The organism is Leucobacter sp. UT-8R-CII-1-4, from assembly GCF_030010235.1.
Classification (GTDB): Bacteria; Actinomycetota; Actinomycetes; order Actinomycetales; family Microbacteriaceae; genus Leucobacter.
In genome coordinates this window covers 690,305-747,975 of sequence record NZ_JASCRS010000001.1, presented here as the reverse complement: position 1 = coordinate 747,975, position 57,671 = coordinate 690,305, and the positions used below count along the sequence as shown (strand labels likewise).

The following is a 57,671-nucleotide window of genomic DNA, read 5'->3' as shown; positions in this document are numbered from 1 at the left end:
CACCTTGGCGGTGGTGCGCGCAGCGTTGAGACGCCCATCGAAGGTTTGCTGCAAGACCACTGCGCAGCCGTGCACCCGATGGCGCCGGGTTCGGCGTATCTGCAGAGTCTTGACCTTGGGGCGATGGGTATCGAGTGGGGGTATGCGCCCTACGATGCGGCGCACCCGCTTGATGACGGTGACGTAGCCTTGCTCTCAACTTCGGTAACTGAAACTGCAGAGAGTCTCGGGCCTGACGGACGGCGCTGGGCAGCTATGTTTGGCTCGCCCTCGAAGAACTTCGACAAGCTCGCGCCGGGCATTATGGCGCCGATGCTCAGAGTCCCGAAGCATCCGTTGCTGCTCGCGCGATTTGGCATGGTGGCAGGCCCACCACCCGCCCTGGTCGCAAAGATGTTTCGAGATGAGCGTGCGCGTGCGCTCTTTATGGGCGTTGCGGCTCACGCGATGCAGCCGCTCACCCTGCCTCTGGTGACCGGTATTGGCGCAGGTATTATCGCGGCCGGTCACTCGGTTGGCTGGCCGGTGGTGAAAGGCGGCACCGGAAAATTCACTGAGGCGGTGATTGCTCTGCTGCGCGATCTGGGGGTGCGATTTGAGACGGGTCACCGGGTGAGCCGGCTACATGAGCTGCCTCGGCACGACCTGTTGATCCTCGACGTGCACCCACATGCTGCCGCGAGCATTCTTGCAGGGCACCAGCCGAGTAGAGCGCGCAGGGCCTATCAAAAGTTCAAGCCGGGGCCAGCAGCCTTCAAGGTTGATCTTGCGATTGAGGGCGGTATTCCGTGGCGCAACCCTGAAACTGCGCTGGCAGGCACCGTGCATCTTGGTGGCAGCGCCGCCGAGATCATCGCCGCAGAGCGTGAGGTTTCTGCGGGTCGTATGCCGCAGCGCCCCTTTGTGTTGGTTGGGCAGCAGTATGTTGCTGATCCAGCGCGCGCACTCGGAAGTATTGTGCCGGTGTACGCCTATGCGCATGTGCCGAACGGTTTTGCCGGTGACGCGAGCGAGCAGGTTATCGCGCAGATAGAGCGTTTTGCGCCGGGGGTGCGAGAACGCATTGTTGCTACGAGTTCTCGCAGCGTCGCGCAGGCAGAGGCCGAGAATGCCAACTTTGTGGGCGGCGATATTTTGACCGGCGCGAAATCTCCGCTGCAATTTTTATTGGGGCCGAGGATCACGGCGCAGCCGTACGATACCGGCGTGCCAGGGGTGTACCTCTGTTCGGCCGCTACGCCACCGGGCCCGGGGATTCACGGTATGGGTGGCTACAACGCGGCGCACCGGGCGCTGCGTTTGGTATAGAACTCACAAACCTTGTGCAGTATGCACAAGATGGCTCCGCAAATCTGACAGTCTGCACGAAGTTTCTGTTCACAGAACCGCGGTACGCTGGCGAAACTCACGTGTCAAAGAAGACAACGCGAAAGGTACAAACATGCTGCTCAGCTATCTCCCCTGGGAATCTCCCGCCGCCGGAAGCGAGCGCCCGTGCATGGGCGACACAAATCGAACCTTCACTTATCGCGAGGTAGAAGAGCGGGCTGCGGCGTTTGCCGAGCAACTCACCGAACGCGGCATCGGTGCAAACGATGTGCTCGCGGTAATGCTGCCGAACAGCCTTGAACTGTTGATCGCGCTTCTGGGCGCGTGGCGAATTGGGGCGGCAGCCACACCAATCAATCCAACCTTTACCGCGCGAGAGCTCGACTACCAGCTCTCTGACTCGGGCGCGAAGCTCTTGCTCGCATCGCCGGGCACAGTGTCAGGAATCGACTTGATCACTCCCGAGCAGATGCGCGAACGACCGCTCGGTGAAATCGTGAACCCCGTGATCGCCCCGGATCAGCTGGCACTACTGGTGTACACAAGCGGTTCAACCGGGCAGCCGAAGGGTGTCATGCTCGACCACGCTAACGCTCAGGCGATGACCAGCCAGATGGCCGCGGTGTGCTCTTTCACCGACCAGGATCACGCGCTCCTCGTACTGCCGCTGTTCCACGTGAACTCGATCATGGTGAGCTTTCTGACGCCCATGTCGGTTGGCGGGCAGATCACGGTCTTGGACCGATTTGCGCCAGATACCTTCTTTGCCGCGATTGAGCGTTTTCAGCCCAGTTACTTCTCCGCGGTTCCCGCGATCTATGCGCGTCTGGCCGAACTGCCAGACAGTGCGACGGTGAACACCAGCTCGCTGCGTTTCGCAATTTGTGGCGCCGCACCTGTTTCGAAAGAGCTGCTTGACCGGGTTGAGCAGCGCTTCGGAATTTCACTCGCAGAGGGGTATGGTCTCACTGAGACCACTTGTGCGAGCGCCTGCAATCCCATCAACGGTGTGCGTAAAGCGGGCACGGTCGGGCCCGCTCTCGACGGGCAGCAGATTGCGATTGTTGACCCCGAGGGTAACCGGGTAGCACCTGGCGAGCGAGGTGAGGTCATTGTTTCGGGACCAACTGTGATGCGTGGTTACCTCGGCAGACCAGAGGCCACCGCTGAGACGATTCGTGATGGTTGGCTGCATACTGGCGACGTTGGTGTGCTTGATGAAGACGGGTACCTTTCGATCGTTGACCGTATCAAAGACATGATTATTCGGGGCGGTGAGAACATTTACCCGAAGGAAATCGAAGAGGTGCTGGGCACGCACCCGGACGTACTTGAGGCCGCCGTGATTGGGGCGCCCCACGCTCGACTCGGTGAGGTGCCCGTGGCCGACGTGGTGCTGATGCCGAATGCCGTCGCGAGCGCTGAAGAACTCGTTGAACACTGCCGGGGTCTGCTCACAAAAATCAAGGTGCCGGTACGCATGAATATCGTGACCGAACTGCCGCGCAACCCGGTTGGCAAAGTCGACAAACCGAAGATGCGGCGCGAGGTGCTGCCAGTGCCAGAGCACGAAACCAGCGGTGTGCGCGGAGCATAATGTTGGCCACCATCGAAGAACACGAGGCGCTTCGGCAGGTTGTGATCCAGGTTGAACGTGATCACCCTGACATTGCGCTGCAGATGCGAGACCTTCTCGCGAACAATATCGACACTCTGCATGGCGATCAGCAATTGCTTGAGCTTTTGCATGCGAGTATCGAAAGTAACCTTTCGACCATCTTTCACATGCTGGTGAACAACATCGACTTGCAATCGTTGAAACCGCCAACGGCCGCAGTTGAATATGCGATTCGGCTTGCCCAGCGAGACATTCCGCTTTCTTCACTGACCCGTGCCTATTACCTCGCGCAAAGCATGTTTTTGCGAATTGTGCTCGAAGAGGTCGAGAGTCTTGAACTGCCAGATGGCAAACGAATTGAGCTAGTACGGGGACTAGCAAACACGGTGCACAGTTACATCGACTGGATGCTGCAGCGGATCACCGAAGAGTACGGCACCGAACATCGTCGATGGTGGTCTGCTCGGGCAACAACGAATACGGCGGTTATTCTGAAGGTTTTGCGCGGCGAGACTGTTTCGCCGCAGAGCTTCACTGCAGAAACCCACTACGACCTTGATCAGCGCCACCTCGCAATGGTCGCTTGGTTTGAGGATCCATCGGGTGGTGTGGAGGCGCAGCAGCGACTTGATCGATTGGTGCGCCAAGTTGCTGCCTTACTCGGCTCGCCACGGGCACCACTGATTAGTGCGGTGGATCGGACAACTGCGTGGTCGTGGGCGTCGATGCCCGTAACCTCCGTGTCGGCGAAAACCCGCGCCAGCCTTGACCAGATCATTGCGAGAGCGCCGGGGGTGCGTCTGTCGCTCGGGGGTATCGAAGCGGGTATCGAGGGCTTCCGATATTCGCATCAGCAGGCCGTTGGCGCCTGGCATGTTGCCCAGTCTTCGAACCGGTATCGGCGCTCGCCTGTGGTGGCCGACTCCGACCCGAATGTTGCGCTCACCTCCATCTTGCTGAAAGACAAAGCAGAGTCAGTGCGCTGGATGCATCGGGTGCTCGGCAAGTATGCGGGTGCCGGCGATACCAACAGTGCGGTGCGTGAGACTTTGCGTGTGTTTTTCGCGTCAGGTCAGAACTATTCGCGAACTGCGGAGCTCACCGGTGTGCACCGTAATACTGTGCGGCACCGGGTTGCTCGCTTCGAAGAGGCACAGCGCGACGCGCAACACTTTGACCCGCTTGAGGTGGCGCTGGCACTTCGCATTCACGACGTATTCGGAGCTTAGTCGCCCAGACCTGCACCTGGCGTACAGTTTTCGCGCTTAGAGTGAGAGTGAGGCGTGAAAACTGCCTGGGAAGGGATGGCGAGTGAAGACCATCAGCTACAACCTCCGCAAGAATCGTGCGCTCGGGGAACTCGGCGGGCTTGCCGAACGGCACGAAATTGACATTCTTTGTTTGCAGGAGGCGGACTCGGTCGCGCTGCCCGCAGAACTTGGGCACATGCGTCTTGTGCATGCAACCGAAAAGAACCGACTCGGTCTCGCCATGTACGTGCGCGAGGATCGGTTTCACGTTCGTTCGACGCGAACCTTCCAACTGAAAAAGTCACTGCATGATCGGGTGTTGCAGCCCGCGCACGAGCGGCTGCTTGGCGCCCGCTTGCACGACCGCGAAACCGGGCGCGATCTGGTGGCTGCCTCTTTTCACGCTGCGCCACTGACGGCGTTGAATTCTTTGCGCCGACACCAGATCAGCGCCGCGCTTTCGGAGCTGCGCGCGCTTGGGCCGGGTCTTCCTGCACTGATGGTTGGCGACTTCAACTATCCAGTTTTTCAGTCACGTCTCGATCGTCATGTGAGCGGTGAGGGTTACGAGCTTTCGCTCAGCGACAAGCGCACCTACACCCGCTACAAAATGTTCCGGGGACACTACGATTTCGCGACTTCGTCTGGGTTTCAGATCGATTCGGTTCGCACGCTGGATCGCGGTACGAGCGACCACTTGCCGATTTTGGTGCAGGCAGCCTTTGAGGAGCACGCCGCGCTTTCGCGCTAGCGCTGCTCTTGCGTCAACGTGCGCTCGCCCTTCCTGATTCTCGTCGTTATGCACGGACGCAGGGCGACGGTAGTGTGCACAATCACAGGGTGATGGACGGAGGGGCATGTGCAGGCTGACATGGATTGCTCCGCGAAAGCTACGTCTCTGGTGGTGGATCTGCGAGGCAGAATCCGTTTACGCCGAGGTACCAGGTACTAGTTTTGGTGACGGTCGTGTATTTGCCGGTTTGGTCCAGGTAGGTCGCTTCGACTGCTTGTGACAGGGTGCCTGCGATTGGGATCCCGGTGAGGGAGACACTCGCGGTGCCGTCGCCGTTGTCAACGAGTGGGAGCGGGTCGCCCAGCTTTTGGTTGTTCAGACTGAACTGCACGAGTCCTTGTGGGGTGGCGCCGGTGCCGCGTGCATTCACGGTCATCGTGGCATCAACTGGGGTGGTGACGGTGTCGCCTCCGGTGCGGGTGAGGGTCGCTGCCGGGGTGGCTGCTAGCACGGTGATGGTCGGGGTGGTTACTGTTGCTTCGGCATAGGTGGCGTCTCCTGCTCTGGTGCCGGTGAGAGTGAAGGTGCCTGCCTGGTTAATCGTGAGGGTGCTGGCCCCGTTAGTGATCGTGCCCAACGATGCGAGGGTCGGGTTTGACGAGGTCAGTTCGTACGCGCCGGTGCCTGAACCGCCGGTCACGGTGACGGGTATGGGGGCATCGCCGTAGGTGTAGCCGGTGGTGTTGATCCCGTTTATCGCGAGCGGGTTTTGTGGGGCACCCAACACTTCGAACCCGGTGAGTGGCGCCGATTCGGATGTTGCGAGGAACGGGGAATCGGTCACTCCTAAGTATTTGATCTGGTAGCTGTAGGTGCCGGGGAGCGGGGAGGTGTGGGTGAAGGTCACTTCGCCTGAGGTGACGTTCTGGGTCTGCGCGAGCACGCCGTTGATCCAGAGTTGTGCTTGCCCGTTGCTGCCGATGAGAGCGTCGGTGAGGTCGTGCGTGATGGAGCCGTTGATGGTGACGTTGCCAGGGTGGGTTTGTGTGTTTGTCGGCGTGGTCGTGACTGTTGAAGTGGTGGGGTACCAGAAATATGCGGTCTTCGGGGTAGCTGTATTAATCGAGTTGACAAGTAGGCGGTAGGTTGATGAGAGGCCATCGGTTGAGACAAAGTTGAGCCCGGCATCTACGGTGCGGAGTTTCGCGTCGGTAGTCGGGGTTGCAACGAATGTCACATTGCTGCCAGCCGCGACGTTCAGGAACGGCGTGCTCGTAGTGAGCAAATCAGTCCATGTTCGCATGTTCATGGTGCCGGGCCCGGAAGCATTTTTGGCGACGGTATATGTGGGGATTGTTGTGCTGCCGGTGCCGCCAGCCCAGGGGCCCTTACCGATACCGGGAGGTTGGCTGAAATAGCCGAGTGCGCCTGGAACTGCTTGTACTATTCCTGTGGTGTCGATCGCAATTGAGCCAGCAAGTACGGTGGACTGGTTGTTATCGCTGGTGCCTGTGCCGATGCCAGGGGCACCAGCGATGTTGGCGTTGCCGTCTGAGCCCTGCGCATACACGCTCGCGTTCCATAAGATGGCGATTGGGTTCGGAGCGCCTATCCCGGTCATACTGCTGGTGCCGATGCCGGGGTATGCGTGGCTTCCTTCGGACGCGAACGAGACAACTGTCGAGCTACCACCATTAAAAATAATCACGCCGTTTAGGGCGTTAACGTTTCCGATGCCGACACCCATATAGCCAAAGGCGTTTAACCTACCGGTGTTGTTTACCTGCCCGTAAAACCTGAGCACGCTGTTCGCCGGTACTAAGATTCCAGTGCCACCGCTTGCGGCTACTCCGTTGATTGTGAGGTTGCAGCTATCGCCCAAGATGATTTGGACGGCGGAAGCGCCGTTTATCGTGACTTGAGAACTGATCGTCATTGTTGAATTACAGACATACCAGTCAGCAGAAAGAAACGTGGAACTCGGGGTGAGCACTGTCGCATTCACTTGCGAGGTGCCCCCGTTCGCGTCTGACACGTAGGTGGTGAGTTCGGTTGCGGCGTGTGCTGCGGCGGTTTGGGCAACGACACCCGCGATGGTGAGGCCGAGGGCAACAAGGGCTGCGATCCAGCGTTGCTGTCGTTTTTGTGAAGCGGTCGTTTGAGTTGATGAGTGAGACACGGTTCCTCCAATGAAACAGTTCAAACTCGCCGGTGCTTTGATCACAGTCGCCGGTGCTGTGATCACAGCATGTTTCGTGGTCCCCCTAAATCCGGGTGCGGGGAGGATTTAGATGGTTGCAATGTGAGAAACAGGTACGCCTGGTTAGGTGCTCAGACGGGCTCTGCGTTATTCTGAGCGAACGAATTGAGTGGCAGGAACTCGTTCGCACCTACCCGCCGGTGAGATCCTGCGATCCGCTGCGCGAACGCAGGATAATGGGGCGTCTAAAGCGGGAAGGACGTTAGCGCACCAGTCGAGCGATCGCAGCGGAGGCTTCTTGCAGCTTCTCAACCGACACTTTGCCGCCCTCTGACGCTGCCTCGGCAACACAGTGGCTGAGGTGATCATCGAGCAGTGCGAGCGCTACTCGCTCAAGTGCTTTGGTCGCTGCCGAAACCTGAGTAATGACGTCGATGCAGTATTGGTCTTCTTCGATCATTCGGTGAATACCGCGCACCTGGCCCTCAGCGCGGCGAAGGCGCTTGAGAAGGTCGTCCTTGTGCTCGCTGTAACCGTGTCCGTGTGCTTCTTCCTGCATGGCGACACTCTACCCGCTACCGCTGACTTCTGATATTCCGACAGTGCAGAGTTCGCTATCGGCGGCGAGACTGCACTATTTCGGTGATGCCACCCACGGTCAAAATCAGGACCGCGCCCCAGATCGCGCCGTATGAGAACCACTCGCCGCTCGCGATCCGCTCGCCGATGAGCAATGAGGCGACCACCAGTAGCGCCGGTTCTGCGTAACTGAGCAAGCCAAAGAGGCTCATCGACAACAATCGTGACGCGGCAAGATAGAACGAAAGTGCTGCCGCTGCGATCAGGCTGACACCGGGGGCAGACCACCAGAGCGAGGGATTCGCTTCGATCATTGACCCATCCCAGAAGGTCAGCACTGTAACGATGCCGGCGAAGACTGTGACGAGCGCAAGGTCCCACCACATGCCACCAAGGTGACCGGTTCCCATTGCGCGACGAAGCACAAAGTAGACGGGGTAGCCGAGGGCCACGAGCAGGGTCTCCCAGCCAATACCGCCCACCCGAATGACCTCGTAGATCACGCCGATCAGAGCCGTGCCCGCGGCGGCCCACTGCCACCAGGTCATGCGATCCTTGTAGAGAAATCTGCCGATGACCACGAGTACAAGGGGGAGCAGGAAATAGCCGAGAGCTACTTGCATGCCGCGCCCGTTTAGCGGTGCCCACGCAAACAGCCACAGCTGAGCGCTCAAGATTGCTGCCGTGACCAGCAACCCGAGCACTATTACTGGCTTACGGCGAATCTTGCGCGCGATATCGGTGACCAGCTGCCAATCGCGTGATGCGAGCAAGATCACTGTCACAAAGGGCAGCGAGATGAGAACTCTCACCGCCCACACGCCGAGCCCCGGTAGCGGGTGCAGCATCGGGGTTAGGAAATAGATCACCCCAAATGAGATCGACGAAGCGAGCGAGACCGCAACGCCTCGCGAAGTAGTCGAAGAGCCGGGACCCTTCGGCCCCAACTCTGCCAAGACTTAGAGGTCGATCGCGCCGATAACTTCACCGTACGGCGTCTCGCCGATCGGGGTGAAGCCAACGTGCAAGAAGAACTCTTCGGGGCCCTCTTCGCCGCGCTCCCAGAGCACCGTAAGGCGGTTGACTCCGCGACGGCGGGCTTCTTCGATCAGCGCTTGCACCGCGATGGTGCCGACACCCTTGCCCTGAGCCTCAGCATCAACGTTGATACGCCAGAGTGCGGCCCGGAACTCCTCCTGCTGCGCCTCGGGATCAAAGTTGCCGTGAATGAACCCGACCACACGATCTTCATCGAGTACAACTCGCTGCCAAGCCGAGTGCGCTGGGGTAACTGCAGCAGCTGCAGCGTACGAAACCGGGCTGACGAACTGCTCCTGTCCCGGCTTCAAGCCAAGCTTGTTCACCGCGACAATAGTTGTTGCCGAAAGTTCTTCGAGTCGGATGCCGTTCATAGCTTAAGGCTAGCGGCTCGCCCCAAGATCGCAAGTGTTGTGGTGCTCTCCGACAAATACTTTGGTACCGAGTTGAGGGTGTTGCGGTTTAAAACAACGCTGGATCCACAGTGCTCAAAACAGCTTCTCCTGCTACTCAAATCTTCACGGTTATCTTTCTGTCGCCTTGAATTTGCGTCAGGCTTGCGAGAAATGCGTGTGGCCGCGTGTGCGATCGGCTCAGGCGCCACGAACCTCCAATGGCTTGGCCAGTGCGGCGGAAAATTCACTTCCCGTTTATCTGCTTGAGAGCTTTGGGTCGCACTTAAATGCTGCATGAACCACGAAGAATGTTTGAAAAGGAACCGCTCAAGATGAAGTTGTCTTCGCGAAAGAAATTGACGGTACTTTCCGTGGTCGGTCTGGCCGCTCTGCTCGGGATCGCCCCGGCGACCGCCCAGGCCTCTCCAATCACCGGGGCAAACACGGGGAGCGTGATCGGTGGCACCACAGTGACGCTGTCGCCGCCACGACTGGAGTTCACCGACATTGCTCCTGGCTGGTTGCACGTGCTTGCAAAAGACAGTGAAGGCGACATTTGGTCGTGGGGTGCGAACTGGACTGGTCAATTGGGCAACATCGGCACTTCGGCAACGGTGCAATCTAGCCCAGCGCCGGTCGATCTTTCGGACCTGCCCACAAGCGCACTGCCAATCGGCGATATGGCAGCGAGCGCAGGCAACTCATACGTGGTTGGCGCGAACGGCCGGGTCTACGCCTGGGGCGACAACTTCTTTGGCAGTATTGGTGACGGCACCACGGGCACCCCAGTGGTGATACCCACCCAGGTTGATCTTCCCAACAGCGCTATCCCAGTCATGCAGATTGCCGCGAACCAGAGCAGTGCGTTTGCCGTTGGAGCAGACGGTGAACTGTATGGCTGGGGAAGTAACCAAGGCGGGTTCTTGGGGGACAACTCCACTACGGATAGTCCAACTCCGGTGCGGGTAGATCTCCCACTGGCCGCGATACCAGTTGAATTTGTTCACGCGGGGGCTAAAAACAGTGGCTATGCGATCGGTGCCGATGGAGTGCTCTACAGCTGGGGCACGAACTTTCAATGGCAACTGGGCGACGGCACAAACGTCAGCCGTTCCTACCCGGCGCCGGTAGACGTCTCAGGGCTACCGCCGACAGCCCTACCCTTCACTCGGGTCGGTACTGCAGTTGCGCTCACTGTTGCGCAGGGCAGTGACGGTCAGCTCTACAGCTGGGGCACCGGGTATCTCGGCGACGGTACGCCCTACGACAACCGCGGCGTTCCTGGGCTTGTCCCCTTGCCTGGCGCGGCGATACCGGCGACATTGATGCCCGTCTTGGGTGGAACAGCGTTTGTGCTCGGTGCGGATCAAGAGATTTACACCTGGGGACTGAACGAAGCTGGTGAGGTCGGCGATGGCACAAGAAACCCACAACCAAGCCCAACTCAGTTCAACTCCGCCTCCTTCAGCGCAGAAGCGCTGCCGATCAGACAGATTATTGCCGGTGTACAGAACAGCTATTTCCTCGGCCGCGATGGCACCGTTCAATCAATCGGCGGAAACGCCAACGGCACCATCGGTAACGGCACCACCGCAGAAAGCTTGGTGCCGACAGCCGCTATTCAGAATGGCGTAGTGTCTGGAGTAACTTTCGGCGGCGTTGCTGGCACAAACATCTTGGCGAAGCCGGACGGCACATTTACGGCGGTGAGCCCCGCGTTTGCAACGGCTGGCCCGGTCGATGTGGTCATTCAGTGGACCTTGGGCGGCGTCGCGCAGACCCCAATCACCGTGGCGAACGGATTTACCTATCTAGCTCAACAGGGACCGAGCCTTACCGGCGCTACCACAGCGGTGATCACCGTCGGCCAGCAGACCCACGTATTCAACACGGTACTCTCACCTGGCGATGCGCCGGTCGAAGCTGCGCCCATTGTGACGACTACCGATGGGATCGAAGCTCGGGTGACGGCCGAGGCGAACGGCCGTGTGACATTCGCTGCAGCCGGTCTTGCCGTGGGGAGCTACACCTTCACCGTGACCTGGACTGATGAAGCAGCGAAAAGTATCTCAGCCAACTACTCCGTGACCGTGCAGGAAAACAGCGGTCAGGACTCAAACAACACAACTGAAGCGAACCGCAACGACGCGCTCGTGAGTACCGGCGGGGTCGAGCCCTATCTGGCCGCAGCGCTTGCGGCAGTCGCGCTCGCCGCAGGAGCTCTCGCCTTGCTCGCTTCACAAACCCGTCGCCGCAACGATCGCTAGCGAGTGGGTGTCACCGTTAGGTGCGGGGCGAAAGCGCCGCACCTACGGTGGCGACCGGCATGCCCTCCGGCACCACTCGGATGCGCTGCGAGAGCATGAAGCTTTGCAAGAACGGTGACTTGCGCTCGCCTGCCTCAAGGTTGGCGCGAATGCCATCGATCAACGGTGCACCAATCTTGCGTAAGCCACCGCCTATCACGATGGTGTCTGGCGAGACGGTTACGCCGATTGTGCGCACCGTTGCGGCCGCCCCCTCAACCAATAGTTCAAAGGCTAACTTCGCTTCGGTATCACCAGCTGCGATCGCATCGGCCAATACCCAGCCGGGATGCTCGCCTCCCGCCGGCCAATATGTTTTCAAAGCCGAGCCGCTCGCTACAGTTTCTAGGCACCCGCGTTGCCCGCAAGGGCACTGCCTGCCACGCGGATCGACAGCGAGGTGGCCAACCTCGCCAGCGAGCCCATTTGCGCCGCGCACAGGGTGGCCATCAAGCACAATGCCGGCAGACAGGCCGGTGCCGAGGTTAATGTAGGCAACTGAACCGTGGCCGAGTTGCATCAGGTGTGCTGCGCCAACGGCAGCAGCGGTGACGTCGTTTTCGACCGCGACATCAAGCCCTGTTCTCGCGTGCAACTCGTTCGCAAGTGAGAGCGATTCCACCCGCAGATTATAGGCGTAGCGCACCTCGCCGAGTTCTGAGTTCACTTGGCCAGGCACGCCAATACCTACTGAGGTGAAATCATTACGCGAGCAGCCAGTTTGCTCGGCGAGGGCAGCGATTGCGGCTTCTGCGCTCTGCAGCACCCCTTCGTTGCCGAGCGCGGTGGGCAGGAGCGTTGACGCGCCAAGATTACCGTCGGCATCAATTACGACGGCAGCGGTTTTCGTGCCGCCAATATCCATGCCGACGTAGAGCTCGGTCATTCAGACTCTCCTTCAATGAGTCGCAAGAGCGCGGCGCCAACAAGACGTGACGAACCGTAGCAGCTGAGATCTGCATAACCATTGTGTTCGGTTACGTCCGGCCAACCCATTTCGATACTTAGCGTTGGCACGCCCGCTGAGCGCAGCGATTCAATAGCCGCGCGACCGTGAGGCAAACGATGCAGGTCGCGGCCGATCACAATCACACCGTCGCTGCGACGTGCCTCATGGGGTAGCCCGCCGACGTCTAGCCGCTCACGTTTCGCGAAGGCGCTGGCCTGCCAGCGGGTGCCTGTGATCGGCGTTGCCTCAGCGGCGAATGGCCCCCACGGGGCTTCGCCCACCGCCATATTGGCCTCGGAATCAACCCGCAGCACAAGCGCCGCCGGATGCTCCCGCAGCCATGCAGTACTTTGTTCCACACCGGCAAAGCTCTTGCTGATGCGATCGAGCTCACTTAGCGTTGGATCGCCCGCAGCGTTCGCAGCGCTCTCGCGGGAGGGCAACGGCTGCGCTGTCACCGCCCGCACTCGTTCGGCCGCCTCGCTGAGGCGATCCAGCGTTAAACGGCCATGCTCAACAGCAGCAACGACGGCCTCTTCGATGGCTCGCAGTTGTGCCGGGTCTGAGCCGGTGCCCAGGCAAAGCAGATCGCAGCCTGCGATCAGTGCGCGCACTGCAGCTTCTGGAATTCCAGTCTCGCCACTTGCGCCAGCCATATCGAGGGCATCGGAAATGATGATGCCCTCGAATTCGAGCTCGTCGCGCAGCAGGCCCTGCAACACTTTGCGACTGAACGTGGCAGGCACCGAGTCGATCTGCGGCAGCAGAATGTGTGAGGTCATGACAGCGCTCACCTCGGCGAGCACTGCGCTTCGGAAAGGCGGCAGTTCACGCTGTTCAAGCACCTCGATTGGTGCGTCAACACTGGGTAGTGCGAGATGTGAATCCTGCGCGGTATCGCCGTGGCCGGGAAAGTGTTTTGCGCAGGCGATAGCGCCCGTGCGTTGCAGACCGCGCACCCAAGCCGCGACATGGCGGCCAGCAAGCTCAGGTTCGGCAGCAAAACTGCGCGTTCCGATCACCGGGTTCTTCGGATTGCTGTTGACATCGGCGATGGGGCCGAGCGCCAGATTAAATCCAGCGCCAAGAATGTCATGGCCAACCCGCTCACCGATGAGTTCGGTGTAGTCGGTGTCGTCGATTCGGCCGAGCACGGCTGCGCCCGGGTAGGGCGAACCCTCTAAGTAGTGCAGACGAGTGACCTCGCCGCCCTCTTCGTCGATGGCAATAAGGGCCTGCGGGTAGACGGCTCGCAATTGTGCACCGAGAGCATGCAGTTGCTCGGCGTCGCGCACATTTTCGCCATAGATGCAGACCGACCGCATGCCGTTTGTGAAAGCTTCGGGCACCCAATCCGGCATGCCGTAGCCCGCAAAGCCTGGCATGAGCGTCGCGAGAAGATCGCGCCGAAGCGCTATGCGATCCAGCGTCATTAGCCCTTCACCGCCCCGCTCACCATGCCACTGGTCATGCGGCCCTGCACAAACATAAAGAAGATGATCACCGGAATCGCAACGAGTGTCGAGGCGGCCATAACTTCGCCCCAGTTAATTGCGCGGTTTGCTGACTCCTGAATGAAGCCACGCAACCACAGCGGTAGCGTGCGGTGGCTGGTGTCGAGCAGCACAAGTGCGACGGTGAACTCGTTCCAGGCTTGCAAGAATGCGTAGACTCCGCTGGCCACAAGACCGGGCGCGAGCAGGGGGAATGTGATTCGCAAAAACGCTTGAGTGCGGCTGAGGCCATCCACCATCGCGGCCTCTTCGAGGTCTGCGGGGATACCAGCGACAAAACCGCGCAGCATCCAAATAGTGAAGGGCACGACGGCAGCGATGTAGACGATACTGACGCCGATAACCGAATTGAGTAGGCCGATCGACCCCATTAGCTTGTACTGCGCGATGAACATTCCCTCGGCGGGCAGCATTTGAATGAAGAGCACCGCGAGCACAAAGCTCTTGCGGCCCTTGAATCGAAAACGGCTGATGGCCAGTGCAGCGAGGAAAGCGAAGATGAGGCAGCAAGTGACCGTAATCAAGGCGATCGCAAGGCTGAGGCCAAGCGAATTCAGAAAGGTTCCGCTTGAGAGAACTGAGGTGAAGTTCTTAAAAGAACCCCCAAAGGGCAACAGCGTTGGGGTTTTGCGCTCGAGTACCGTGCTTGGCAAGAGCGATGAGTTCACCATCCAATAGACAGGGAAAGCCCAAAGCATTGCGAGCAGCACACCGAGCAGATTCAGCAGAATCTTGGTGAAGCGGCGCGGGGTTGCCTTACCTCGCTCGGCAATGACAGACAGAGGTGCGGTCATCATGCTGCCTCATCCTCCTTCAGCAGATTTCTGACGTACGGCCAGCTCAGCAGCACGGTAAGAATAAGGACAAAGATCGACATTGCGCTCGCCATTGCGAAATCGCTTGAGCCGATCCCTAGCTGGTAAATATAGGTGCCAAGCACATCGGTTTGACTGGCAACGGAGCCGCGATCCTGAAGCAACTTGATCTGGGTGAATACTCGCAGATCCCAGATGATCTGCAGCAGCATCACAATGCCAAGAATTGGCTTGATGATGGGAAGAATGATCAGGCGCAGCCGCTCGCTCGATGACGCACCATCCATTTGTGCAGCCTCAAGCACTTCGCTTGAGACTTGGGTGAGCCCGGCGTAGATCGAGAAGGCCACGAACGGCACGCTCATCCAGACAACGATGATGAGTGCGACAAAAAAGAATGAGAGCGGGTTCTGCAGCCAGTTGTGGCCGCTGAAGGGCAATCCGAATGCGCTGAGCAGCCAGTTCACGAGACCGCGGTTCCAGTCGAACATCCAGTTCCAGATTGTCATTGCGGCAACAACCGGGGTGGCCCAAGCGAGAAGCAGCGCGATCTGCAGGGTGATTCGAACTGCCTTGCTTGTGCTGCGCATCAACAGTGCAAGACCGACACCAACTGCCATGGTGACGCTCGCGGTGACCAGGCAGAACAGGATGGAGCGGCCAACTACAACCCAGGTGGTTGGGTTGGTGAAAAGCGCGATGTAGTTGTCGAACCACACCCATTCGGGTGGTTGACCGAATTGTTGGGCGAGTCCGAACTGCTGCATCGAGGTGACGAACTGCCAAATGATTGGGTAACCGAGGGCCAGCAGCACAATCGCGATTGCGGGAAGCAAAAGCAGATAGGGCGCGAGTGCCCGACGGCCGCGTATCCGTGCTGCTCGTGCCATGTGTTTGCCTCTCGGTTTGTTGGGTGTGGGTGAAGTGCGCTCGGCCCCGGTCTCGACAGCGTCGAGTGGGGCCGAGCGGCTGGTGTTACTTCTGGTTGAGCAGAGCGTCGAGCTTGGCGTTGGTGTCCTTCGCCAGGGCGCTCAGGTCCTTCGAGTCGCGAATCTGCGAGAAGAACTCTTCCATGATGTTCTTCGCCTCGATTGCTGCCCAGCCTGGAGCGGCAGGGGTGAGCTTCGAGTTTGAAGCGGACTCGATCAGCGCGGTAGCGAACTGGTCGTCACCAAGCGAAGAAACGTACTTCTGGTTGCCTGGGCCAAGACCGTTCTCGCCGAGCATGGTCTGGTACTCCTCAGAGAAGATGATCCGCATGAGCTCTTTGGCGAGCTCTGGGTTCTGCGACTTTGCTGAGATGCCGATGTTCGATCCGCCAGCGAAGACAGGCGCTGGCTTGCCGTCGTTGCCTGGCAGTGGGTAGGCGGCGAACTTGTCGTCGTTCCAGACACGGGTTTCGCCGTCGAGGTCGCCGATCGACCAGTGCGCCCAGCCCGGTGCGAGAATGCTTGCAGCTTCAATGCTGGTTGCTTCTTCTGCGCCCTCTTCGCCACGCTTATCGGCGTCATTGATGTAGGTCCAGATCGACTCATCCTTGGCATCGCTCGGTGCCTTCGAAGCTACCTGGTAGATCTTCTGCAGCTGCTCTAGACCCTTGAGCGATTCTGGTGAGTCGAGTGTTGCCACCCATTTGCCGTCTTTGAACTCGGCGATGTTGCCGCCGTTTGCAAAGATCCAAGAGATGCCGTTGCGCCAGTCCTGGCCGCCGAGCCAGAAGCCCGAGAAGTTCTCGACACCGAGTGGGTTCACCTCGGCGATCTTTTCAACCGACGAGTTGAATTCGTCGAGAGTTTTTGGCTGCTCAAGGCCGGCTGCTGCGAACACGTCTTTACGAGCGAACACGTAGCGTGAACCGAAGTAGTACGGCACTGTGTAGTTCGCACCGTCAACTTCGCCGACCTCTACGAACGACTGCAGCAGGTCATCGCCACCGAGTTCGTCGTACAGATCGCTGATGTCGAGGAACGCGCCGGCGTTGGTGAAGGTTGGTGACTGAGTGTTACCAATCTCGGTGACGTCGGGGGTGTTCTTCGCGTCGGGGAGCTTGGTGGTGAGGTTCGTGATGATGTCACCCCAGGTTTGCTCTTCGATCTTGAGAGTGGCGCCAGTCTTCTCGTTGAAGGTGGTCTTGAGATAGTCGCGCAGGGTGTCGGGGGTGTCGCCGCCGATAACCCACATGGTGATCTCGTCGCCCTTGCCGCCGGCATCGGTGCCGCCAGCGCTGCAACCTGCGAGCAGCAGAGCTGAGGTTACAGCCGCTGCGGTGAGGCCTGCAAACTTTCTCTTCATTGTGTTTCCTTTCGGTGTGCAGACGGGTGGTGCGCCCGTTTGCGGTGGAGGTCTAGTCAATGCCTGGCTGGCATCGGCCGGGTGATGCTAGTGGTTCATGAGATGCCGAGCCTTTGCTTCAGCACCGTGGCAAGCGCGCCGCGGAGCACCAGTTGATCGCCCTGTGCGCTCGTGTGCAGGGCAAGTTCTGTGTGTGAGTCGGGCATGGTGCGTCGGCTCAGCATGTCGAGAGTTGCGTCGGCGAGTGTGCCTTCGACCAGTTCGGCCGGGCCTGCGAGCACCACATCGGCGAGGTTCAACACGCCAACTACGGGCGCGAGTGCGATGCCGAGGCGTCGGCCGGCTTCGCGCAGCGCTGTTTCGCGGGCCTCGGTGCTTTCGCCGGCCGCTTCAAGCGCGAGTTGCAGGGCTGGCACTGAGAGCCAGTGCTCAAGTACCTGTTCGCGGGCGTAGGGGGTGTCGAGGCCGAGGTCTGTGCCGACCATGACCTGGCCAATCTCGCCAGAGGCGAAGTTGCTGCCGGTGACGGTTTGGCCACCGAGGATAAGGCCCGATCCAACGCCCTGTCCAATGGTGATCAGAATGAAGTCTTCGCTTGTCTCGCCGAAGCTGTATTCGGCGAGAGCGGCAACGTTGGCATCGTTTTCGACGATGGTTGGCACACCGGTTCGGTCTTGCAGGAGCTGTTGCAGGGGCACTGAGCTCCATTCGAGGTTTGGAGCTGTTCGTACAACGCCCTGGTCGTCGACGACGCCGGGGGTGCCCACGCCGATGCCGAGTAGGGGCACGGTGGCCATTGGTTGCAGATCGAGGGCGAGCTCGATGGCTAGGGCGACAGCTGCGTCACCGGTTGCTCCGGCACGTTTGGCATCTTTTCGGGCGAGTACATTGCCGTCGAGGTCGAGCAGTGCGCCGCGAAAACGCTGATGGTCACTGAGGTCGAGGCAGAGCACTGCGTGTGCGTCGCGTGCGAGGTCAACCAGAATCGCTGGTTTGCCTGGGCGCTGTAGTTCTTGTTGGCCCAGCTCATGCAGCAGATTCTGGCCGATCAGTTCGGCGACTAGCCCCGAGACGGTGACCTTGGTCAGCCCGGTGGCGCGTGCCAGGTCTGCGCGGCTGGCCGGTCCGATTGCGTAGAGCGTTCGCATAATCAGGGCACGGTTGTGCTGTTTGGCGTCACCGGGAGTGGCACCCAGGTTGCTGCGCTTCATTGCGACGTTCATGCGAGTTAGTAAAGCTTACGAACTAACTATTTGCAAGTCCGATTGTGCGACCCACACAATCTCGTAATCAAACTGTGACGCGCACAGTTGGGTCGCCATCTGGGTATTAGGCTGAACGTTATGCGTGTCATCATCGTCGAAAACGCGGCCCAGGTCGCCAACGCCGCAGCCGAACACATCGCCCAAGTAGTGCGAAGTTGTGCGGCTGCAGATCGTGCTGCCGTGCTCGGAGTTGCCACCGGATCCTCGCCCATCGGAACCTACAACGCACTCGCAGAAATCGCCCGAGCAGAGCAGCTAGACCTGAGCGAAGTGCGCGCCTTCGCACTCGACGAATATGTGGGACTCGACCGCGAACACCCCGAAAGCTACCACGCAGTCATTCACCGCACGGTCACCGAACCACTCGGCCTGAACCCGGCCCACGTGCACGTGCCCGACGGCCTAGCCGCAGACCTATACGAAGCCTGCCAGTCATACGAAACCGCAATCACCAACGCCGGAGGCGTCGATCTGCAGTTGCTCGGTATCGGCGCAAACGGACACATCGGCTTCAACGAGCCCACCTCGTCGCTCGCTTCACGCACTCGGCCAAAAACCCTGGCTCCGCAGACCCGCGTCGACAATGCGCGCTTTTTTGATTCACTCGATCAAGTACCAGTGCACTGTGTCACCCAGGGGATCGGCACGATCCTCGACGCGCGAAAGGCACTCCTGGTTGCTCAGGGCGAATCAAAAGCCGAAGCCGTCGCTGCCATGATCGAGGGCCCGCTTTCGAGCATGTGCCCAGCAAGCGCACTGCAACTACACCCCGACGCGACCGTCATTATCGATCGCGAAGCTGCTGCCATGCTCACCCTCCGCGACTATTACGAACACATCGAACTTCACCAGCCACACGGATCGAAGTAAACATGTCTGAAGTGCTCGTCGCGTCGAAGGTGGTCACCTCTAGCGGCGTGCACGCGCCCGGATGGTTGCGGATCGAAGACGGTCACATCGTAGAAGTCGGCGCAGGCGCCTTCGCAGGTGAACACGAAAACACTCGCGACCTCGGTGACGTCACCATTGTTCCCGGCTTCGTCGACGCACACGTGCACGGAGGCGGTGGATCGGCATACCCTGAGGTCGGCCCAACCGAACTGGCTGCCGCCATCGTGGCGCGCGACGCACACCTGGCGCGCGGCACCACAGCCACCATCGCAAGTCTTGTGACTGCGCAGCCAGAAGAGCTGCTCGCGCAGGTGACAGCGTTAGCTCCCCTCGTCGCCGGTGGCGCACTGCGCGGAATACACCTCGAAGGGCCGTGGCTCAACCCAGCGAAAAAGGGTGCACACGATGAGCGGGCGTTGCGCACCCCCGACCTCGCTGAGATCGATGCGTTGCTTGCGGCCGGAGGCGGCGCGATCCGCATGGTCACGATCGCCCCAGAGCTGCCGGGCGCGCTCGACGCAATCGAGCGTCTTGTCGAAGCGGGAGTCGTGGTGGCAATTGGTCACACAGACGCAGATTTTGACCAGACCAAGCGTGCGATTGAAGCGGGCGCGACGGTAGCAACCCACCTTTTTAATGCGATGCCACCGCTTTTACACCGTGAACCCGGGCCAGTGTTGGCGCTGCTGGAAGACGAGAGAGTCATGCTTGAGCTCGTCGCCGACGGCGTACACCTGCACCCAGAACTGGTTGCCTGGGTGGAGCACTCGGCCGGTGCTAAGCGTGTCATGCTCGTCACCGATGCAATGGGTGCAGCTGCCTGCGGCGATGGCGCTTATCGGCTCGGGGCGCTTGAGGTCACCGTCGCAGATGGGGTCGCAAAAATTGCGGGCACAGAAACCATTGCGGGCAGCACCGCCACTATGGATGCGCTTTTTCGGCAGCGGGCGATCCAACGCACCCTCGAAAACGTGACAGACGAAGCGCTTGTTGCCGCGGTAATGCTGACGGCAACAAACCCGGCCCGAGCGATGGGGTGGGCCGACATCGGCGACATTTCGCCGGGAAAACGTGCAGACCTTGTCGTATTGGACAAAAATCTGCAGACAGAAGCCGTGTTTTTGGCGGGGAAACAGCTCAAAGTATCTTGACGTCGAACTAACTCGGAATACTCGGGTAAGATGTTCGGTGGCTCCATCAGAGCTATCTGGTAGCAACCCAATCGGTTGCGCACAGGGAGATATCGCAGCGTGCGCCTAGACCTGGCCGCACGCGAGAAAATACGGGAGTAGCGTTGGCGAAGATCAAGGTAGAAGGCACAGTTGTCGAACTCGACGGCGACGAGATGACACGAATCATCTGGCAGTTCATCAAGGATCGCCTGATTCACCCCTACATCGACGTCACACTTGAGTACTACGACCTGGGCATCCAGCACCGCGACGAGACCGATGATCAGGTCACAATCGACGCGGCACACGCAATTCAGAAGCACGGTGTTGGCGTCAAGTGCGCGACCATCACCCCTGATGAGGCACGTGTTGAAGAATTCGGCCTGAAGAAGATGTGGAAGAGCCCGAACGGCACCATCCGTAACATCCTCGGTGGCGTGATCTTCCGTGAGCCGATCATCATCTCGAACATCCCACGCCTGGTTCCAGGCTGGAACAAGCCAATCATTATTGGCCGTCACGCATTCGGTGACCAGTACCGCGCAACCGACTTCCGTTTCGAAGGCGAAGGCACCCTCACCGTCGAGTTCACCCCGAAAGATGGCGGTGAGCCACAGAAGTTTGAGGTTTACCAGGCACCAAGCGACGGCATCGCGCAGGTGCAGTACAACCTTGACGCATCGATCCGCGACTTCGCCCGCGCATCGCTGAACTACGGTCTGTCGCGCAACTACCCGGTCTACCTCTCGACCAAGAACACGATCCTGAAGGCATACGACGGCCGCTTCAAAGACATCTTCCAGGAGATCTTTGACACCGAGTTCAAGGATGCGTTCGAAGCTGCAGGTCTCACCTACGAGCACCGCCTGATCGACGACATGGTCGCATCGGCGATGAAGTGGGAGGGCGGCTACGTCTGGGCTTGCAAGAACTACGACGGCGACGTGCAGAGCGATACCGTCGCTCAGGGCTTCGGCTCGCTTGGCCTGATGACCTCGGTACTGGCAACGCCAGACGGAAAGGTTGTTGAGGCAGAGGCTGCGCACGGCACCGTGACGCGTCACTACCGCCAGCACCAGCAGGGCAAGCCAACCTCGACCAACCCAATTGCGTCGATTTTCGCTTGGACCCGCGGTCTGCAGCACCGTGGCAAGCTTGACGGTAACCAGGCTCTGATCGAGTTCGCGACCACGCTTGAAGACGTTGTCATCAAGACTGTTGAGTCGGGCAAGATGACCAAGGACCTCGCGCTGCTGGTTGGCCCAGAACAGGGCTTCCTCACCACCGAAGAGTTCCTGGCCGCGATCGACGAGAACCTGTCTTCACGTCTCGCTTAGTCTCTAGCTTTTACGCTGGATCAAGGGGGTTCCGGGCTTTGCCCGGAACCCCCTTTTTCTTTGCGTGCGCGCGGAAAAACTGTGCCGCCCGGAGGAATGGTCGGGTGTGCTGGCGGCTTGGTCGGGCGGGCGGCGGCGCGATACTGAAAAGTGGAAGTATGACCCACACCGCTTCTATTCCGACCGTGACCGAGACTGCGCCAGCTGATCCGGTGAAGGTTTCGCGCCCTGGCAAGACGCCAATGAACTACCCGGCACTCATCAGCATGATGCTGATGAGTTTTCTGCTGGTCACGGCGGAATTTTTGCCCGGCGGCATGCTCACCCGAATCGCAGACGGCCTCAGCGTAACCTCGGGCCAGGCCGGGCAGATGGTGACGGTAACAGCCCTCGCCGGGTTGCTCGCAGCGCCAACGGTAGGTCTGCTTTTTCCAAAGCTTGATCGCCGGTCTCTGCTCACCTGGCTCGCCGTCACCGCTGCCATCTCGAATCTGCTGGTCGCAGTGCTGCCAAATCTGATCCTCGTGATTTTGGCTCGCTTTTTGCTCGGGGCGGCCCTCTCCGCGTTCTGGGCGATGTCAATCTCGGTAGCTGCCAAAATCGCTGGCCCTGAGCGCCTCGGTAAAGCAGTCATGTTCAACTCGGCTGGTGTCTCGCTCGCAACGGTGGCCGGTGTGCCACTCGGCGTCACCCTCGCCGAATACATTGATTGGCGCGGCGTGTTCTTGGTTGCGGCCGCAGCGAGCGCCTTGCTTGCAATAGCGTTGCGCTGGTTGCTGCCGAGCGTACCGGCCGAGCACGGCGCAAAACTCTCGGCACTCTGGGTAGCGCTTCGTAGACCAGGGATCGCTTTTGGCGTGATTGCGAACATGCTCGTGGTGACCGGTCACTTCCTCGCATACACCTATGTGCGAATCGCGCTTGAACAACTCCGCGACGGAGGTGAGGCGATCGGCGCCGATACCATCGTGCTCTTGCTTGCCCTCTTTGGCGTTGGCGGGCTCGTCGGTAACTTTGTGTTTGGTGCAGTCGCCGATCGCCTCTATCGAGTGCTCGCGGTGCTCACCCCAGTAGTTCTTGCGGGCTTGCTGCTGCTCGTGCAGGGAGCATCGGCTTCGCTGCTACTCACCTCGATCGCGGTAGTGTTCTGGGGCTTCTTCTTCGCCTCGTGGCTGCTCGTGGTGAACACCTGGGCAGGCAAACGAATGCCAGACATGCTCGAACCCGGCGGCACTCTGGTTGTGGTTGGCTTTCAGAGCGGCATCATGATTGCGGCGGGGGTCGGCGGCGCTATCGTCGATGCACTCGGCGTAGGCCCAGTCTTCTTGGCAGGTACTGCCCTGCTTCTGCTGGGAGCAGTGTTCTTCGCCACCTCGGATCGAATTACGCAACGACACGTCACCCGGTAGGGATCCAGCGCAGTATTCAAAGCACTGCAGGGCGCAAACGTTAGTTCGTAGCGCCCTGCAGTGCTTCGCTGCGCCAGACCGACGGAGGCATACCTACTGATCGCTGAAAAGCGCGGCTGAAGCCCTCGTCAGAGCCGTAACCGGTCGCGCGCGACACCTCAGAAACCGCCATGCCCTGAGCGAGCATCGCCTGTGCAGATCGGATACGCGCCTCACCAACGTATTTGCCTGGTGAGGTGCCAAGGGCCGAGCGAAAACGCTCGGCGAATGCTGAACGCGACATTGCGCCGGCCCGTGCAAGGTCTTCGACCTTCCAATCGCTGCCGGGGCTGGCATCAATCTCAGCGAGCACTCGATCGAGAAACGGATCATTTGTGCGCGACGGCCAACCAGCAGGTGCGCACCCGCGCACCGCCCAGGTGTGAATCACCGAGAGCAGCACAGTATTGGCCATCATCTGGCAGTGCACCGAATGCGCGGCGGTGTTCACATCGCCTCGCGCGCTTGAAATCTCTGGACCGAGCTGCGCAGCAAGCGCGGCAACTGCCGGTTCGTTGCCAGGCAAATCGCGTACCAGCAACACTTCAGGTAGGCGGTCGCGCGCACCGGCGCTCAGCGTCGAGAAGTCGAGCGAGGTGACCAGCACAAACGATTCCTGCTGCGCAATAAACGTGCCAGAGACGCCGCCGCGAAAGAGCGCCGCATCACCCTGCAGAAGCTCTGCCGGGAAACGCCCGAATGAGGCACTTCGAGCGTGAGCGCTCGCACGCAGCTCACCCTCAATGACGTACAGTAACGTCGCCGAGTCGCTCGGCACAGCGATTGTCTCGCCGGCACCAAGCAGCGCCCGATGTTGCGTGCGCAGGGTCGGGTTTATTTCGGCAAGCACACGATTAATGTCGTCGTTGCTCGGACGCTCTGGAAGGTCCATCGTTACTCGGCGAGAAGCTCACGCACGCGCGGGATCACAGTGCTGCCATACAGTTCAATGCTCGACATCAACTGCTCGTGCGGCATCGTGCCGTTCGAGTACTTCAGATCGAAACGGTCTGCGCCGAGGGTTCGCACGGTCGAGGCGATCTTCTGCGCCACCGTTTCAGGCGAACCGACGTACAGCGATCCAGCGTCGGCTTCGTTCTCGAACTCGGCACGTGTGGTTTCTGGCCAGCCGCGTTCGCGACCGATGCGATTGCGGTTCGCGGCGAAGTGCTGCCACAGTTGTTCGCGGGCGAGCTCGTCAGTTTCGGCGACGTGACCTGGTGAATGCACGCCGAGCGGCATCGCTTCAGCGCCAAGTTCGTCTTGCACCTGACGGTAAAGATTTGCGAACGGTAGAAAGCGCGCTGGATCGCCACCGATGATCGCGAGCATCATGGGAATGCCAACCTGCACCGAGCGCACAACTGATTGCGGGCTACCGCCGACACCGATCCAAGCGGGCAAACCAGTCGGGTGTTCGGTCTTCGGGTAGACCTCCTGGTTCACAAGTGTGCTGCGGTGTTTGCCAGACCAGGTCACCTCACCTTCGCTTCGCAGCTTGGCGAAAAGATCCAACTTCTCGCTGAACAAAGTGTCGTAGTCGGCGAGATTGTAGCCAAAAAGCGGAAAGGACTCGGTGAACGATCCACGACCAAGAATGACTTCGGCGCGACCATTGCTCACCCCATCGAGCGTCGCGAAACGCTCGTACACCCGCACCGGATCATCGCTCGAAAGCACAGTTACCCCGGTGCCAAGCAAAATACGTTCGGTTCGACCGGCGATAGCAGCCAACACAATCTCGGGGCTCGAGATCGCGAAATCATCACGGTGATGCTCGCCGAGGGTGATCGCGTCAACGCCGAGCTGATCGGCGCGTACCGCCTGCTCGACCGTGTTGCGCAGCACCTGCGCGGCATGCAGGGGTGTGCCCTGAGCGTCGACGGTAATGTCGCCGAATGAATCGAGACCAAGTTGCACGTGTGTCATGCAAGTGTCAACGACGAGGAAGGGCCCTGTATTCCAGGAAGGGTCGCCGCAAGAGGTGCTGTCGTAAGGGCCTAGCTGTTTTTAGGTGAACTTGCGATGAAACCAACAACGGCAGCAGCTACACCGAGCACGGTCGCGATGATCCAGTTGGTGCCAAGCGAAAGCAACGCACCTACTGCGCCAGCAATGAAGAGCAGCTCGATGAGGGCCTGGCCAAATCGGTCGGTGCGAAGCACCGGGCGAGGCGAAAGAAACAGTGCCCAAATAAGCACTGTGAGCACCAGTGCGCCGATGCCGGTGAAGATACCCGGGAACGGCAGCGGCCAGGAGTTCAGCGCCCAGAACGTGATGGTGAGTACGGCACCGAGATGGAAAAGCGCACGCAGCAACTGCGTGACGATTGCTGACCGTGAGGGCGATGCAGAAAGGGTCTCATTCACGCCGAACAGTCTACCGGGCTTCAGTGGAAGCCCAATTCGCGGGCTGACGCAAAGGGGTGCCTCTGTCACTGGTCCTCGTTAGACTGGGAGAACGCCCAACGAGAAGGAGGCAAGCAATGTCGATTGCGGAGTGGTTTGAACGCCTGCTCGATGGTTCCCTCGTCACGGGCGGCGTCTTTTTGATTATCGGCATCATCGGCGCAATTCTGCTTGTGCTTTCAGTGATCCTCGATGGCCTATTTGATGCGTTTGATTTCGGTGATGGCCCGCTGAGTCTCACCACCATTGCTGCGTTTACGGCCATTTTTGGTTTCTCGTCATTCGCCATGGTTGGGGCCGGTGCGAGCCCCACAGTTGCAGGCATAGTTGGCGCGGTTGCTGGTGTTATCGGCGGTGCTGTTGCTTGGTGGCTGAGTCGACTCATTCGAAGTGCTGAATCAAACACCTCAGTGAGCTCGGCAGATCTGATTGGCAGCGAAGCGAGCGTGGTGCTCGCGATACCCGCCGGTGGCCTTGGCGAAGTGGCTCTGGTGCGCAACGGTGAGCGAGTCTCGCTCTCAGCTACCGCTACAAACGCGATTGCTCGTGGTGCGCGGGTGCGGGTTGTGCAGACTCTCTCGGCAACGTCGGTTTCTGTCGAAGAAATCGAAGCCACTCAGCCAGCAGCGCCACCCGCATAGTTCATTTTTGTACGACCGATCCTCCGGAAAGGGGAACAATGTTTCTGTTCACATCCGCGACCGTCGGCATTTTTGGCGCAATTATTGCGCTGGTGCTTGTCGCTCTCATCATTATCAAGCGCTATCGCATTGCTAAACCAGATGAGGCAATCATCGTCACCGGCGGCAAAGGCAAAGAAGTTATTGACGCGGCGGGCAACCGAACCCGCGATCTCTCCGGCCAGAAGGTAGTCACCGGTGGTGGCGTCTTCGTGCTGCCCTTCGTGCAGAAGTCGTTCTCGATTTCGCTGCGCTCGCGTCGCCTTTCAATCACCACCGAAGCGCAAACCACTGACGGCATCACAATGCAGGCGCAGGCCGTTGCCGTGGTCAAAGTTGGCGGCACCCAAGAGATGATCCGCGCAGCTGCCCAGCGATTCCTCTCAAACTCTGACGAAATCGATGAATCGACCCAAGAAGTGCTCTCGGGCTCACTGCGTTCGATTATCGGTGGCCTGACCGTGCTGCAGATCATTCGTGACCGCGCAGTCGTGGCACAGAGTGTGCTTGAGGCGGCTGAAGAAGCGCTCACAAAGCAGGGCCTCGTCGTTGATACTCTGCAGATTCAAGAGATTCGTGATGCTGCCGACTACATTACGAACATTGGTCGCCCAGAGGCAGCTAAGGTTCGACAGACCGCTGAAGTTGCCGAAACGAACGCCTACCAGGCCTCACAAGAAGCGAAGATTGCGGCCGAGAAGGTACTGCTCGACCGCAACCGCGAGCTGAAGCTGCGTCAAGCCGAGATTCAGGCAGAAACTGACAAGGCAAGTGCGCAGGCAGCAGCAGCAGATCCGCTGGAGCAAGCGATTCAGCAGCAGTCGATCGTCGCGCAGCAAGAGATCACCGCTCAGCGCCAAGTTGCGCTGAAGAAGGAGCAACTGAACGCTGAGGTTCGCGCGGTCGCCGAGGCTGAGGCCTACCGGGTCGAGGCGCTCGCAAAGGCGAACGCTGCCGCTTCGATCGCCGCAGCAGAGGCTGAGGCCCGCGCGGTCGAAACCAAGGGTCTCGCGGAGGCACGCGCGCTCGAAGCCAAGGGTCTGGCTGAGGCGCAGGCAATCGACGCTCGCGCCCGTGCGCTTGAAGCCCAGGCAGAGTCGGTGCTCGCGCAAGAGCTGATCCACCTGCTGCCAGAGATTGCGCACGAGTACGCGCAGGCGATCGGTTCGATCGACAATATGACCGTAGTCTCGACAGACGGCACCTCGAAGGTAGCTGGCGAAGCCATGGGCAACCTCAAGGGGCTGCTCGATATGGCGCGCGACACTGTCGGAATCGACCTTGCAGGCATGCTTAACGGTGCGGTTGCCGGGGGAGCAGCTGGTGCCGCCGCCGGTCGCGCGTCAACCAAGGTGAGCGCTGACGCGCGCGCCACCTCGGATCGCGCACGCGAAACCGCAGCGCACGCCCTCGACCGCGCCGACGCCGCGATCGAGCAGGCTGCTGATCGCGTGCAGAGTGCTGAAGCAGAGCTGGCTCCCAAGGCTGACGAGGCACAATAGAACTTGTGAATAGGCACCCCGAAACCTCACTTGAGGTCGAGCGACCAATCTTAAGCATGCGCCGGCAGGGCAGAATCTTGACCCTGCCGGTGATCGTGCTGATTGCACTTGCCGCCGCAAGCGGGTATTTCGTGGGTGCCTTGCCCGAGCCTTGGATGAACTGGGCGGCCGGCCTCGGCGCAATCGCCCTCGCGTTGATTCTCGGCTTCGGTCCACTGCTTGGCTGGCTGACGGGCCGCACCAGCCTGACGAGCCGCCGAGTCATCGTGCGCAGGGGTTTCTTTGTGCACCGCCGCAGCGAAGTGCCACTCAGCCGGGTGCGCGAAGTGCGATCAAAACGCGGCCCGATCCAGCGAATGTTCGGCTCAGGCGACATCGAACTACTGGTTGGCACCGATGCGCCAATCGTGCTCCGCGACTTGCCAGAGCCCGGCCTAGTCGTTGACGCCCTGCAAGAACTGATCGAAGAAAACTACCTGACCGACCGGCGCACCGAAGAGCAAGCCTGGGCCGCCCAGGGGATCGCGCAAGGGTTCACGATGCCGGGTGATCCGGGCGCCTATGGAGACACCACAGTCCTGCCACGCTAAGCGATCCAGCGTTATTTCGTACGGGCGTAGAGGGTGTCGATGAGTTGACCCGCCAGGCCAACCAACTTCGCAATCTCATTCTCGTCACGATCAACCCAGCGACACTCGGGGTCGCCCACCGGCACAAAGTTCTCGTGCCGCTCCCACACCATCAGCGTCCGTTCGGCGCCAAGCACATACTGCTGCCACCAGATCTGTCGCATGTAATTACGCGGGATCGTGCGCCAAGCCTTATTCGTAGTCTTGATTTCGGCAAGCTCAAGATTGCCGGTCTCACGCAGCACGAGACCATCAGGTGTGGCGAGGTGCCGCATGTCGTGCTCGGCGTGAAACAGCGCCATGCTCGGGGCGATGCCGTGCTCGGCGAGCACCCAAGCCGCAATCTCAGGTTCGCGTTCGTTGCCGTGACGAGTGAACGCATTGCCGGTGAAGCTTGAGCCGTGCAGCTTCTCCCAAGCAGCCGAGTCGATTGAACGCGGTGTCGAAAGTTTGGCGACATCGGTAGCGGTGATACCGCGGGAGCGGGCGCGCATCCACTCACCCCGATCCGTGCCATCGGTGACGATTCGGCTCAGGTGGTGTGGGATAGCGGCATTCATGACGCTTCATTCTCCCACCGTTCGTGAGTAGGGCGCGCCCGGCGCGGGCGAGTTGGCCTGTTTTGAGTGGATTCCCACTTGCGGCTCCCCACCTGCAGGGCCGCTCGCCGTCATAATGGAGGCATGGTGAGCACAGAGCCCGTGACACAGCAGCAGGAAACCCCGCTCAAAGTGCTCGTTGTCGACGATGAGCCCTCGATCGCGCAGCTGCTGCAAATGGCACTTCGTTATGACGGCTGGGATGTGCGCGTCGCATCGAACGGCGCCGAGGCAGTGCAGCTGGCAGAAGAGTTCGCGCCAGATGTAATGGTGCTCGACATTATGCTTCCCGATTTTGATGGCATGCAGGTACTTTCCCGACTGCGCTCTGCTGGCGACCCTGTGCCCGTCTTGTTTTTGACGGCACTCGGCTCGGTCGACGATCGAGTGAAGGGGCTCACCGCTGGCGGTGACGACTACATGGTGAAGCCCTTCAGCATTGAGGAGCTGATTGCGCGCCTGCGTGCACTCGTTCGACGCTCGCACTACTTCAGCGACGCTGGCCCGAACCCAATTCTTCGGGTTGGCGATCTGGTGCTGAATGAAGACAGCTATGAGGTTTCGCGTGGTGGGGAGCCGATTGAACTCACCTCAACCGAGTTCGAACTGCTTCGCTTTTTTATGCGAAACCCCAATCGAGTGCTCTCGAAGATGCAAATTCTTGACCGGGTCTGGAGCTACGACTACCAGGGCAAGCTCACAGTGGTCGAGCTGTATGTCTCATACCTGCGTAAAAAGATCGACACCGGACGCGAGCCGATGATCCGCACCGTGCGTGGTGCCGGGTACGTTCTCAAAGAACCGAGCTAGCGCCTGCGCCTGCTCACGCCTGACCGGACTTGCCGCCACCTGCCCGCACCTGCTCACGCCTGCCGGCGTCTGCCGGCGTCTGCTCACACTTGTTGCCGGCGTTTGCTGTGCCCGCACCTGCCGGCGCCTGCTCACACTTGTTGCCGACGTTTGCCGTGCCCGCACCTGCCGGCGTCTGCCCACGCCGTCAACTTCGCCGAGTGAATACGTTGTTGCCGAGTGGATACGCGGGACAGCGATATAACGTATCCGCTCGGTGACAACGTATCCGCTCGGTGGCAGCGTATCCACTCGCCAACAACGTATCCTCTGGCCAACAACGTGCCCTCTGGCCAGCAACGTATCCACTGGGGGACAAGGTATCCACTCGGCGAGAACGTATCCACTCGCCAACAACGTATCCACTCGGCAGAGATACGGCCTGTTCGCGAAAACGACGGCGACTGTGTTAAGCTTTCCTCTGGCCCAAGACCGCCGGTAGAGTTCGCAAGAACTCCGGAACGTTTGTTAGGCAGTGAGATTCGAGCGAAAGCCCGAGTCGCACCAAATAGCAAAGACCAGCGCAGGTACGATTTTCCTTGAAGGCGAAGAGCGATCCTCGTCAAAATGAAGCTCCGTGCGTGCGCGCCGGAGCTTTTTCGTTTCTCCAGGCGTTTGGGTTCCCGAGCGGCAACCGCCGCAAGGGCAAGACAAGCTAGAGGAGCGCCATGGCTACGAAGGATGCTACGGTTGCCGACCTTCAGAAGAATTTCGAAGCGTCGACTGCCGTTCTGCTGACCGAGTACCGCGGTCTCACCGTTGCTGAACTGCGCGAGCTGCGCAACAGCATTCGTGAGCACGCGACATACGCCGTGGCGAAGAACACGCTGACCAAGATTGCTGCGAACAACGCTGGCATCACTGCATTCGATGACGAGCTGGCCGGTCCTTCGGCTCTCGCTTTCGTGCACGGTGACACCGTTGCTGTGGCAAAGGGTCTGCGCGACTTCGCCAAGGCACATCCTCTGTTGGTGGTAAAGGCTGGCTACTTCGATGGCAAGCCACTGACCGCCGCTGAGGTTGGCAAGCTCGCTGATCTTGAGAGCCGTGAGGTGCTGTTGGCTAAGGCCGCAGGCGCAATGCAGGCTTCTCTCGTCGGTGCCGCACGCCTGTTCAACGCACTGCCCGCAAGCGCTGCACGCGCATTCGGCCAGCTGCAGGAAAAGCAGGACGCGTAAAGAATTCCTGCGTAAGCAGGTTTCGCAACATAAGACCCGCTGCTCACGCGCTGCGTGAGGGCAAACATCAAGGAGAACATCATGGCTAAGCTTTCGACTGAAGAGCTGCTCGAGCAGTTCAAGGGCCTGACCCTCATCGAGCTCTCGGAGTTCGTCAAGGCATTCGAGGAGACCTTCGAGGTTTCGGCTGCTGCTCCAGTTGCAGTTGCTGCTGCACCAGCTGCTGCTGCTGCTGAGGTTGAAGAGAAGGACGAGTTCGACGTCATTCTCGAGTCGGCTGGCGACAAGAAGATCCAGGTCATCAAGGTTGTGCGCGAGCTCACCGGCCTGGGCCTCGGCGAAGCAAAGGCTCTCGTAGAAGAGGCTCCAAAGCCTGTTCTCGAGGCTGCAAAGAAGGACGTTGCTGAAGACGCAAAGGCTAAGCTCGAAGAGGCTGGCGCTGGCGTTAAGCTTGCGTAATTTCGCTTCGTTGCTCCCTGCGCACTAGTTGCGTCTAGGGGGTGATGGATCGGCGGGGTTGCACCTACGGGTGCAACCCCGCTTTTCTTTTGCTCGGTTGGCGGCGGAGCTTAGGGCTAGTTCAAGGCGTGACCGATGGCTGGGTGCACTGTTTTACGCACGACCGCCCGGGCGGTTCGGCCTGCGGCGAGTAGCTTCGGATCAAGACGCATTGGAGCGTCACAGCCTCGCGGAATAGGCTTAGTGTGTGACGGCTAGCATCTATCTCACATCGGCAGAAGGCAGAACCGGCAAGAGCGCGGTTGCCATTGGCGTGCTTGATTCACTTCGTGCGGGAGCGCCAAGAGTTGGCGTTTTCCGTCCGCTGATTCGGAGCAGAGCAACGCGGGACCGTGTGCTTGAATTGCTGCTGACTCGGGCGACCGCCGGGCACGAATACGACCAGTGTGTTGGCGTGACCTACGAAGAAGCGCACGAGAATCCCGATGCGGCGATCACCAAGATCGTTGCTGCATATCGTGCCATGCGTGACGAGTGCGATGCGGTGCTTGTTGTGGGTAGTGATTTCACCGATGTTGCCGTACCGACTGAGCTCACCTTTAACGCGCGAATCGCGGCAAACCTGGACAGCCCAGTGCTTCTGATCCTTGGTGGCAGACAGCATGATGGCATTGAAACTCTTGGTCAGTCGGCCGCGCGCGGCTCTGGCGATTTGGCGCAGCTCACTGAGTTGAGTGTGCATGAACTGCGGAATGCTCATGCGACACTGCTTGCGGCTGTTGTGAATCGTGCTGATCCCACGTCTCTCGATGAGATTCAAGCTGCAGTCGCAAAGGAGCTGCCAGAGGGGACCCCCGTCTGGACTGTGCCAGAGCAGCTCGCGCTTGTCTCACCAACGGTCAACGCGGTGCTTGAGGCTGTCGACGGTCAGATGCTTCGCGGCAGTGAAGACGCGCTCGCCCGTGATGTGCGTGACATTGTGATCGCCGGTATGGCGATGGAGCACGTGCTGCCGCGATTGATCGAGTCTTCGGTCGTTGTGGTGGCAGCGGATCGCGCAGAGACTTTGCTGGCGGTGACGATGGCGCACGAGGCGCCGACCTTCCCTGACCTTGCTGCGGTAGTGCTTAACGGTGATTTTGCGCTTGCACCAGATGTTGAACGTTTGCTTGACGGTATTGGTTCTTCGCTTCCGGTCATTCGCACTTCGCACGGAACTTTCGATACGGCTCAGCGCATTATGCACGCGCGCGGGCTGCTCACGGCTGAGGCAAGTGGGCGACTAGAAACTGCGATTGGGCTGTTCCGCGAGCATGTTGATGTTGAGGCGTTACATGAGCTGATGCGCGTGCACCAGGGGAGTGTGCGAACACCGACGATGTTTTCGTATGAGCTTTTCGAGCGGGCGGCGGCCGCGAATGCCCACATTGTGTTGCCTGAGGGTTCAGATGATCGGGTGCTTCGGGCAGCTCACACGCTCCTTGCCCGGGGCACTGCGCGCCTCACGATTCTTGGTGAGGAATCAAGCGTTCGTAGCCGCGCTGCTGATCTTGGGTTGGCGCTTGATGGGGCAGCGATTCTCGATCCGACCGTGCGTACCCCGATGCGCGATCAGTTCATTGCCGAGTATGTGCGTTTGCGCGGGCACAAGGGCGTTACCAGCGAAATTGCTGATGAGCGTATGAATGATGTGAGCTACTTCGGCACCATGATGGTGCACCTCGGTTTCGCTGACGGTATGGTTTCGGGTGCCGCGCACACCACGGCACACACGATTCGACCTAGCCTTGAAATCATCAAGACTGTGCCGGGTGTTTCTGTGGTGTCGAGTGTGTTCTTTATGGCGCTGGCGGACCGGGTGCTTGTTTATGGTGATTGTGCGGTGAATCCGGATCCCACCGCAGAGCAGTTGGCCGATATTGCGATTTCCTCGGCTGCAACTGCGGTGCAATTTGGTGTCGACGCTCGGATCGCGATGCTCTCGTACTCCACCGGTGATTCGGGCACTGGCGCTGAGGTGGATAAGGTGCGTCGGGCGACTGAGTTGGTGCGAGCGGCACGCCCGGCTCTTGAGGTTGAGGGGCCGATTCAGTATGACGCGGCGACTGATCCGGGTGTAGGGGCTTCTAAGCTCCCTGGATCAACTGTTGCCGGCCATGCGACGGTTTTCATTTTCCCTGACCTGAATACGGGCAACAACACCTACAAGGCGGTGCAACGCTCGGCTGGTGCCGTGGCGGTTGGTCCGGTGCTTCAGGGCTTGAACAAACCGGTGAATGACCTCTCTCGCGGCGCGACAGTTGAGGACATTTTGAACACGGTGGCGATTACCGCAGTGCAGTCTGCAGCGCCCGGCGCAGTGTAAACGTCGACAGAGCAACGCAGCTTCTTAGCTCACACCATAGTCAGGACAACACATGCACAACATCCTCGTCATCAACGCCGGGTCGTCATCGATCAAGTATCAACTGATTGATTGCGTGACAGGCCAGCGCCGCACAAGCGGATTGGTTGAGCGTATTGGCGAGGCAAACGGTCGCGTGCAACACGAGGTGCCTGGTGAGGCGTTCGTTTGGGAGACTCCAATTGCCGATCATTCGGCAGCTTTTCGGCAGATGGTGCACGGCTTCGCGAAGGCAGGCACGCCGCTTGCCGAGCTCGATGTAGCTGCCGTTGGGCACCGCGTAGTGCAGGGCGGTAGCGAGTTTCACGGGCCGACACTGATTACCGATGAGGTTGCCGAGCAGATTCTTGCGCTCGGTGAACTTGCCCCACTGCACAATCCTGCGAACTACAGCGCCATTGTTGCTGCGCGTGAAACTTTTCCAGACGTGCCGCATGTGGCTGTCTTTGACACCGCATTTCACCAAACTATGCCCGAAGCTGCATATAGCTACGCCATCGACAAGAACGCGGCTGAGAAGTATGGCGTGCGCCGCTACGGCTTTCACGGAATCTCGCATCAGGTGGTGTCGCAACGGGCAGCTGCCCTACTCGATCGACCAGTCTCTGAACTCAAGCAGATCATTCTGCACCTCGGAAACGGTGCTTCTGCCTGCGCCATTGACGGCGGTCGTTCGGTAGATACCTCAATGGGCATGACTCCACTCGCCGGGCTTGTGATGGGCACACGAAGCGGCGATATTGACCCGGGTGCACTTCTGCATCTCATGCGCGCCGGGCTTGATGTTGACGCGGTGGATCGCCTGCTCAATAAAGAATCTGGCCTTCTTGGGCTCGCCGGATCGAACGACATGCGAGACATTCGAGCCGGAGTTGCTGCGGGCGATGAGGCCGCGATGCTGGCTTTTGAGGTCACGATTCGACGGCTCAAGCATTACATTGGCGCATACCTTGCGCTGCTTGGCGGAGCCGACACGATTGTGTTTACTGCGGGGGTCGGCGAAAACCATGTTCCGCTTCGCGCGGCTGCATGTGCCGGGCTTGAGTGGTTCGGCATCGAGATTGATGCCGAGCGAAATGCTGCCCCAAGCTCGGCTGCCCGTGTGATCAGCAGCGACTCATCAAGAGTGACGGTGCTCGTGGTGCCCACCGACGAAGAAGCAGAGATCGCGAGGCAGACGCTTGAGGTTGTCGCCGGTTAGCTAGCCGAGCAGATCACCCATCTGTTTGGCAATGATTTCAGTTGCCTTTTTGGGGCTCAATCGCGAGAGCAGATCCATCGCTCTGGCATCTGAGCCAATCGTTGCACGGAACGTTCCGCGTTCAAGGGCTCGTACGATGATGCGCCCGGCTTCTGCCGGGGGAGTCGTCTTGTGGGCTGTGGCGGCTGCTTCTTCAGCGACGTCGCCGCCGAGAGTGACGCCTGAGTTCTTTGCAATGTCGGTGCCGATTGCGCCGGGAAAAATCACTGTGACAGCAACATTCGTGTCTTTGAGTTCAGCGTAGAGGGCTTCGGTCAGCAGCCGTACGGCGGCCTTTGATGCGCCGTAGACAGCTTGGCCAGGCACTGGCGCGTATGCGCCCATGCTTGACACATTTACCAGGGCAGCTTCAGGGCGAGCAATGAGTTCAGGCAGAAATGCTTTCACCATATTTATGACGCCCCAGAAGTTGACGTTCATGACCTTCTCGATTTCGTTGAAGGGGAGCTCGTTGATTTTCACGAATTGCTGGATCACTCCGGCGATGTTTAGGAGCCCGTCGATCTGGCCGTGTGCGGCTCGTACTTCATCTGGCAGGGCGGCGGTCGCCTCCCGATCTGAAATGTCGAGCACATGCTTGCTGAACCGCTTGCGTACGGAGGCGAGCGCTGCCGTCTCGTCGAGACCTTCGGCATTGAGGTCAACACCGGCGACGTGTGCCCCGTTTTGCAAAAGGAGCAGGGTGACTTCGCGAGCAATACCCGCGCCCGCTCCGGTGACGACAAAAACCTTGCCCGCTACATTCATGGAGTTTCCTGTTCTCACACAGCACTGGGTGACATTGTTTGCGCGGCTGTTTGCGGGGGCACGCTTGCCCGAAACTTTACCTGCGAGTGCCTGGCCGCACCAGAGCTGGCTGAGTAAACGGCAACGCGAATGTCGGACGGTACAAGTACCATGGAGAGCGTGGCTACCGCACTGTATCGCCGTTATCGGCCAGAGGCATTTTCCGAGATGATCGGGCAGGCTCATGTGACTGAGCCGCTCATGACTGCGCTTCGTTCGGGGCGCATCGGTCATGCCTATCTTTTCAGCGGCCCGCGCGGCTGCGGTAAGACCACTTCGGCGCGAATCCTTGCGCGTTGCCTGAACTGTGCAGAGGGTCCGACCGACACTCCCTGCGGTGTCTGCCCAAGCTGTGTTGAACTGAGTCGCGATGGTGGCGGCTCGCTCGACGTGGTTGAGATTGACGCCGCAAGCCACGGTGGTGTCGACGATGCGCGCGAGCTTCGCGAGCGTGCCGTGTTCGCACCGGCACGTGATCGCTACAAGATTTTTATTATTGACGAGGCTCACATGGTGACCTCGGGAGGCTTCAACGCTCTGCTGAAGATTGTTGAAGAGCCGCCACCGCACGTGAAGTTCATCTTCGCTACGACCGAGCCAGAAAAAGTCATTGGCACGATTCGTTCGCGTACCCACCACTACCCATTCCGTCTCATTGCGCCCGGCGCACTGATGGACTACGTGCAACAGCTCTGCGATACCGAGGGTGTGCAGGTTGAGCAGGGTGTGCTTGGCCTGGTGGTGCGTTCTGGCGGTGGGTCTGTGCGTGACACGCTTTCGATTCTTGACCAGCTCATCGCAGGCAGCGAAAGCGGAGCGGTTTCGCTTGAGCGTGCGACCGGGTTGCTTGGCTTTACCAGCGGTGAAGTGATCGATGACGTGGTGAATGCCCTCGGCGCTGGCGATGCTGCTGCGGCCTTCCGTGCGACCGACCGGGTGGTGCAGACGGGGCAAGATCCGCGCCGTTTTGTCGAAGACCTGCTTGAGCGTTTGCGCGATTTGATCGTTATTTCGGCGACGTCGATCCAGGGAGCGTCTGCGGTATTTCGAGGGGTCCCCGAGGATCAGCTTGACGCAATGTTCGCTCAGTCCCAGGCCTTCACCCCAGCGCAACTCTCGAAGATCGCTGACACCGTGAGCGGCACCCTCGACACTATGGTGGGTGCAACGGCGCCGCGATTGCACCTAGAACTGATGGTTGCACGTGCGCTGATCAGCGCGAACAACGCTTCGGCAGGTCAGGTAGCTGTCGCTGCCCCTGCTGCACCGCGACAGAGCACGCCTGCGGCGAACTCATTCGGCGGCACACCCGCTGCTGCTGCGCCTGCTGCCCCTACAGTCGAGCCTGCCGCAGCGCCAGTACCTGCTCAGAGTTTTGCTGCGCCAGCGCAAAGCAACCAGGCGGCAGCTCCCGCGACTCCACCGCAGGTGGCCCCTGCGGCACCAGCGCAGACCGCGCCGCCGGTACCCAACGACGTGATCGCAGCTATGCGTTCAGCCCGTGACTTCTTGAAGTCAGATGATTCGGGTGTGACTCGCCCTCCGATGGTTCCGCTTGGTGGGCATGCTCCTGCAGCACAGGCCTCAGCTTCTGCACCTGCAGTTGCCTCCGAGTCAGAGAGCCAAACGGCTGAGCCACAGGCCGCTGAGCCACAGGCAGCTGTAGAAAAGCCCGAACCGACTCAGGCAGCACCGACTCAGGCCGCACTAGCTCAGCCTGCTCCGGCTACATCGGAGCACTCTGCCGATGCTTCATCGCCAGAGACGGTGCCTTCAGCGACTGAAGCCGCACCTATTCCAGCTCAGGCAGTGTCAGAAGCTGGGGCGACAGACGAAGTCTTCGAACAAGCCCTTGAGAACGACGAGCCCGGCCTCGAAGACCTGCTCGAAGTCTGGCCAGATCTGCTCGACGAACTTCTTGAGAGCAATCGTGAGGCTTGGAACGCTGTGCGTCAGGTACAGCCGCTCGCATTTGAGGGTGAGATTTTGACGGTGGGTCTGGCATCTAAGGCCGATCTTGACGCTTTCAAGTCAAGTGGAGCAGGCCCGTTGCGTGAGGCCCTTTCGGCTTCACTTGGCATCAGCGTGAAGTACGTTCCGAAGCCATTGCCAGAGGGTGTGCGGCCAACCTTTGCCGGTCGTGAGAGCGACGAGCAAGCCGCAGAGGAGCCCTCTCCTTCGGCTGAATCGATCCCGGTAGCTGAACAAACTCAAGCCGTTACCGCCGAAGAAACACCGGCGCCACCGGCTCCCATCGAGAACTATCCCGAACCGGCATACGACATTCCACCAGAGCCTGACTACGAGCCAGAGCCCTACGGTGAAACAGGTGCCGTTTCGAGCGCTGCCTTCAAGGAAGAACCTGAAGCCGCGCAAGCCGTGCAGAGCGCTCAGGTCGCGCAGGCCGCGACTGCGGGCGCAGCAGATTTGAGCGCCGAATCTACAGCGACGCTCGCGGCAGATGCAGCCGCACGGATTGCCGCGGTGGCGCAATTGCCAACAGCTCCTGCGCCCGGTTTCGCATTGCCAACGGGCTTTGCGGCTCAGGCAGATCATGCGGCCCAGTCGAATCCTGCGGCAAGCTCTGGTCAAACGTCTTCACCTGAAACGTCGTCTGATCGACCAGTCACCTCAGCAACTGCCGCCGCAGGCGACGCCCCAGCGAAACGTGAATCTCCGGGGTTTACCCGATATGGCGAATCGGTGGTTCGGGAGGTCCTTGGCGCACGTTTTGTTGAGGAGCGACCATTGCCAGAGGGGCTTGAACGTTAATTCTTGCCCTCAGGCTGTTCCACTTTTTTCCTTTGACCAGGAAAACACGCTAGCGATAGTGCGCAGCGAGAGCAATGCCTGCAATTGTGAGAGATCGCTAAAAGATGATGGCAGATCCCAATCTTTTCGCAAAATGTAAGAAATATATTTGCATTTTGGGGAACGGGCGAGCATGTCAAAAAGGAACAAGAATTGGTTATTGGCTTTAAGTGTCGGCTTAATGCTGCCGCTCGGTGCAGCGCCAGCCCTCGCAGTTGGGCCAGAACCTTCAGCCACTCCGCCAACGGCCGAACTCGCTGAAGATCCAAGTGCCGCGGCCGTTGCGCCAGAGCTGCACTCTTACTCGCCAGAAATTGTCTACGATAGCTACTTCAATGAGCTGACCCTTCGTGGCAGCAACCTGTCGGGTGTCTACGAGATCAGAGCAAACGACTACACCCTGGGAAATTTTGAGGTCGTCTCGGACGGGGAAATTACGCTGCCTTTGTACCCTTACGACGCGACAACCGAACCGGTAATAACGATTTCTGTGGTGAGCGCGGCTGGGACGTCAAACGCTTTGACCATCCCGATCACCAAACGCATCCGAAGCACGCCGATCTTCAATCTGACGATTACCTATGGCCAGACTGCGGAGATTACCGGCGATACATCAGCGATGCTGGCTGAGTCCTGGTGGCCCCTGTTGGTCCTCGGCGAGGAAGTGTTTTCGGTTGACTCCCTCGAAGAGGGCATCGCAAGTGTCTCGTTGGCGGCGGCGAGCTTCGACGCCGGTGAGTATGAGGGTACCTTTCAGCAGCCGGTACCGGCTCGAGCCGCAACCGGTGACACCACCGCGGCCATTGCGGGTGGGCTATTCACTGTGCTGAAAGCGCCGACCGCAATAGTGCTAGACACCAAGAGCGCCGAGTTTTCAGGTAGTGTGACCGCTCAGTACGGCACCATTCCAAGCGGTCAGCTGGATCTGAAAAACGTGACCAGTGGAGCCGTGCAGTCCGTTGAGATTGGTACAGACGGATCGTTCTCGTTCCCCGGGGTCACCGCTGGAAACGATAGCTGGCAACTCAGCTACGCCGGTGACACCAACCACATCGCGACTTCGCTGGCGGTGAATCCAGTGGTTCCCCCGACAACGCCAGACACTAAGAAGCCGCTCCCCGCGACGGGTGCGACTGCGTTTGATCCAGCGTTGATTGCCGTGCCCCTTGGCGCGCTGCTGCTCGGTGGAACTCTCCTGCTGCGTTCAGCACTTCGCTCGACGCGTAGCTAACCTGAGCTTCAGTGTCGGTGCATCCCGTTAGAGTTGGGGATGCACTGACACGAAGTCGGTGCGCGTGAGAGGTGGCCGCAATGTACGACGGAATCGTTCAAGATCTGATCGATGAGTTCGGCAGGCTGCCCGGAATCGGGCCGAAGTCAGCCCAGCGCATCGCTTTTCATATTCTGCAAACACAGAGTTTTGACGTTTCGCATCTAGCGACACTGCTCACCGAGGTGCGCGAACGAGTGCACTTCTGCGATCAGTGCGGCAATATTACCGAACAAGAGCGCTGCTCGATTTGTCGTGACCCGCGACGTGACCAGGGCCTCATCTGCGTCGTTGAAGAACCCAAAGACGTTGTTGCGATTGAGCGAACACGCCAATTCCGTGGGCTCTACCACGTGCTGGGCGGCGCGATTAGCCCGATCGATGGCATTGGTCCAGACGATCTGAGCATCGCGCAGCTTATGCGCCGCTTGACCCCTGCTCCCGGTGAAGAGACCGTTCGCGAGGTGATCCTCGCCACTGACCCAAACCTTGAGGGTGAAGCAACCGCGGCGTATCTTTCGCGGCTACTCACCGCTATTGAAGTGCCTGTCTCGCGGCTCGCCTCCGGTCTACCGGTAGGCGGCGACCTCGAGTTTGCTGATGAAGTGACCCTTGGGCGCGCCTTCGAAGGCCGCACCAAGATGAGCTAACGCGCTAACGCGCTAACGCGCTCACCCGCAAGCGCCAAATGGCCGAGCCCGGAAAGGCGAATGCCTGAATGCGGCATCGCCGAAGTGCCTCTCAAATAGATCGCTCAAGCGCGGCGTAATATGCCTGCGAACAACCGAGGCATATGGTGTCGCGATAGACTGAGAGCTGGCATATATTCAGGGCTGATACCAGGAGGCACGCGTGGCATTAATCGTGCAGAAGTTCGGTGGTTCATCGGTCGCGGATGCCCAGAGCATCAAACGCGTCGCGAAACGAATCGTAGAGACTCGTCGCGCGGGCAATGACGTTGTAGTTGTTGTGAGCGCAATGGGTGATACCACCGATGAGTTGCTCGACCTCGCAGCAGGGGTGACACCGATTCCAGCGCCGCGTGAGCTTGACATGCTGCTCACCGCAGGCGAACGAATCTCGATGGCTTTGCTGGCAATGGCGATTAAAGGCATGGGCATGGACGCCCTTTCCTTTACCGGTAGCCAGGCCGGCATGATTACGACCGCTGAGCACGGCTCAGCGAAGATCGTTGACGTTACCCCGCGCCGTGTGCGTGAGGCACTCGATCAGGGCTCTGTCGCAATCGTCGCCGGGTTCCAGGGCTTCAACCGTGGCACCGGTGACATCACCACGCTTGGCCGCGGTGGATCAGACACCACGGCAGTCGCGCTCGCCGCAGCGCTCGATGCTGATGTTTGCGAAATCTACACCGATGTTGATGGTGTGTACACGACTGACCCGCGTGTGGTCTCATGCGCGCGAAAGATCCACTCGATCACCTCGGAAGAGATGCTTGAGCTAGCTGCCTCTGGCGCGAAGGTGCTGCACCTGCGCGCTGTGGAGTACGCGAGACGTCACGGCGTCGCACTGCACGTTCGCTCTTCGTTCTCAAACGAAGAGGGCACCATTGTTTACGACCCGAAGAAGGGCCACCCGAAGGGAGAAAAGGTGGAAGAGCCAATCATCACAGGTATCGCCTTTGAGAAGAGCGAAGCGAAGGTCACAGTTGGCGGCGTGCCAGATGTGCCGGGCAAGGCTGCGCAGATCTTCGAGATCGTGGCAAAGACCAATGCGAATATCGACATGATTGTGCAGAACGTTTCTGCAGATCATCGCACCGATATCTCGTTCACCGTGCCCTCGGGCGATGGCCGCAAGGTTGTTGAAGCACTCGAAAGCGCTCGCGAAGACATCGGCTACGACCGTCTGCAGTACGACGATCAGATCGCCAAGGTCGCCGTTGTCGGCGCTGGCATGCGTGATGCATCTGGTGTTTCGGCACAGCTGTTCCGCGCACTCTTTGACGCTGGAATCAACATTGAGATGATCTCGACCAGTGAGATTCGCATTTCTGTTGTCACCCGTGCTGATGTGATGGAGGATGCGGTTCGTGTGCTGCACACCGCCTTCGGTCTCGACACTGACGACGAAGCTGTTGTATACGCAGGAACCGGTCGCTAGGAGATATTCGATGACTACCAAGATCAACCTCGCAGTTGTTGGCGCCACCGGTCAGGTTGGCAAAGTTATGCGTCGTCTGCTCGACGAGCGCGATTTTCCAATCGCTTCACTGCGTTTGTTCTCAAGCGCGCGTTCGGCAGGCAGCAAGATTGAGTTTCGCGGCGAAGAAATTGTTGTAGAAGACGTCGATAGTGCCGATCCAAGCGGCATCGATATCGCTCTATTCTCAGCAGGCGGTGCTGCCTCGAAGCAGTACGCGCAGAAGTTTGCTGATGCTGGCGCAATCGTGATCGATAATTCAAGCGCATGGCGCATGGATCCCAACGTGCCGCTGATCGTGAGCGAGGTGAACCCTGACGCAATGAGCGGCGTTATCGCAGCGCGCAAGGGCATCATCGCTAACCCGAACTGCACCACGATGGCTGCTATGCCAATCATGAAGGCGCTCGACGCTGCAGCCGGTCTTGAGCGTATGATCGTGACCACTTTCCAGGCAGTGTCTGGTTCGGGTCTGGTTGGTGCGGCCGAGCTGGCTGGCCAGATTAACGCTGCGGTTGAGCAGGGTGGCATCGAGAACCTGGTGCACGATGGATCTGCAATCAACTTCCCGGCCCCGCAGGTTTACACCAAGACCATCGCCTTTGATGTGTTGCCACTGGCTGGTTCGATCGTCGAAGACGGTCAGGGTGAGACCGACGAAGAGAAGAAGCTGCGCAACGAGAGTCGTAAGATTCTCGAACTGCCAGAGCTGCTTGTCTCAGGAACTTGCGTTCGTGTACCCGTCTTCACCGGACACTCACTCTCGATCAATGCTGAGTTCTCGAACGAGATTAGCGCGGATCGCGCCCGTGAGGTGCTGGCGGCAGCTCCGGGCGTGCAGCTGAGCGATGTTCCGACTCCGCTTGAAGCTGCAGGCCAAGACCCTTCGTTTGTGGGGCGTATTCGTGAAGATCAGAGCGCGCCAGCAGGCCGTGGGCTGACCTTCTTCATTTCGAATGACAACCTGCGCAAGGGCGCTGCTTTGAATGCTGTTCAGATCGCTGAGGTGGTCGCCAGCCAGCTTTAAGCTGAGTGACAACGAGAGGGCCCGCGTTCATCGAACTGTTTAAAGATGAACGCGGGCCCTCTTCGTGTGTTTTGTGCCGGTTCGCAGGGGCTTGATACTGCTGCTTAGGGCGTTGGTGGTGTTTCTGCGAGGCAGAATCCGTCTGCGCCGAGATACCAGGTGCTCGTTTTTGTGACGGTCGCGTATTTCCCGGTCTGGCCAAGGTATTTGGCCTGGATCGATTGTGACTGGTTCTTCGTGAGTGGGATCCCGGTACGGCCACGGTTCCCCCAAGAAACAGTTCATAATGCTTGATTCGCCGGTGCGTTGATCGTGGACACAGAGCGGTTGTGTTAAGGAAACAGTATGCTTCGTGGTCCCCTTAAAACGGGGGGGGGGGGGGTAATTAGAGTGGTCGCGAGGTGAGAAACAGGTAGGTCTGGTTAGATACTCAGATGGGCCAGGGCGGGGGAGGATCGCAGTCAGCGGGCCGCTTCGAAGGTGAGCAGGCTCGCTTCTGGGCGGCAAGCAAAACGCACCGGCGCATAAATCGAGGCACCGAGCCCGGCGCTCACATTCAGGAACGCTGCACGATCTGCGTCATACCAAACACTCATACCACGTGCCTGAGTCGGGGGTAGATCACAATTCGAAGTGAGCGCGCCGACTCCGGGAACGCGCACCTGACCGCCGTGAGTGTGCCCAGCAAGAATCACATCAGCGCCACGGTCAAGCAGTTCGCCGAGTGGCTGCTGATAGGGCGCATGAATCACGCCAACGCGCAGCGGCACAGAATCGCCGAGCGACGGAAGATTCGCCAACGAAGCATCAAGCTCAGCTGCGTCATCGTAACGAATATGCGGATCATTCAAACCAAGAAACTCAACCTCGGTGCCGCGAATCGAGATGCGAGCTGCCCGATTATTCAGGTCAACAAAACCAAGATCAGTCATGCCGCGAGTAAGCGCCGCATTGTCGATATCAGGCACCCGAGTGCCAAGGCGGCTCGGAGCGCTCAAATAAATGAACGGGTTTTTTGCCCGAGGCGTGTAGTAATCATTTGACCCGTGCACAAACACACAGGGAATTCCGGCCTCAGCAAACGGTCGCAACGCATGCAACAGAGGCCCGCGCGAAAGCCGGTGCCCCATCAGATCACCCGTCAGCACGACCAGATCAGGGCGCAGCTCAACAAGTGAACGCACCCAATTGATTTTGCGGCGCTGCCAAGGGGCCAAATGAAGATCACTCAACTGCAGCACTCGCATAGGTGCTGCGCCATCAGGCAACACTGGCAGCGTGTGCCGACGCAGCGTGAAGAGCCGCGGCTCCACCAGCGTCGACCAGGCGGCAACGCCGAGGGCTGCAACACACAGCCCCCGGCCTAGCTTTGCTACGGGGTGCACTTGACCGCCAGGGTTACCTGGTTCGCAGGGTTCGCAGCCGAACCCTCACCCGGGGTCACCGACTCAACCGGCAAACTGGTCAAGTTAGGCGGCGTCGGATTCACAGCCGTCGAACACACTATGTCGACATTCGGGAAGCCCGCATTCACCAGTGCAGATCGGGCAGGGCCGCCCTGCGCACCAATGAGGCCACTCGGAATGGTCTTCATGTTGCCGTTACTGACGTAGACCGTGATGTCGGCGCCACGGCTAGCCTCACCACTCGGGTTGGTGCTTGCCACCAGACCAGCCGCGATGTGCGAGTCAACCTCGCCACCGTTGACCACACCGAAGCCCGCAGCGGTCAGCATCTGCTCCGCCTCAGCATAAGAACGGCCGGTTACGTCTGGCACGCCCACCATCACCCGGGTAGTGGCGGTGCTCGGTGGGTCTGGGAAGGCCTCGCCACCGTAACGGGCATCCGCAGCATTCATTGCTGCGTTAAAGATGGCACGCTCCGGTCGGCCGAGGTAGGTGCTGTTCAGCGAAACCTTGCCGTTGACATTGCCCGTCCACACAGCGGTAGCTGCGGCGGTGCTGCCGCCAACGTTCCAACGATCAACCGCACTGTCAGTAGTACCCGACTTACCGAAGTGAGGAACTCCGTAATTCGAAGAGGCGTGCGACATGGTTCCGTTTCGCACAACACCCTCAAGTGCGTACAACACACCGGCAGCAACATCAGGCGAAATAGCCTCGCCACACTTGCTCTTGGTGAACGCGACCTCATTGCCAGAAGCATCAGTGATCGAGTCGATCGGCACAGGGGTGCAGAAGACACCATTTGCTGCGAATGCCGCGTTAGCTGCTGCCATCGACAGCGGTGCGATTTCGTCAGTACCCGCGAATGCGAGCGAAGGCACAATAGTCAGGTCACGGGTGCCAGCATTCGAAGTGCCACTGTCTTCTGGCATCTCGAAAGCACGGTGCACGCCAAGCGACTCGGCAAGCTTCACAGTGTCGCAAAGATCAAGCTTTTGCTGCATCGACACGAACACGCCGTTGAGCGACTGCGCTGTGCCCTGCATCACCGTAGTGTTACCAGGAGCTTCGCCCGCGTCGTTCTTGAAGGTCCACGGACCGCCGCCATACACGCCGCCAAGGCAGCTGGCGTTGAACGAGCTGAGCTGCACGGTACGACCGTTGCCGTTCACGCTGTCAAAGAGCGAGTTACCAGCCCTCAACCATTCGGCGAGGGTGAACACCTTCATGGTCGAGCCCACCTGGAAGCCGCTCGATCCACCGTATTCGTAGTCGGTGTTGTAGTTAATACTTGTGAAACCGGGATTAGATTCGAGCACTTCAGGGTCGGCGCTAAACGGTCGGTTTTGCGCCATCATAAGCACTCGCCCAGTGCCGGGCTGAACAGTCGAAGCAGCAGCACCAATATCGATGCCGTCCATCAACTGCGGAATCTCGTCACGAAGCGTCGCAACAGTTGCCGCCTGCATCGAGAGATCGATCGTGGTCATGATCTGGTAGCCGCCACGCAAGAAGTTGAAGTGGCGCTCTTCAGGCGTATTGCCGAACGCTGGATCAAGCTCAATGTAGCGCTGCACGTAGTCGCAGAAGTGACCCAGACCATAATTGGTTTCGGCCACAGCACAACCCGACTGGCGAGAGCTAAGCTTCGGCGTCACATCGGTGGCCACAGCCTCGTCGTACTGTGCTTCAGTGATTCGATTGGCATCAAGCATGCGCTTAAGCACGTAATCACGACGAACCTGGTTCGCAGGAACATTGTCGGGATCGCTGAGGTTCAAGTTCGAAGGGAACTGCACGATAGCGATGAGGCTCGCGGCCTCAGCAAGAGTGAGGTCCTTCGCCGACTTCGAATAGTACGACTGCGCAGCCGACTCGATGCCGTAAATATTGCGCCCGAAAAGGGCAATGTTCAAGTAGCCGAGCAGAATCTCATCTTTCGAGAACTTCTTCTCGATACTGACGGCATAACGAATCTCCTGCAGCTTACGCGAGGTGGTCTGCTCCATTGCATCCTCGTAAGCTGCCTCGCGCTCTTCAGGATCAATGATCGCCTCAGCGCGCTGCACGAGCACGTTACGAACGTACTGCATGGTGATGGTCGAAGCACCGCCGGCATCGCCGCCCTTGAGCTGGCCAAGCACCGCACGGCCAAGACCCATCACGTCAACACCGTTGTGCGTGTAAAAACGGGGATCCTCAGTGGAGACCGCTGCATCTTTCACGTACTGAGAGATGCCATCCCAGCCGACCATCTCGCGGTTCTGCACGAAGAAGTCAGCGAGATTGACGGTATTGCCCTCGGCATCTTTCGCGAGGATCGACGAAGGCTCAGCGAGCTGGCCCGGGTCGAGGTGCCCCGGCAGATTCTCGAAAACACTGATCGCAGAACTCGCGGCGTAACCGCTGATTGCAACAACTGGGGTAACCGCGACCGTGACAAGCACACCCGCGATCACGCTCATAATGATTGCGCCAAAAAAGCCGCCAATTGCGCCACTTGGGGTGCGGGGTTTTGCGGTGCGAACGTTGCCGCCGCCGCTGCCCGGCGTAGAAGACGATGAAGCCATAAGATAAAGCGTATGCGACATGGCTGAGAATTTTGCACGCTGAGGTAGCGAATGAGATGTTCTCGTGACCAGACTTTGGCTTGTTTAAAGGGATCTGGCCGTTCGCTGTATGCCAGAAAAGAAGGAGCGCCTGATGAGTGAATCGGCTGAAAATGGCGGGAGTGCAGAGACAATGAAGTGGGAATACTTCGTAACTCCGTTGCTGCTGCACAATGAAGCGGCAATCTTGAATAACTGGGGAGCCCAAGGTTGGGAACTCGTACAGATCATCGAGGGCCCCGCTGGTGGCAATGTTGCATATCTGAAGAGGAAGGCCTAATACATGTCGATTATTGAGGATCGCCTGCGCGAACTCGGCTACGAGGTGCCCGAGGTTGCCGCACCAGTAGCCGCATACGTGCCCGCACTGCGTCGCGGAAACCTGGTCTACACCAGCGGCCAGCTGCCATTCGCAGACGGTGCACTGCCCGCAACCGGCAAGGTTGGTGCTGAGGTTAGCGCAGAGCAGGCTGAAGAGCTGGCACGTCAGTGCGCGCTAAACGGCTTGGCTGCAGCGCGCGGCGTGCTCGGATCGCTCGACAAGATCACTCAGGTGCTCAAGGTGACCGCGTTTGTTGCGTCGGATCCTTCGTTCACCGGCCAGCCAGCCGTTGCCAACGGCGCTTCAGTGTTCCTCGGTCGCGTATTTGGCGACATGGGAATTCACGTTCGCTCGGCCGTGGGTGTAGCGGTGCTGCCGCTTGATGCTCCCGTTGAGGTCGAGTTCGTGTTTGAGGTCTCTGACGACTAATCGGGCCGCTCCGCATAGCGGATCGGGACGAAGCCGTGCGAGAGCCAGAAATGGCTCTCGCTTTGAACGGCTTTGTCCCGTTGAGGTCGAGTTCGTGTTTGAAGTCTCAGACGACTAATCGGGCCGCTCCGCATAGCGGATCGGGACGAAGCCGTGCGAGAGCCAGAAATGGTTCTCGCTTTGAACGGCTTTGTCCCGTTGAGGTCGAGTTCGTGTTTGAAGTCTCAGACGACTAATCGGGCCGAATAGCTTCCGTTCATCGAGATCGTCGAGACGGGCGGGGCCTGCGACACCATATAAGAAGGGCGTGGGATCACCAATCGTGATCCCACGCCCTTCTGTATTGGTTAGCTTTCGAATCTGCCCAGCCATCTGATCAGAATGGCTTCGAGTTGCGCTCGATCGTCGGACGAAAGTTCGGCGACAATGCGATGCTCATTTTTCATATGGTCGGTGAAGGTTTCGTCGACCACACGAAGCCCCTTCGCGGTGAGCGCGATTATCCTGCGCCGTCCGTCGCCCTCGGCGGCGCGGCGTTCGATCAGGCCCGAATCAACCAGGCGGTCGATTCGTTTGGTGGTCGCGCCCGTCGTGACCATGGTGTGTTCGGCAAGTTCGCTTGGGGTGCGCTCGTAAGGTGCTCCGGCCCGGCGTAGCGAGGCGAGCACATCGAATTCGCCCTGGCTGATGCCGTGAGCTTCGAACACCGTGCCGAGTTCGGTGGCGATGAAATCGCTGAGGCGGTGCAGTCGCCCGATGACGCCCTGTGGTGCGACGTCGACGTCGGGGCGCTCGCGTCGCCAGGCAGCCTGAATTCTGCTCACAGCGTCAAGGTTTTCGCTCATGCATTCAACTATAGCTTCCATGGAAGATAAGGTAGTTTCCATGGAAGCTAAATTTCGCTGGTTGTTGATTGCCGCGATCGCGCCAATCGCGTGGGGGTCGACGTATTTTGTCACCAAACACTTTTTGCCAGTAGATGCGCCGCTCTGGGGCGCGTTCATCCGAGCGCTGCCAGCTGGCCTGGTGCTGCTGCTGATCGCTCGAAAGCTGCCCCACGGGTCTTGGTGGTGGAAGTCTCTCGTGCTCGGCACGCTCAACGTCGGTGCGTTTTTTGTGCTCGTATATGTCGCGTCAACACTGTTGCCATCGAGCGTAGCTGCGACCATCATGGCAGCGGCAGCCGGCGTGCTGATGCTGGTTGCGTGGCCCCTGCTCGGCGAACGACCGGCCGCGCGATCACTGCTCGGTGCCGCGCTCGGGCTGATCGGTGTCACCGTATTGGTATTCGACGGTGGGGGATCAGTCAACCCGCTAGGCGTAGTCGCCTCGCTCGCTGCGATGCTGATGTCTGCCTTCGGTTTCGCGCTCACCAAACGCTGGTCGAGTGAAGAGTCTGTGATCGCTGTCACCTCTTGGCAGTTGCTCGGAGGCGCGCTCATTATTGCTCCGTTTGCGATTGTTATTGAGGGGGCGCCGCCGGCTCTCGATGCCAGCGCATTCTTGGGATTCGCCTACGTGACACTGATCGCTACCGCGCTCGCGTACGTGGCCTGGTTCGCCGGGCTCAAACACTTGCCCGCAAGCAGTGTTGGGTTGGTGGGTTTGCTGAACCCGATATCTGGTGTGCTGCTTGGCACGTTGCTTGGCGGCGAGGACTTCGGGTTGCGACAGGCCGCGGGAACGGTGATTGTGCTCATTGGTGTGCTGGTGGGGCAAAAAAGAAAGTAGACCGCTGAGGTAGCCTCTTGTGTGAAATATATTCTTCGTGAGGCTTCTGAGAGGGCAGAATTGCGTTTGGCTTCAACCACTTCAACAACCAGGGCAGCTTCGCTGCTCAAAGCTGCACGCTGCGCTGCGCTGGTGGCGACCATCACCATCGGGGCCTCGACACTTTCAGCAGAACCCGCCGCCGCGCTGACCATCGTCGAAGACAACACGCAGATTTCAACGTCAAGTGGATTCGGCACGGCCTTTGAATCAAGCCCAGGTGCAGGCTTCAGCCAGTTCAACACCATCGATGGAAACCTGCTCAGCGCGCCAAACGAAACTGACACGCAGCTACAAGAGCTTTCGCTGCCGATCTACAACCTCTTCGAAGCAAATGCCGCAATCAGCTTGAGAGCAGTCGTATTCAACTGGGATGCCACCGGAAAACACCCGAGCGGAGAACCGCTGGCAGTTTCTGAGCCACAGCAAATTCCGCTGTCTTCGGCGGCAGATCCCCAACTGAAATGGGTGAGCTTTGATCTTGACGCGCAACTTGAGCCAGGCGTTGAATACTTCGTTGGCGTCACGACAGTTTTCGACAGTGACACCAACCCGCGCCAAAGCTCCGCCATGCCGATCGGCCTTGGCTACACGAAAGGCGACGAGCATTGGGTGAGCCAACTCGCGCTTGAGCCTGCCCACTTGAGCGACCCCTCAAAATGGAAAGGCATGTTCAGCGGCTCTCGTTCAGGGCAACTCGCGTTGCGCCTGGTGTTTGACGATCCAACGACCTCAATAGAACGCGAAGTGCGCGCTCTCGACGTTGAGATCGAATACGGCCTTCAAGCTGTGCTCGAAGCAAGCACCGACGATCTTGGGCCTGATGGTGGCGAGGTGGTATTCGCTGTCTCTGGCAAAGCTCTAGAAGCTGCAACGGTTTCGAACCGTCGCGCTTCGTACACTCTGGCGCCAGCATCTCACGTCGCAGGTAGCTACGTGGTTCAGGCGACCTACACAGACACCACGGGTGAACAGGCCGTCAGCGAAGCAACGCTGACGGTGCTGCCAGCGGCGGCGAGTATTGAAGTCTCAGCGGGCACAGGCGCCGCCAGCAATACGCTCACCGGCAGAGTCGTCGGGAAACACGGCACCGCGCCTACCGGAAGCGTGGCGCTCGTGAACCCTGACGGCAAAACCGTAGCCACGGCTGCACTGAACGATACAGGCGAGTTCAAGCTAGCAGGAGTGACTCCAGGCAACTACAGCCTCGACTACTCAGGCGACAACAATCACCTTGACGGTTCGGCACCCGTGCAAGTCACCGGAGGAATCATCGACCCGAAAGCTCCAGATGCAGAGCAGCCAAACCCTGACAAGTCGACACTCGCAAACACAGGAAGTGACGCGCCAACCGCGGGCGCTGCGCTCTCGGTCGGCCTGCTCGCAGCGGGCGCTGCATTGACGCTTAGGGCTCTCTGGCAGCGACGAACTCCGAAGCGCGGCTAGATCATTCGAGGCGCTCGCTGAGAATCTCGGCGAGCGCTGCGGGCCTGCTCCACATCGGCCAATGTCCGGTGGGCAGATCGACAAACTCGGCATCACTCAGTTTGGCGACCTCGCTGAACATTGGGTGATCCGCTTTTGCAAGAGCGCGAATCTGTTCGCCCGTGATGGAGCAGCAAATGAACGTGCTTGGCACGCTGCGACCGGCATCGCCCTGAACCTTCACCGCCTCACGCACCACCGGCCCGGGCTCTGGCACCGCGCGCTGACGAAACAGATCGAGGGCAGCGGTGCTGATACCGGCAAGACTTGCCTGGGCGCCCAACTCTTCAAACGAGGGCAGCGGTAGTTCGACCAGGTCAGCGGATGCGTTCGGCGCGAACACCGCGCCATCACCGAGCGGGCCGCTATCTACCCAAATGACTCGGTCGATGAGTTCAGGGTGACTGCTCAGCACTACGCTCACTGGAGCGTTCGCGCCACTGTGTGCGGCGACAACGCGTCGGCCAGCAGCAGCGTCGTGGCTTTGCAGCGCCCGCACAATGTGATTCGCCTGGTCTTCAATGGTGCGGCTCGCGCGATCGGGGTCTGCCGGGTCTAGCCCTGGCAAAGTGAGCGGTACCTTGCGCGCGTGAGCCAACGCGGGTTGTGCGATCACCTCATCCCAGGCCCAAGCACCGAGCCAATGGCCGGCGATGAGGAAGATAGTCGCATGTGGATTCTGCTGAACTTGTTGTGCTTGCGGAGCTTGTTCTGTTTGCAGACCTTGTTGTGCTTGCGTTGATTCTGGCTGAGTCATACTCGAAGTCTCCCATTGCGATGGGGCAACAGTATGTCACTATTTATGTCACAAATAGGGCTTTTGTTTAAGCTGAGAACATGAAACGAGCAGAACGACTGCATGCCCTCACCGAGTCGCTGCGGCGAAGCGGAATCAACGGCATCACCGCAGACCGACTGGCCCGTGAATTTGGCGTCTCAGTACGAACCATCAAACGCGACCTCGAAGCGCTCGAACGAAGCGGGGCACCGATCTGGTCACGTACCGGGCCAGGAGGTGGCTACGGCTTGGCCGCAAGCTCAAACTTGCCACCCATCACGCTGAGCCCAGAACAAGCAGTCGCGCTGCTCACCGCGGTTTCAGCCGCAGCAGATGCGCCATACGCAGACCTCGCAGCCTCAGGCGTGCGAAAGATACTTGATGTGCTCGATCCGCGCACTCGCACCAAAGCCGACCAACTCGCTGCGCGCATCTGGGTGAACTCGGAAGAAGCGCCCTCCCGCGCCACCAAATCGGCTCTCGAAACAGCCATGACCGAACAACACGTTGCGCGCATTCGCTACGTCGATGCTGCCGGAAACGAAACACAACGCGACATCGAACCCGTGATTTTTGCCTCAAACGAGGGCCGCTGGTACCTCATCGCCTGGTGCCGCCTACGCGACGAGATGCGTTGGTTCCTAATAAGCAGGATCGCCCTCGCAAATGTCACACGCCTGCCATGCAGCGGGCACAGCGTTGCTGAGATAGGCGAACCACCCGCGAGCGCGCGAACCGTGGGCAACTAGATCGATCTGCGCTACCAAATAAGAAGAGCGTTGGATCACAACCGGTGATCCAACGCCCCTCAAATTCGGGTAGTGAAATTCAAGCGTTACTTGCCCTGCTCAGACCTGACCCTCGCAGAGATGGTCTGCATCACAGCGGTATCGGCGAGCGTCGTGGTGTCGCCGATTTCCTTACCCTCGGCCGCCTGCTTCAGCAGACGGCGCATAATCTTGCCTGAACGAGTTTTCGGAAGCTCGTTCACAATGAAGACCTGCCGTGGACGAGCAATCGCACCAATCTGCGCTGAAACATGCTGACGCAACTCGGCCTCTGCCGCCTCAGGCGTAAGCAACTGCTGCTGCGACTTCAAAATCACAAACGCCACTACCGCCTGACCGGTAGTCTCATCGTCGGCACCAACCACGGCAGCCTCAGCTACAGCGTGATGCTCAACCAGCGAAGACTCGATCTCGGTCGTGGAAAGGCGGTGACCCGACACATTCATGACGTCGTCAACCCGGCCGAGCAGCCAAATATCGCCATCCTCATCAACACGCGCGCCGTCGCCAGCGAAGTACTGATCGCCGAACTTCTCCCAATAGGTGTCGATAAAGCGCTGGTCGTCACCCCAGATGGTGCGAACCATCGACGGCCAAGGTCGGCGAATCGTGAGCAGCCCACCGTGGCCCGGATCAACACGATTGCCGTTGTCGTCAACGACATTGACATCAATACCTGGCTGAGCTGCTTGAGCGCTACCCGGCTTGAGCGAGGTGAGACCCGGCAGCGGAGCGATCATCATCGCACCGGTTTCGGTCTGCCACCAGGTGTCAACGATCGGAGCCTTTCCGCCGCCAATAACCTCGTGATACCAACGCCATGCCTCGGGGTTGATCGGCTCGCCAACACTACCAAGCACACGAATGCTGGAGAGGTCATACTGCTCCGGAACCTGACGGCCCACCTTCATGCACGAACGAATGGCGGTCGGTGCGGTGTACAAAATCGATACTTTGTACTTCTCGACGATCTGCCACCAGCGACCCCAATCTGGCGAATCAGGGGTGCCCTCATAGATCACCTGGGTGGCGCCATTCGCAAGCGGGCCGTAAACCACGTAGCTGTGCCCCGTGATCCAGCCGACATCTGCTGTGCACCAGTACACATCGCTCTCTGGCTTCAAATCGAAGACATCGCTGTGGGTTGCCGCGGCCTGCGTGAGGTAGCCGCCACTCGTGTGCAGAATGCCCTTTGGCTTGCCAGTGGTGCCGCTCGTGTAAAGAATGAACAGTGGGTTTTCGGCGGGGAAGCCCTTTGCCGTGTGCTCGCCGTCAAACGATGAAATCTCGTCGTGCCACCACAGATCGCGACCCGCCTGCATCTCGACCTCGTTGCCGCCGCGCTTCACCACGAGCACCTTTTTTACGGTGCTTGCCTTGCCATCGCCATGATCGATACGCAGTGCGTCGTCAACGGTCGGCTTCAGCGCAGAGACTCGGCCCTTGCGGTGGCCCCCGTCCGCAGTGATCACAATTTCTGCCTCAGCGTCGTCAATACGTGAGCGCAAGCTCTCAGCACTGAAACCACCAAAGACGACCGAGTGCGCGGCTCCCAAGCGCGCGCAAGCGAGCATCGCGATGACTGTCTCGGGGATCATCGGCATGTAGATTGCGACCCGGTCGCCCTGGCTCACACCGAGAGCGGTCAACATGTTCGCAGCGCGCTTCACCTCGTGGGTGAGCTCACCGTAAGTGATGGTGCGGGTGTCACCCGGTTCGCCTTCAAAATGAATCGCAACACGATCGCTGAGGCCGTTGCTGACGTGACGATCGAGGCAGTTCGCTGCAACGTTCAATTCGCCGTCTTGGAACCACTTTGCGAAGGGAGGGTTGCTCCAGTCGAGGACTTCAGTGAATGGCTTCGTCCACTTGAGTTCGCGTGCGCGACCGGCCCAATAGGCTTCGGGATCTTGAGCTGCCTTCCAGTAGACGGAAGAATCGCTCAGATTCGCTTGAGCTTTAAACTCAGCGCTCGGCGGGTAGGTCTCTACCTCGAGCGAGTGACTTTCGATCTTGCCATTGCTTGTCGTGTCGGACATCTGCGCAATCACCCTCTTGTCTGTTCCCGCACTCCGGTGTGCGGGGATACGAGCAATCGTAAAATATATCCTTCGTGGCGGCAAGTCGGAAACGCTGTTTTTGGCAGGCCTGGTGTGCTGGTGCCTTGGTGCCTTGGTGCCTTGGTGCCTTGGTGCCTTGGTGCCTTGGTGCCTTGCTGCCTTGGTGGACTTGTGCCTTGGTTCTTAGCTCACAGGGTTTGCGTTCGTGCTGAGTTGTCGATTTCTCCACAGAATTCGCTGGACCGGCAACGCGCTGAAGCAATATCGACTTTGCTGGGCAGATGAACCTCAGATATGGCGTGCAGAACCCAGCCAACACGATCGCCCTCAGCGGGAGGGCCTCTGCTGCTGCTTCGGCTTCGGCTGCTGTATCGACTTCGATTTCGGCTTCGACTACGACTGCGGCTTCGACTGCGACTGCGACTCCGACGGAGCTTGATCCGGGGCCGCCCGATGCTGCGAAGCCGGTCGTCACCCGGTCGTCGGCGCTCAGCCTCGAAGCGAAGCACGCGCTCGGAGCACTGTTGCCACTGCTCGACGATCCTAGATTGCGTGACCTCACTATTCAGGTGGTTCGCGGCAGCGTGCGAATTTGGGTCGATCGAGGCAACCAAATGCAAGAACTGAATGGCTGGCGAGCGCCACCCTCGGCAGTGCGGGCGCTCGCCGTCGCGCTCATCTCTGCCGGCGGCAGACACATTGATGAACTCACTCCCTGCGCCGACGTGCGCCTCGGAAACGGCATCAGGGTCCATGCGATTCTGCCACCTGCGAGTGTAGGCGGCGCAGCAATCTCGATCCGAGTGCCAAGACAAGAAGCCATGAGTTTTGCCGCATTGGCTCACCCAGGTTTTTGTACCATGCGACAAAAGAACGTGCTTGAGCACGCCGTCGCGAGTAAACGGAACCTTCTGATCACCGGGAGCACCGGCAGCGGTAAAACCACGGTGTTAGCGTCGCTGATCGACCTAGTGCCCAGCGCAGAACGGGTGATCACCATTGAAGATGTTGCTGAACTGCGGTTAACGCACGATCACTGGGTAGCGCTTGAAGCGAGACAAGCAAATCTCGAAGGCGCCGGTGCGCTCTCGCTCGAACGACTACTGCGCGAAGCTCTGCGAATGCGGCCCGACCGCATCGTGCTCGGCGAATGCCGTGGTGCAGAACTTCTCATTCTGCTTTCGGCTCTAAACACAGGGCACGATGGCGGTGCAGGCACCCTGCACGCGAGCAGCCTGCACGATGTGCCCGCCCGACTCGAAGCGCTCGGTGCGCTCGGAGGTCTTGGCCCACAGGCGCTGGCAAGGCAAGTGAGCGCCGCGATCCACCTGGTCATTCATCTTGAGCGTGACCAAACCGGGCAGCACCGGCTTGCCGCGCTCGGCCGCTTCGCCATTCAAGATGACGTGCTCTGCATTGAGGAGGTTGTGTGAAACGAAGCCGAGACTCGTCGAAAAAAGATTTTGTTGAGCTGCCAGAAGCAGCGGTTGCTGCCATGCGCGCTTGCGCGTTGCTCGACGGAGGGATTCCTGCGACAAGGGTCTGGCTGGTGCTTGGCAAAGAAGCGGGCGCGCCGAAACGCCTCGCTTCCGTTTCGGCCCAGATAGAAGCGGGCATGAGCGAAGAATCTGCACTGGCCCTTGGCGGGGGATCGCAATGGCAGGTACTCGCAGCCGCCTGGGGGCTTGCGCAGCAAAGTGGTGCACCGGTATCGAATGCACTGCGCCGAATTGCAGACGGGCTGCGCGATCTGGAACGCCTGCGGCAGCGAAGGCAGGTATTGCTGGCGGGGCCGCGAGCGACAATTCGGCTCGTCGCGGTGTTACCGCTCGTGGCGCTGCTTTGCGGGGTCGTGCTCGGCTTTGACCCAATCGGGGTGCTACTTACCCCCATTGGGGCTGCGATTGCGCTCGCCGGAGGCGGTCTGCTGCTGATCGGTGTGCGGTGGGCAGCAAACCTCGCCAGCCAACTGACTGCTGCAGAGTGGGTGGCTGGCCTTGAATGTGAGCTTTGCTGGATCGCGCTTTCAGGTGGCGCCGCACCGCAGATCGCGATTCGAAGAGTTGCTGATCAGATTGACCAAACCGCAATTGCTGGGCCAGAAGTACCCTGGCTTACGCTGGCGGCGTTGTGTGAGGCAGGCCCCACCCAGCAGGCCGTGCGGCTCGCAGCCACACACGGCACACCGGCAGGGCCAATGCTGCTGGCCGCAGCAAGCGCAGAGCGGGCGGGGGTGCTCAACGAACTGGAACAAGCAGCGGAGCGATTGGCTGTGCGACTGCTGATACCCATTGCTCTTTGTGTGCTGCCGTCGTTTATCGCTTTGGGTGTGCTGCCAGTGCTACTCGCCGTGCTTGGTTCGTTGGGGCCACTCGAATTTCTTTGACTTTGCCTATCTCACTACCTCGATAAGTGTACGAAAGGCGGGGTGTTACGTGACCGAAACTCACGTAACACCCCGCCTCGAGTATTACCGCGTTAGCGGCGTCGTCGCGCGAGGGCGAGGCCCGATCCAGCGATAATCGCGAGGATGGCCGCGCCGAGTGCTCCGGCCCAGATCAGCGAACTCGAACCAGTGTTTGCGAGTTGCCCGCCGGTGTTGGTGCCGGGGCCGCTCGCAACCTCGTAGGTGAGCGTCGCGATAGCCTCAGCCCGTTCATCTACCGCAGCGTGCTTGCTCGGCTCAGAAAGCACCAACGTGAAGGTGCGCTCTTCGCTCTCTGAGGTGACCTTCTTGGTGACAACGTCGACAGTCTTGTCGCCCGTTTCTCCAGCGGCCCACACGAGCACCTCATCAATTGCGTTGTAATGCTTACCCGCAACCGCTGAACCATCGACGGTCGTAACACGCACACTCGCCTCGCCGG

General features: G+C 59.5%; 50 protein-coding genes (2 of these 50 running past the window's edge). 29 read left to right on the top strand and 21 right to left on the bottom strand.

The features are described from left to right. From QBL02_RS03285 to QBL02_RS03270, 4 genes are all read left to right on the top strand, one after another. Positions 1 to 1,308: the 3' portion of an NAD(P)/FAD-dependent oxidoreductase gene (locus QBL02_RS03285; protein ID WP_282724927.1), read on the top strand. It extends 102 nt beyond the left edge of the window; only the last 1,308 of its 1,410 coding nucleotides appear in the window; its start codon lies off the left edge, out of view; its stop codon occupies positions 1,306 to 1,308. 133 nt (positions 1,309 to 1,441) lie between these two features. Next, a complete protein-coding gene (locus QBL02_RS03280) occupies positions 1,442 to 2,926 on the top strand; it encodes an AMP-binding protein (RefSeq protein ID WP_282724926.1) in 1,485 nt (494 codons plus the stop codon). Beyond that, positions 2,926 to 4,176 (top strand): helix-turn-helix domain-containing protein, encoded by a 1,251-nt coding sequence (locus tag QBL02_RS03275; RefSeq protein WP_282724925.1) that lies wholly within the window; start codon positions 2,926 to 2,928, stop codon positions 4,174 to 4,176. The genes QBL02_RS03280 and QBL02_RS03275 overlap by 1 nt, the downstream gene beginning before the upstream one ends. A gap of 82 nt (positions 4,177 to 4,258) precedes the next feature. Next, on the top strand, positions 4,259 to 4,948 hold the full coding sequence (locus QBL02_RS03270; protein WP_282724924.1) for an endonuclease/exonuclease/phosphatase family protein: 690 nt from the start codon (positions 4,259 to 4,261) through the stop codon (positions 4,946 to 4,948). Positions 4,949 to 5,087: 139 nt separating this feature from the next. Here the strand turns inward: QBL02_RS03270 and QBL02_RS03265 are convergent, their stop codons facing one another. From QBL02_RS03265 to QBL02_RS03250, 4 genes are all read right to left on the bottom strand, one after another. Further along, positions 5,088 to 7,109: a hypothetical protein gene (locus QBL02_RS03265; protein ID WP_282724923.1), complete on the bottom strand. Its 2,022-nt coding sequence runs from the start codon at positions 7,107 to 7,109 to the stop codon at positions 5,088 to 5,090. 283 nt (positions 7,110 to 7,392) lie between these two features. Beyond that, complete coding sequence (locus QBL02_RS03260; protein WP_282724922.1) at positions 7,393 to 7,689, bottom strand: metal-sensitive transcriptional regulator; 297 nt, start codon at positions 7,687 to 7,689, stop codon at positions 7,393 to 7,395. A 55-nt stretch (positions 7,690 to 7,744) separates the two neighbouring features. Further along, on the bottom strand, positions 7,745 to 8,656 hold the full coding sequence (rarD, locus tag QBL02_RS03255; RefSeq protein WP_282725275.1) for an EamA family transporter RarD: 912 nt from the start codon (positions 8,654 to 8,656) through the stop codon (positions 7,745 to 7,747). A gap of 12 nt (positions 8,657 to 8,668) precedes the next feature. Continuing rightward, positions 8,669 to 9,121 carry a GNAT family N-acetyltransferase gene (locus QBL02_RS03250; protein WP_282724921.1) on the bottom strand — a complete coding sequence of 151 codons (453 nt, stop codon included), beginning with the start codon at positions 9,119 to 9,121 and terminating at the stop codon, positions 8,669 to 8,671. Positions 9,122 to 9,474: 353 nt separating this feature from the next. Here QBL02_RS03250 and QBL02_RS03245 point away from each other — a divergent pair, with 353 nt between their 5' ends. Continuing rightward, positions 9,475 to 11,409, top strand: coding sequence for an RCC1 domain-containing protein (locus tag QBL02_RS03245; RefSeq protein ID WP_282724920.1), 1,935 nt, complete (start codon positions 9,475 to 9,477; stop codon positions 11,407 to 11,409). 16 nt (positions 11,410 to 11,425) lie between these two features. Here the strand turns inward: QBL02_RS03245 and QBL02_RS03240 are convergent, their stop codons facing one another. From QBL02_RS03240 to QBL02_RS03215, 6 genes are all read right to left on the bottom strand, one after another. Then, positions 11,426 to 12,334, bottom strand: a complete 909-nt coding sequence (locus QBL02_RS03240) for an ROK family protein (RefSeq protein WP_282724919.1) — start codon at positions 12,332 to 12,334, stop codon at positions 11,426 to 11,428. Continuing rightward, positions 12,331 to 13,830: a glycoside hydrolase family 3 N-terminal domain-containing protein gene (locus QBL02_RS03235; protein WP_282724918.1), complete on the bottom strand. Its 1,500-nt coding sequence runs from the start codon at positions 13,828 to 13,830 to the stop codon at positions 12,331 to 12,333. Before QBL02_RS03235 ends, QBL02_RS03240 begins: the two co-directional genes overlap by 4 nt. After that, positions 13,830 to 14,705 carry a carbohydrate ABC transporter permease gene (locus tag QBL02_RS03230; protein WP_282725274.1) on the bottom strand — a complete coding sequence of 292 codons (876 nt, stop codon included), beginning with the start codon at positions 14,703 to 14,705 and terminating at the stop codon, positions 13,830 to 13,832. The genes QBL02_RS03235 and QBL02_RS03230 overlap by 1 nt, the downstream gene beginning before the upstream one ends. Then, entirely contained in the window at positions 14,705 to 15,616 is a 912-nt protein-coding gene (locus QBL02_RS03225) for a sugar ABC transporter permease (protein WP_282724917.1), read from the bottom strand. Before QBL02_RS03225 ends, QBL02_RS03230 begins: the two co-directional genes overlap by 1 nt. 85 nt (positions 15,617 to 15,701) lie before the next feature. Continuing rightward, entirely contained in the window at positions 15,702 to 17,018 is a 1,317-nt protein-coding gene (locus QBL02_RS03220) for an extracellular solute-binding protein (RefSeq protein WP_282724916.1), read from the bottom strand. Between the two features lie 95 nt (positions 17,019 to 17,113). After that, entirely contained in the window at positions 17,114 to 18,241 is a 1,128-nt protein-coding gene (locus tag QBL02_RS03215) for an ROK family transcriptional regulator (protein ID WP_282724915.1), read from the bottom strand. Positions 18,242 to 18,361: 120 nt separating this feature from the next. Here QBL02_RS03215 and nagB point away from each other — a divergent pair, with 120 nt between their 5' ends. From nagB to QBL02_RS03195, 4 genes are all read left to right on the top strand, one after another. Beyond that, complete coding sequence (gene nagB / locus QBL02_RS03210; RefSeq protein ID WP_282724914.1) at positions 18,362 to 19,153, top strand: glucosamine-6-phosphate deaminase; 792 nt, start codon at positions 18,362 to 18,364, stop codon at positions 19,151 to 19,153. Positions 19,154 to 19,155: 2 nt separating this feature from the next. Next, positions 19,156 to 20,325, top strand: coding sequence for an N-acetylglucosamine-6-phosphate deacetylase (nagA, locus tag QBL02_RS03205; protein ID WP_282724913.1), 1,170 nt, complete (start codon positions 19,156 to 19,158; stop codon positions 20,323 to 20,325). A gap of 143 nt (positions 20,326 to 20,468) precedes the next feature. Beyond that, on the top strand, positions 20,469 to 21,683 hold the full coding sequence (locus tag QBL02_RS03200) for an NADP-dependent isocitrate dehydrogenase (RefSeq protein WP_282724912.1): 1,215 nt from the start codon (positions 20,469 to 20,471) through the stop codon (positions 21,681 to 21,683). 158 nt (positions 21,684 to 21,841) lie between these two features. Next, positions 21,842 to 23,092, top strand: a complete 1,251-nt coding sequence (locus QBL02_RS03195; RefSeq protein ID WP_282724911.1) for an MFS transporter — start codon at positions 21,842 to 21,844, stop codon at positions 23,090 to 23,092. A gap of 40 nt (positions 23,093 to 23,132) precedes the next feature. Here QBL02_RS03195 and QBL02_RS03190 read toward each other — a convergent pair whose 3' ends face one another. The 3 genes from QBL02_RS03190 to QBL02_RS03180 form a co-directional block, all read right to left on the bottom strand. Then, positions 23,133 to 24,023, bottom strand: a complete 891-nt coding sequence (locus QBL02_RS03190; protein WP_282724910.1) for an AraC family transcriptional regulator — start codon at positions 24,021 to 24,023, stop codon at positions 23,133 to 23,135. A gap of 2 nt (positions 24,024 to 24,025) precedes the next feature. Beyond that, positions 24,026 to 25,060, bottom strand: a complete 1,035-nt coding sequence (locus tag QBL02_RS03185; protein ID WP_282724909.1) for an LLM class flavin-dependent oxidoreductase — start codon at positions 25,058 to 25,060, stop codon at positions 24,026 to 24,028. Between the two features lie 71 nt (positions 25,061 to 25,131). Next, the gene (locus tag QBL02_RS03180) at positions 25,132 to 25,500 is read right to left on the bottom strand and encodes a DUF2568 domain-containing protein (RefSeq protein ID WP_282724908.1); all 369 of its coding nucleotides are present in this window, start codon (positions 25,498 to 25,500) and stop codon (positions 25,132 to 25,134) included. A 116-nt stretch (positions 25,501 to 25,616) separates the two neighbouring features. Between QBL02_RS03180 and QBL02_RS03175 the strand changes: the two genes are divergently transcribed. From QBL02_RS03175 to QBL02_RS03165, 3 genes are read left to right on the top strand one after another with little or no spacing between them, the layout of a single operon-like run. After that, positions 25,617 to 26,180 (top strand): hypothetical protein, encoded by a 564-nt coding sequence (locus QBL02_RS03175; protein ID WP_282724907.1) that lies wholly within the window; start codon positions 25,617 to 25,619, stop codon positions 26,178 to 26,180. Between the two features lie 38 nt (positions 26,181 to 26,218). Continuing rightward, positions 26,219 to 27,721, top strand: coding sequence for a flotillin family protein (locus QBL02_RS03170; RefSeq protein ID WP_282724906.1), 1,503 nt, complete (start codon positions 26,219 to 26,221; stop codon positions 27,719 to 27,721). A 5-nt stretch (positions 27,722 to 27,726) separates the two neighbouring features. After that, a complete protein-coding gene (locus tag QBL02_RS03165; protein ID WP_282724905.1) occupies positions 27,727 to 28,311 on the top strand; it encodes a PH domain-containing protein in 585 nt (194 codons plus the stop codon). Between the two features lie 11 nt (positions 28,312 to 28,322). Here QBL02_RS03165 and QBL02_RS03160 read toward each other — a convergent pair whose 3' ends face one another. Further along, positions 28,323 to 28,910 (bottom strand): YqaJ viral recombinase family protein, encoded by a 588-nt coding sequence (locus QBL02_RS03160; protein ID WP_282724904.1) that lies wholly within the window; start codon positions 28,908 to 28,910, stop codon positions 28,323 to 28,325. Positions 28,911 to 29,033: 123 nt separating this feature from the next. Here QBL02_RS03160 and QBL02_RS03155 point away from each other — a divergent pair, with 123 nt between their 5' ends. The 5 genes from QBL02_RS03155 (at position 29,034) to QBL02_RS03135 (ending at position 35,040) form a co-directional block, all read left to right on the top strand. Next, positions 29,034 to 29,759, top strand: a complete 726-nt coding sequence (locus QBL02_RS03155) for a response regulator transcription factor (RefSeq protein ID WP_282724903.1) — start codon at positions 29,034 to 29,036, stop codon at positions 29,757 to 29,759. A 707-nt stretch (positions 29,760 to 30,466) separates the two neighbouring features. Beyond that, entirely contained in the window at positions 30,467 to 30,976 is a 510-nt protein-coding gene (rplJ, locus tag QBL02_RS03150; protein WP_282724902.1) for a 50S ribosomal protein L10, read from the top strand. Between the two features lie 81 nt (positions 30,977 to 31,057). Further along, entirely contained in the window at positions 31,058 to 31,435 is a 378-nt protein-coding gene (gene rplL, locus QBL02_RS03145; protein ID WP_282724901.1) for a 50S ribosomal protein L7/L12, read from the top strand. 247 nt (positions 31,436 to 31,682) lie between these two features. Further along, the gene (gene pta, locus QBL02_RS03140) at positions 31,683 to 33,800 is read left to right on the top strand and encodes a phosphate acetyltransferase (protein ID WP_282724900.1); all 2,118 of its coding nucleotides are present in this window, start codon (positions 31,683 to 31,685) and stop codon (positions 33,798 to 33,800) included. Positions 33,801 to 33,852: 52 nt separating this feature from the next. Continuing rightward, positions 33,853 to 35,040: an acetate kinase gene (locus QBL02_RS03135; protein WP_282724899.1), complete on the top strand. Its 1,188-nt coding sequence runs from the start codon at positions 33,853 to 33,855 to the stop codon at positions 35,038 to 35,040. Here the strand turns inward: QBL02_RS03135 and QBL02_RS03130 are convergent, their stop codons facing one another. Then, entirely contained in the window at positions 35,041 to 35,847 is an 807-nt protein-coding gene (locus tag QBL02_RS03130) for an SDR family oxidoreductase (RefSeq protein ID WP_282724898.1), read from the bottom strand. It abuts the gene before it with no gap. A gap of 159 nt (positions 35,848 to 36,006) precedes the next feature. On the opposite strand from QBL02_RS03130, the gene QBL02_RS03125 reads away from it, so the two are divergent. The 5 genes from QBL02_RS03125 (at position 36,007) to QBL02_RS03105 (ending at position 43,157) form a co-directional block, all read left to right on the top strand. After that, a complete protein-coding gene (locus QBL02_RS03125; protein WP_282724897.1) occupies positions 36,007 to 38,658 on the top strand; it encodes a DNA polymerase III subunit gamma and tau in 2,652 nt (883 codons plus the stop codon). A 199-nt stretch (positions 38,659 to 38,857) separates the two neighbouring features. After that, positions 38,858 to 39,928: a hypothetical protein gene (locus QBL02_RS03120; RefSeq protein WP_282724896.1), complete on the top strand. Its 1,071-nt coding sequence runs from the start codon at positions 38,858 to 38,860 to the stop codon at positions 39,926 to 39,928. Positions 39,929 to 40,008: 80 nt separating this feature from the next. After that, entirely contained in the window at positions 40,009 to 40,617 is a 609-nt protein-coding gene (recR, locus tag QBL02_RS03115; RefSeq protein WP_282724895.1) for a recombination mediator RecR, read from the top strand. A 202-nt stretch (positions 40,618 to 40,819) separates the two neighbouring features. Then, positions 40,820 to 42,091, top strand: coding sequence for an aspartate kinase (locus tag QBL02_RS03110; protein ID WP_282724894.1), 1,272 nt, complete (start codon positions 40,820 to 40,822; stop codon positions 42,089 to 42,091). A 10-nt stretch (positions 42,092 to 42,101) separates the two neighbouring features. Then, positions 42,102 to 43,157, top strand: coding sequence for an aspartate-semialdehyde dehydrogenase (locus QBL02_RS03105; protein ID WP_282724893.1), 1,056 nt, complete (start codon positions 42,102 to 42,104; stop codon positions 43,155 to 43,157). Positions 43,158 to 43,618: 461 nt separating this feature from the next. Here QBL02_RS03105 and QBL02_RS03100 read toward each other — a convergent pair whose 3' ends face one another. Together QBL02_RS03100 and QBL02_RS03095 are read right to left on the bottom strand one after the other, a co-directional pair. Continuing rightward, positions 43,619 to 44,542 (bottom strand): metallophosphoesterase, encoded by a 924-nt coding sequence (locus tag QBL02_RS03100; protein ID WP_282724892.1) that lies wholly within the window; start codon positions 44,540 to 44,542, stop codon positions 43,619 to 43,621. Then, complete coding sequence (locus QBL02_RS03095) at positions 44,530 to 47,133, bottom strand: transglycosylase domain-containing protein (protein ID WP_282724891.1); 2,604 nt, start codon at positions 47,131 to 47,133, stop codon at positions 44,530 to 44,532. The genes QBL02_RS03100 and QBL02_RS03095 overlap by 13 nt, the downstream gene beginning before the upstream one ends. A gap of 133 nt (positions 47,134 to 47,266) precedes the next feature. Here QBL02_RS03095 and QBL02_RS03090 point away from each other — a divergent pair, with 133 nt between their 5' ends. Continuing rightward, the gene (locus QBL02_RS03090) at positions 47,267 to 47,452 is read left to right on the top strand and encodes a DUF4177 domain-containing protein (RefSeq protein WP_282724890.1); all 186 of its coding nucleotides are present in this window, start codon (positions 47,267 to 47,269) and stop codon (positions 47,450 to 47,452) included. A 3-nt stretch (positions 47,453 to 47,455) separates the two neighbouring features. Beyond that, positions 47,456 to 47,923, top strand: coding sequence for a RidA family protein (locus QBL02_RS03085; RefSeq protein ID WP_282724889.1), 468 nt, complete (start codon positions 47,456 to 47,458; stop codon positions 47,921 to 47,923). Between the two features lie 347 nt (positions 47,924 to 48,270). Here the strand turns inward: QBL02_RS03085 and QBL02_RS03080 are convergent, their stop codons facing one another. Further along, positions 48,271 to 48,768, bottom strand: a complete 498-nt coding sequence (locus tag QBL02_RS03080) for a MarR family transcriptional regulator (RefSeq protein ID WP_282724888.1) — start codon at positions 48,766 to 48,768, stop codon at positions 48,271 to 48,273. Between the two features lie 40 nt (positions 48,769 to 48,808). On the opposite strand from QBL02_RS03080, the gene QBL02_RS03075 reads away from it, so the two are divergent. Together QBL02_RS03075 and QBL02_RS03070 are read left to right on the top strand one after the other, a co-directional pair. Then, on the top strand, positions 48,809 to 49,654 hold the full coding sequence (locus tag QBL02_RS03075; protein ID WP_282724887.1) for an EamA family transporter: 846 nt from the start codon (positions 48,809 to 48,811) through the stop codon (positions 49,652 to 49,654). A 21-nt stretch (positions 49,655 to 49,675) separates the two neighbouring features. Next, positions 49,676 to 51,139: a carboxypeptidase-like regulatory domain-containing protein gene (locus tag QBL02_RS03070; RefSeq protein WP_282724886.1), complete on the top strand. Its 1,464-nt coding sequence runs from the start codon at positions 49,676 to 49,678 to the stop codon at positions 51,137 to 51,139. A gap of 1 nt (position 51,140) precedes the next feature. Here the strand turns inward: QBL02_RS03070 and QBL02_RS03065 are convergent, their stop codons facing one another. Then, entirely contained in the window at positions 51,141 to 51,935 is a 795-nt protein-coding gene (locus tag QBL02_RS03065) for an alpha/beta fold hydrolase (RefSeq protein WP_282724885.1), read from the bottom strand. Between the two features lie 80 nt (positions 51,936 to 52,015). Here QBL02_RS03065 and QBL02_RS03060 point away from each other — a divergent pair, with 80 nt between their 5' ends. Then, positions 52,016 to 52,705 (top strand): YafY family protein, encoded by a 690-nt coding sequence (locus QBL02_RS03060; RefSeq protein WP_282724884.1) that lies wholly within the window; start codon positions 52,016 to 52,018, stop codon positions 52,703 to 52,705. 86 nt (positions 52,706 to 52,791) lie between these two features. Here the strand turns inward: QBL02_RS03060 and acs are convergent, their stop codons facing one another. After that, complete coding sequence (gene acs / locus QBL02_RS03055; protein WP_282724882.1) at positions 52,792 to 54,783, bottom strand: acetate--CoA ligase; 1,992 nt, start codon at positions 54,781 to 54,783, stop codon at positions 52,792 to 52,794. Between the two features lie 302 nt (positions 54,784 to 55,085). On the opposite strand from acs, the gene QBL02_RS03050 reads away from it, so the two are divergent. Both QBL02_RS03050 and QBL02_RS03045 read left to right on the top strand, forming a co-directional pair. Next, complete coding sequence (locus QBL02_RS03050; protein ID WP_282724881.1) at positions 55,086 to 56,237, top strand: ATPase, T2SS/T4P/T4SS family; 1,152 nt, start codon at positions 55,086 to 55,088, stop codon at positions 56,235 to 56,237. After that, complete coding sequence (locus QBL02_RS03045) at positions 56,234 to 57,190, top strand: type II secretion system F family protein (RefSeq protein ID WP_282724879.1); 957 nt, start codon at positions 56,234 to 56,236, stop codon at positions 57,188 to 57,190. Before QBL02_RS03050 ends, QBL02_RS03045 begins: the two co-directional genes overlap by 4 nt. A gap of 92 nt (positions 57,191 to 57,282) precedes the next feature. Here QBL02_RS03045 and QBL02_RS03040 read toward each other — a convergent pair whose 3' ends face one another. After that, positions 57,283 to 57,671: the end of a Calx-beta domain-containing protein gene (locus QBL02_RS03040; RefSeq protein ID WP_282724877.1), read on the bottom strand. Its footprint extends 2,488 nt past the window's final position; only the last 389 of its 2,877 coding nucleotides appear in the window; the start codon falls outside the window, past its right edge — the gene reads right to left on this strand; it ends in the stop codon at positions 57,283 to 57,285.

Coding starts and splice junctions, on each gene's coding strand:
- QBL02_RS03280 (WP_282724926.1), top strand. CDS start 1,442: ATGCTGCTCAGCTATCTCCCCTGGGAATCTCCCGCCGCCGGAAGCGAG.
- QBL02_RS03275 (WP_282724925.1), top strand. CDS start 2,926: ATGTTGGCCACCATCGAAGAACACGAGGCGCTTCGGCAGGTTGTGATC.
- QBL02_RS03260 (WP_282724922.1), bottom strand. CDS start 7,689: ATGCAGGAAGAAGCACACGGACACGGTTACAGCGAGCACAAGGACGAC.
- QBL02_RS03250 (WP_282724921.1), bottom strand. CDS start 9,121: ATGAACGGCATCCGACTCGAAGAACTTTCGGCAACAACTATTGTCGCG.
- QBL02_RS03245 (WP_282724920.1), top strand. CDS start 9,475: ATGAAGTTGTCTTCGCGAAAGAAATTGACGGTACTTTCCGTGGTCGGT.
- QBL02_RS03240 (WP_282724919.1), bottom strand. CDS start 12,334: ATGACCGAGCTCTACGTCGGCATGGATATTGGCGGCACGAAAACCGCT.
- QBL02_RS03235 (WP_282724918.1), bottom strand. CDS start 13,830: ATGACGCTGGATCGCATAGCGCTTCGGCGCGATCTTCTCGCGACGCTC.
- QBL02_RS03230 (WP_282725274.1), bottom strand. CDS start 14,705: ATGACCGCACCTCTGTCTGTCATTGCCGAGCGAGGTAAGGCAACCCCG.
- QBL02_RS03225 (WP_282724917.1), bottom strand. CDS start 15,616: ATGGCACGAGCAGCACGGATACGCGGCCGTCGGGCACTCGCGCCCTAT.
- QBL02_RS03220 (WP_282724916.1), bottom strand. CDS start 17,018: ATGAAGAGAAAGTTTGCAGGCCTCACCGCAGCGGCTGTAACCTCAGCT.
- QBL02_RS03215 (WP_282724915.1), bottom strand. CDS start 18,241: ATGAACGTCGCAATGAAGCGCAGCAACCTGGGTGCCACTCCCGGTGAC.
- nagB (WP_282724914.1), top strand. CDS start 18,362: ATGCGTGTCATCATCGTCGAAAACGCGGCCCAGGTCGCCAACGCCGCA.
- nagA (WP_282724913.1), top strand. CDS start 19,156: ATGTCTGAAGTGCTCGTCGCGTCGAAGGTGGTCACCTCTAGCGGCGTG.
- QBL02_RS03195 (WP_282724911.1), top strand. CDS start 21,842: ATGACCCACACCGCTTCTATTCCGACCGTGACCGAGACTGCGCCAGCT.
- QBL02_RS03190 (WP_282724910.1), bottom strand. CDS start 24,023: ATGGACCTTCCAGAGCGTCCGAGCAACGACGACATTAATCGTGTGCTT.
- QBL02_RS03185 (WP_282724909.1), bottom strand. CDS start 25,060: ATGACACACGTGCAACTTGGTCTCGATTCATTCGGCGACATTACCGTC.
- QBL02_RS03175 (WP_282724907.1), top strand. CDS start 25,617: ATGTCGATTGCGGAGTGGTTTGAACGCCTGCTCGATGGTTCCCTCGTC.
- QBL02_RS03170 (WP_282724906.1), top strand. CDS start 26,219: ATGTTTCTGTTCACATCCGCGACCGTCGGCATTTTTGGCGCAATTATT.
- QBL02_RS03160 (WP_282724904.1), bottom strand. CDS start 28,910: ATGAATGCCGCTATCCCACACCACCTGAGCCGAATCGTCACCGATGGC.
- QBL02_RS03155 (WP_282724903.1), top strand. CDS start 29,034: ATGGTGAGCACAGAGCCCGTGACACAGCAGCAGGAAACCCCGCTCAAA.
- rplJ (WP_282724902.1), top strand. CDS start 30,467: ATGGCTACGAAGGATGCTACGGTTGCCGACCTTCAGAAGAATTTCGAA.
- rplL (WP_282724901.1), top strand. CDS start 31,058: ATGGCTAAGCTTTCGACTGAAGAGCTGCTCGAGCAGTTCAAGGGCCTG.
- QBL02_RS03135 (WP_282724899.1), top strand. CDS start 33,853: ATGCACAACATCCTCGTCATCAACGCCGGGTCGTCATCGATCAAGTAT.
- QBL02_RS03130 (WP_282724898.1), bottom strand. CDS start 35,847: ATGAATGTAGCGGGCAAGGTTTTTGTCGTCACCGGAGCGGGCGCGGGT.
- recR (WP_282724895.1), top strand. CDS start 40,009: ATGTACGACGGAATCGTTCAAGATCTGATCGATGAGTTCGGCAGGCTG.
- QBL02_RS03105 (WP_282724893.1), top strand. CDS start 42,102: ATGACTACCAAGATCAACCTCGCAGTTGTTGGCGCCACCGGTCAGGTT.
- QBL02_RS03095 (WP_282724891.1), bottom strand. CDS start 47,133: ATGGCTTCATCGTCTTCTACGCCGGGCAGCGGCGGCGGCAACGTTCGC.
- QBL02_RS03090 (WP_282724890.1), top strand. CDS start 47,267: ATGAGTGAATCGGCTGAAAATGGCGGGAGTGCAGAGACAATGAAGTGG.
- QBL02_RS03085 (WP_282724889.1), top strand. CDS start 47,456: ATGTCGATTATTGAGGATCGCCTGCGCGAACTCGGCTACGAGGTGCCC.
- QBL02_RS03080 (WP_282724888.1), bottom strand. CDS start 48,768: ATGAGCGAAAACCTTGACGCTGTGAGCAGAATTCAGGCTGCCTGGCGA.
- QBL02_RS03075 (WP_282724887.1), top strand. CDS start 48,809: ATGGAAGCTAAATTTCGCTGGTTGTTGATTGCCGCGATCGCGCCAATC.
- QBL02_RS03065 (WP_282724885.1), bottom strand. CDS start 51,935: ATGACTCAGCCAGAATCAACGCAAGCACAACAAGGTCTGCAAACAGAA.
- QBL02_RS03060 (WP_282724884.1), top strand. CDS start 52,016: ATGAAACGAGCAGAACGACTGCATGCCCTCACCGAGTCGCTGCGGCGA.
- acs (WP_282724882.1), bottom strand. CDS start 54,783: ATGTCCGACACGACAAGCAATGGCAAGATCGAAAGTCACTCGCTCGAG.
- QBL02_RS03050 (WP_282724881.1), top strand. CDS start 55,086: ATGAACCTCAGATATGGCGTGCAGAACCCAGCCAACACGATCGCCCTC.